Raw genomic sequence first — 57,671 nt, 5'->3', positions numbered from 1 at the left:
TCACGGCTGGAGCCGCTGGCTGCCATACAACTCGTCTGTGGTGCCGCGAACGTGGCCGCGATCTTCGTACCGGTCCTGATCTTCACCGCGACCGCCTACCGGCCGGACCGCTCACCCGACATCACAATGGCGCTCAACACCTGGCCTGGATCACCCTGGTCATGAACGCCTTTCCGGCCATCGGGCAGGCCACCGTGGTCGGAGTAGCGATCCTGGCCGACAAGCGCCCCACGCCGCTCCTGCCCCGCTGGTCCGCGTACCTGAGCTTCTGGATGGCCTTCCTCTTCCTGCCCAGCATGCTGCTGACCTTCTTCAAGACTGGCCCTGGCCCCTTCGCCTGGAACGGCATCCTCTCGTTCTGGGTCGCAGCCGGCGCCTTCGGCGCCTGGTTCCTCGCCATGACGTACCTGATGGTGCGGGCCGCGAGCCGGCTGGACGACGACGGAGCCCCGGCCGTCCTCGAACCCGCGGCATGACCGCCACCGCGGCCCGGACCGAGCAGCCGGCGCCCCAGCACCACCGCCACATCCCCGGCGAGCCCGGTCTCTGGTTCTTCCTCCTCGGCGACATGATCATGCTCTCGGTGTTCTTCGGCTTCATCGCGGTACTGCACGGCCGGCACCCGATGATGTTCCGAGCTTCTCAGCAAGCCCACCATCCAGACCTGGGACTCCTGAACACACTGCTCCTGCTGACCGCCTCGGCGCTCGTGGCTCGCGGGGCGGCACCTGCGATCCGGAAGACCCACACGCACACTGCCGTGGGCGCTCCTGTGCGCGCTCGCGTTCGCCGCCGTCAAGGGCTCCGAATACGCGCTCGTGATCCACGACGGACATACACCGACCAGCAACGACTTCTTCATGTACTACTTCGTGTTCACCGGTATCCATCTGGCCCACCTGGCGATCGGGATAGGCGCGCTGACGGTCCTCATCGTCCTGTCCCGTCGGCCGGCGTTGAGCCGGGGCCACCTGCTGGTCGCCGAGGGGGCGGCCGCGTACTGGCACATGGTGGACCTGCTCTGGCTCGTCCTCTTCCCGCTCTTCTACCTGGTGGCGTGACACATGTGTCTTTCCGGCACTCGTCCTGGCCACGCTGTCGAGCTGGCTGCTGGGCATCGAAGGCAGCACGTCGACCGCGATCGGCTGCGCGGTCGTGGCGATCGCGCTGATCAAGGTACGCCTGGCCGGCCTGCACTTCATGGAGTTGCGCCATGCCCCAACGGCCCTGCGCGGCGTCTTCGAGGTCTACGTCATGGTCACCGGCGCCACCCTGCTCGCTCTCTACCTGATCCTCTGAAAGGTCTCGCTCATGCCGGATGGTCTAACGCATGTATGAATGCATCCCGTCCCCGTCACGAGACAAGAGGCAGGTCAGCAACTCGTCGCACCTTCGGTGCGCACCGGGGGGCGTGGTATATCCCTTGGCGCGCACCGGCGGTGCCTCTGTCTGCCTGAACTGGGTCGCTCGTCAGCGGACCGAAGACCCGGCGGGCCACCGCGTCGGGGAGTTTAGAAGAGTTCGCCAGAGGCAGCTGAGGCAGGAAGTCCTTGGCCTGGACGCGTCCACTCCGATGGGACCGCGATGCGACAGTGACCAGCTGACGCGGACTTTGTCAGCAGTCTCGGGATCGACTTGTACCGAGACGCGCGCCACGTCGCGCGCACATACGGTACGGACATGCCACGCACCAGCCGACGACGAACGGCGCAGTGTCGTCGAGCAGACCAATTCTCTGCCGCACAACCGCACTTCGCAGCGGAGTTCACATGGACTGGCGTCCGACCGTGCGGCACTGAGTTCCTTGACGATGAACGCACGACAGATACCCCAAAATGGACACCTTCCGTTTCCCAGCGCACACCCAGCTGCCCTTGCGTGCTCAGCGTGCAACTCCCCTGGCGGCTGGAGCCGTTCCGGCTAATCCCGGTCTGCCCATGGTGGATCTTCGGGGGCGACCACAACCAGGCCTGTCTATTCGATTCTGAAGTCTTTCGGCATATGCCGTCGTGGCCGCGGCTACGATGAGCCTCATGGACCTCGACATGCGCCGGGTGCGCTACTTCGTGGCCGTGGCCGAGGAGTGCAGCTTCGTGCGAGCGGCGAATCGCCTTTACATGACCCAGCCGGCGCTCAGCCGCCAGATCCGGGCGCTGGAGGAGGACCTGGGCCTGGTCCTCTTCCAGCGGGACCGGCAAGGCACCATTCTCACGCGGGCGGGCCACCAGTTGCTGGAGGACGCCCGGCCGATGCTGGCGATGTCGCAGGCGGTACAGCAGCGGGTGCGGATGGCGAACCGGGAGGTGAACCGCTTCGCCATCGGCTTCATGCCAGGCATCGTTGTCACCCCCATCGTGCGGGAGTTCGCCCGGATGGCGCCGCAACTCGATATCGATGTCGTACACACCACGATCACCGACCAGGTCGACTTCCTGATCGACGGGCGGGTCGACGTCTGCTACGTCCGGATGCCCCTGCCGGAGGGCATGTTCGAAGTGGTCCCTCTCTTCCCGGAGTCCCGTGTGGTCGCGCTGTCCAGCGAGCATCCATTCGCGGAACTCAAGGCGGTGCATGTCGAGGACCTGCGTGACATGACCTTGCTGCAGGACCCGCGGGACATCCCCGAATGGCGCGGGCGCGTGCCGAACCGTCCGGTCCTGCCACAGCCGGACACTGGACAGTTCCCGGTGACGATCGAGGAATGCCTGGAGGGCGTTGCCTCCGGAGCCGGGTGTTACGTCATGCCGGCCGGCATGGCCGGCTTCTACCGCCGTGACGACGTCGCCTACCTGACGCTGGAAGGCGTCGCCCCCCGCATGGTCGCCCTGGCCTACACCCAGCACCGGACCATGCCCGAACTGAACCAGTTCGCCGAACTCTCCCGCCGCATGCTCGGCCCCGGCCTCGACTGAAGCCACGGAGCCGGAGGCCCGAACGGACACTGAGCGGGGCCCGCTCCGCCCCCATCCGCCGGTACCGGGCCAGCTCGCAGGTCTGCTATTCCTCACGGGGCTGTCGACGCGGCACGTACCGAACAGCAGAGGGGGACCGGACCGAGATGAGCGAGCTGGTGTTCAGGCGGGGCCTGCGCGTCGCCGGTCCCCGAGACGCCCCAGGGAAACCTCGAACTTGCCGAACCCCCGATGCTGGGTGAACCCACGACCGCCGATGTCACATCGCTGCTCACCCATCTGCCGATGGGGCTGGGCAGCACGATGACGACGCTGAAGTACGCCATCGGCAACAGCGGCACCGGCAGCCCTCTCATGTCCGGGATGACGAGCGCCTCCATGATGGCCATGGGCCTGGGACGGCTCGGCCACAACGGCACTCAGCGCAAATCCCAGATGCTGACCGAGCGCCGGGCCTATCTGCGCTACCTCGATCAGGTGCGCCCGCAGGTCCGGCATGCCGCGGCGACCCAGCGGGCCGCCGCGCACATCGTTCACCCCACCCGCACGACCTGTGGCACCGGGCGGCCGGTCCGCGGACCTGGGAGCGCAGGCCCAGCCACGACGACTTCGCCGCCGTCCGGCCCGGGCTCGGTACCCAGCGCGCCGCCCTGGAACTCGTGCCGCCGCAAACCAAGGCGGTCTAGGACCTCGAACCGCTTTGCGTGATCTCCCTGCCCCGCGTCCTCAACGCCTACCAGAACGTCAGCCACATGCCGCTGCGCCGGTCCACCGCCGTGGAGTTCGCCGGAGACGGACCCAGCAGGCTGGACTTGGCCCGCGCGATCACCGGACAGCTCGCGGTCCTGCACTGGCCGGACTACCCGCGCCTCGCCTTCTTCGCCGACCCACGGCGTCCATCAGCTGCTCGCCTGGCAGCGGCTGAACGGCGACGAGCCCCCCATCATCCACCGGATGCGGGGACTGGGCAGCCCCGGTCCTGCTCTTCTGCGAATCCACGGAGGAAGACACGTTCCCCGGCGAGGCGAGATCCCTGTGGCTTCGACACTTTTCGATGGCACCGGACGACAGCTTGGGTTCACGAACCGCTGTAAAGGCCAACCCCGGGCCCTGCCTCCCCGGGCTTGGTCCGTACCGGGCATGGCCAGCGCCGTGAGCAGGTCACTCACCGCGCTGGACCACATCCCGTCTCGTGTCACCGCCGCGAGCGGGTCGCTCACCGCCGTGAATACTCGTCCGCCGTCCCCTCCGCCGTGGCCCGCCCCCGCCCACATCGCCACGCCCCCAGGAGCACCACGACCGGCGCTGCATCCGTCTCCCGCCCGCCGTTCGTCCCCGGCACGGGCGTCGGGCGGCCCACCCCCGAAGGACCTCGCCGCCGCGCCGACCTCACCTCCGGTGGCCACGACCGTCACCGCACTGCTGTCCGCCCTCAGCCAGCAGCTGCCCGACGAGCAAGGCGACGACTCCACCACCTGGACCCTGCAACGTCTGGGAGAGGAACCGCTCGCCCCGACGACACGCCCTCCAGCGCGGAGCTGCGCCACGGAGAGGTGCTCCAGCCGCAACCGGACCAAGACCGCTGCCCGGATCTGCCTTCGACGACGTGGCCGACGAGATCGCCCGGACCGTGCAGGTCCGGTCCGACCAGCGGCGCCCGGAGCTGGCCCGCGCCATGACTCTGGCGGTGGCCTGCCTGGCTGTCGTCGGCCTGCCTGCGGCGGCCCATCGCACGGAACGTGCACTCTGCCCCACCGCCTTGCGGCACTATGGACCTCTCCATGTCATCGGTGCGATCAACGATCTCCCGTGGGGATGCCGCGAGCCGGCGTGACCGAGGACTTGGCTCACCGAGAGCATCGCCCGGATACCGGCCGACGCGGCGCCGACCGCCACCCGGCTACGGGCGGTTCGTGAGCATGTGAAACACCCTGCTCAGCGAGGCAGGACCGGACAGACACTGCTGACCGCGTGGAGCACCAAGGAGAGCCTGCACAACCTTCCCTGTATGGCTCGTATCTGTGTCAACCGCGACAAATTAAGCAAGTCTAGTCGGAAATTCCTCATGTAGGACGCAGATCCGCCATCCCCGGAGTGCGACAATCCGCCGAACCCATCGACCGGTGGTGGTCTGAGATCGCCGCGTTCCTTGCGCCGTAGACAGCAGCGCCCAGAGCAATGGGACCAACCGCCTGATCAACCCACAAATATCAGGGGCGGAAGGGTGATCGTCGCCACTACGGGGGGATCGATGCTCTGCAAAACCATAACGTCATGCGGTCATGCTCGACCGGCATGACGGTTCTGGGAATCGGCATTGGTGTGGCCTGTCGCGGGCAGCAATAATCACCGAACGATAAGGCAATCAGTCCTGGTCGCGCTCTCGGAGAGGGACCGGGGGACGGCCATTTTTCGTCGGCCGGGTTGAGCGCTGGCGGGATTTAACCGTCCTCGTAATCTTCTGCGGGCGCATCAAGAAGCACCATTCCTTCAGAGGTCAGGAGAACCCTATTATGAAGCGACAGAGCAGGCAGATCCGGATCGGCGCCATGGTGGCAACAGTGGTGGCAGCAACTCTGGCCTTCGGTGCGGTGGCTGTGGTTTCGGTGACCGGGCACTCGGGTCACACGAAGACGACAGCCTTTGTTGGGCACCCTCGCTCTTGGTAGCAAGGCCTGTTTCCCGTTGCCTGGCCTCTCCGTAGTCACCAGGCGAGGGGATTCCCTACGAGAGTTGACTCTGTCGGGGATCTTGGTGGTCTGCTCAGGCTCTGGCGGACCGCCAAGACCTCGGCCGGGGGATCCCATGGTGGTCCAGGAAGTTCTGGAAGGCGGTCGGCGGCCGGGACGAAGGTGCTTCTCCGGTCGGCGGCCGTCGGCTGAGGCGCTCGATGTTCGCGGCGATGGCTGTAAACACGTGCTGTAAGTGGGCTTTCTGCTGTCCCCTGTAGCGGCAGCGGCGCATGCCGTGTCCGTGAGCGAGCTCGTTGATGGTGCCTTCCACTCCGGAGCGGACCGCGTAGCGGGCCTGCCATTCGGGTGTCTGTTGCTCGGCACGGACGCGGAGTTGCAAGTCACGCAGTTCTCGTGGGGGAAGCCCACGCTCCGGGCGCTGTCGGTGGTGGTCGTGCAGCGGGTGCGGACCGGGCAGGGACGGCACTGGCTCTTGGTGAACCGTGCCACGATCAGAGGTGCCGCGGTGGGTGAGGAAGTCGGGTAGGGGCCGTGCCATCCCGCGCTGGTTTCGCCCTGCGGGCAGGTGACCTGTCGGCGGTCGAAGTCGATGTGGAAGTCGTCGCGGCCGAAGCCGTTGTTCCTGCGGTTCTGACGGGTGGTGTTGACCGGCAGCGGTCCGGTGACCGTGACCTGGTGTTCGCGGGCTGCCTGTTCCAGATGGACCAGGGAGGTGTAGCCGCCGTCGACCAGATGCTCGGCGGGCAGCAGTCCGCGGTGAAGGGGCCGGGTGTGGATGCCGGGCAGGGCCTTCGCGTCGTAGCCGGTGGCGTCGGTGGTGGCCACATCTGTGATCACGTTGACGCCGTCAGGATCACAGGTCTCGGCGAGATGCGCGACGAACCCTTTCCAACGGGTGACATGTCCGCGGCGCGCGTAGCGGGCCGTCGCATCGTAGGGCGAGACGACCGCGACGGCCGAGGGCGGCAGGCCGCCGTCCTCGGCGGTGCGCCAGCGCAGGCGGCCGGCCCCGTCGCGGTAGTAGTTCTGCACCATGATCTGCCGCAGGGCCTGGACCCGGGGACCGGACAGGCGGTCCGTCCCGTGCTCCCCGACGTGCTCCAGCAGCCGGACGGCATCGCCGCCTGTGGCAAGGATCCTGGTCTTGGGACGGGTGGGGTTCTTGCCCAAGCGGACCGGGCGGCCGTAGCGGCGTCCCCATTCTTCGTCGATCACGCCGTCCAGCAGGTGCGGGGCGGTGCGGGCCAGCTCTTCCAGCGCGGCGCGGACCGCCTCGGTGACCAGTTCCAGCCGGGTCAGGTCGCGCACCGCGGCCAGAACATGGGTCGAGTCCGTGCGCTGGGTGGTGCGCTCGCGGACGAGACCGGCCTCCTTCAGGCGCGCGAGCGCGAGGTCGAGGAGACGGTCGGCTCGGCCGCCCTCGGTGAGACGTTCGCGGAAGTCGGCCAGCACGCTGTGGTGGAAGCCGGGATCGTCCAGTTCCATGGCCAGCGCGTACTTGAAATCGATGCGGCAGCGGACCGCCTCGGCCGCCTGCCGGTCCGACAGACCGAGCAGGAACTGCAGTACACAGACGGTGGCCAGCTGGGCGGGCGAGAGCCCCGGGCGGCCGTCGCGCGAGTACCAGTCGGCGAAGTCCTCGTCCCGCCACAGCCCGCCCAGATGGTCTCTCACCCACATCGCCGTCGTGCCGTTCGGATTGCTCGCTCTCGCCATCTGCACGGTCAGAGAGGGGACTTGCTCACCAGAACGGGCGTGGAGCGACAACGGGCACCTCGACAACTGCATCGGTCCTCGAACAGAGCCGAGCATGCCCGTTGATCATGCTGCCCCGCCGGGAAGCCTCAAGATCCCCGACAGAGTCAAGCTAAAGCTCCGGGGCAGGATGGCCAGGGACGTTCGTCTCGTGCAGACGGCTGCGCTCGACAACGCTGATTCCGTCGTCCCGACACAGCTTCGCCCGCGCGACCTCGACCTGCGCCGGGCTGGAGGACTACGCCGGGTCCCGTGTCCGGGGCCGCGTCAGAACCGGTTCGGCGTAGACGTACTCCTCGATCCGGTCGATGAGACCGTCTTGGAACCGGAAGTAGACCGCGGCGTGGACATCGCTGCGGGACCCGTCGTTCCCGACCAGGTGGAGCACATGCTGCTGGAGCACCTCGTCGGGGTTGCGGAACCGGCGGAGCACGTCGTAGCTCAGCGAGTCGGCGTCCGCGGTGAAGGATCTGAGCCGGTCCAGGCTCTCCCCGATCGGCTGCTCGCCTCGGCCGTCGTTCTGCCGCACCGTGGCGTCCTCGGTGCACATCGTCCGGGCAGCGGTGAAGTCGAACGCCTCCAGACTCCGCAGAAACAGATTCACCCGGTCGTCGATGTCGTGCGCCATGGCGGTTCCCCTTCCTGATGTGGTGACGTGTGGCGCTGCCGGCAGCCGGTCGCGCCCCGGTCAGGGGCGGGAGAGGAGGCCGAGTGCGCGCAGATCGCTGACGTACTTGCGGATGAGGGCCGGCGACACCCGGGGAATGTCGTGCTCCGGGCCGATCTTCGCCGCCCGCACGGCGGCGTGGAAGCGCCCGGCGGGGAGCAGCGAGCCCAGGACCCCTTCGCCAGGTTCCGCGTGGGCACCGAGCAGCGGGAGCAGCGAGTGCTGTCGGTGCTTCTCCGGCAGGGCTCGGAGCGCAGCGGTGAAGCGGGTCAGCCAGGCACCGTGGTCATCGATGCGCCGGATCGGGTGGCCGGCCTCGATGAGCCAGTCGACGAAGGTGTCCAGGGAGACTCCGTCGTCGTGCGGGTTCACCGCGTTGAAGGTCCGGTGGCCCTCGGTGGGGGGTGCGCCGAGTGCGACGACCGCCTCGGCCGTGAAGTCGACCGGCAGGCCGTCGTAGTGCGCACGGGCCCCCGCCCGGTAGAACGAGCCGGGCGCGATCCCCGTGGCGACCAGGCTGAACAGGAGGCGGGTGAGGACGTCGGGCACGTTGACCTGCCCGGAGTAGACGCTGTGTGCCAGGACGATGTCGGACCGGAAGACGGTGACCGGCAGACCGTACCGCTCGTGCGCCTCCCGGAGCAGGACCTCCCCGGCCCATTTGCTGGTCGTGTATCCGTCGGCGTATCCGTGGCCGATGGTCCGTACCGGGCTGGTGGTTCGGATGTCGGCGTCCTCGTCGGCGGTCTCGGCCGGGGTTCCGAGGCAGACGGCGACGGTCGATACGTAGGTGACGGGCTTCAGCCGCGCGGTGAGCGCCAGCCGGATCACTTCGGCGGTGCCGACGACGTTGGGGCCGAACAGTTCCCTGTACGGCAGCAGGTGGTTGACCAGCGCTGCCGGGTGGACGATCAGGTCCACAGTGTCGGCCAGTTCCCGCCAGGTGTCCTCCGTCAGGCCCAGCCGCGATTCGCCGATGTCCCCCGCGAGCACCTCCAGGGTCTTGTCGGCCGCCTTCCGGTAGCGCCTGAGCAGGGCGGCGTCGCCGCTGTCGAAGGCTCTCGCCAGCCGTTTCGCGGCGACGGTCGCGTCGCTGCCGCGGACGAGGCAGACCAGCCGTCCGCCCGAGGACGCCAGCCGCTCCAGCCACTCCAGGCAGAGGAACCGTCCAAGGTAGCCGGTGGCCCCGGTCAGCAGGACCGTTCGGACGGCGCCGTCGGTGCGGGGCCGCGGCGGAGCGGCGCTGAGCGTGGGCGCGTCGAGGAATTTCTCCAGGGTGAGGTCCCGGGCGCGGACTTCGGGGCGGTGCTCCCCGTGCACGGAGGCAAACGTGGGCCGACGCGTCCCGACCTGGCGGCGCGCTGCTCCGATGTACCGCGCCAACTCCGCCAGGTCGTTGGCCGGGCTGATGATCGCGCCGACCGGGACGTCGACGTGGAAGACCTCCTTCAACAACTCGGAGAACGACAGGGCTGAGAGGGAGTCCCCGCCGAGGTCGGTGAAGTGCGCGCCGGGGCGGAGACCGGCGTTCGGGCATCCCAGCAGGGCCTGGGCGGCCCGGACGACTGTCTCCTCCACCGGCCCGTCCGCGCCGGTGCGCCGCAGTTCGCCCAGCCGACGCTCCTGTCCGTCGGCGAGTCGGTCGTACAGCAGCTCGAGAGCGGGCCCGTAGCGCTCCTTGAGTCGGGGGCGCAGCAGTTTGTGGCTCTCGGTGAAGAGGCCGTTCTCGGGGCTGAAGGGCTCGGTCTCGACGAGGATGCCGCGGGGGATCTCGTACGAGTTGAGTCCGGCCTCCTTCGCGACGCTCCGGAGCGACTCCATGAGCAGTGGCCTGAGCGCTTCGGTGTCCCCGCCGCATTCGGCCAGCGCGGCCGGGGTGGGCACCACCACCGCGACCAGGTAGGCGCGCTCGCTGTTGCCGTACAGGTAGAGGTGCTGGACGAGGGGGCTGCCGAGAAGCACCGTCTCCAGGCGGGACACGGTCACGAACTCTCCCTGGGACAGCTTCAGGGTGTCCTTCGTGCGGTCGACATAGACCAGCCGGTCGGGTCCGGTCTCGGCGAAGACGTCACCGGTGCGGTAGTAACCGTCCGCGTCGAAGATCCTGGCGGTGAGGTCGGGACGCCGGTAGTAGCCGGGAATGAGCGTGTTCGACTTCAGCAGCAGTTCGCCGCGCGGATACGGCAGGTCGGTCGCGTAGTAGCCCAGTTCGGGGACGTCCACCAGCTTGTAGTCGGTGACCGGAGGGCGCTGGACCACGGTGTCCAGCAGCACTCCGCCCGCTTCGCTGGAGCCGTAGCCGGTGTAGAGGTGGAAGCCGAGAACGGACTCGACGAACGCCGCGAGTTCGGCGGAGAGCGGGGCGGTGCCGACGAACGCCTTGGCGACCCGCCCGCCCAGGAAATCCTCCCGCAGCTCCTTCCTGACCGCTGCCTCGATGTCGCCCGGCTCGGCGGCCCTGCGGTCCAGTTCGCTCCGGTAGCGCTGGAGGAGCATGTCGCACAGGCGCGGGACCATGGTCAGCTCCGTGGGGCGGACCAGGGCGATGTCCTCGAACAGGGTGGACAGGTCTCCGGCGGCCGTGAAGTAGCCGGTGCCCCCCTTCACGAGCGAGCCCATCACCGCGTAGCGGCCGGCGAGATGGCTCTGCGGCAGGTAGAGGACGCTGATCGCCGGGGTGTCGGCGGCCCCGTAGCTGAACCCGTACCACGCGGTGCCCAGGAGCCGTTGGGTGTACATGGCGCCCTTGGGCGCGCCGGTGCTGCCGGAGGTGTAGATGAGCAGGGAGAGCGGATCCTCACCCGGGGCCGCGGTGTACAGGGGCGGGGGCGGCAGGGCACTGCCCCGGTCGATCAGCTCGGCCAGTGTGTCGACGATGACCGGGCTCCCGGCCGCGGCCAACTCCCGGGCCGCCGCCAGGGCCGCCCGAGGGCCGGTGGTCCCTGGGCCGTGGTCGAAGAGGACGAGGCGCCGGATCGTGCTCGACGCGATGACCACGTCGACGGCGGTGTCCAGCCGGTCGGTGCTCGCGGCCAGCACGGTGGGCTCGGACTCCGCCACGATCGGCGCCAGTTGGGACAGGGGGGCGTTGGACTGCAGGGGCACGGGCACGGCCCCCAAGTGGATGCACGCCAGGTCGAGCGTCGCGTAGTCGGTGCTGGTGAAGCCGAGGGTGCAGATCCGGTCGCCGGGGCCCAGCGGATACTCCGGATCGTGGTGCCACCGGCCGGCCAGCGCGCGGACGCGGGACCACAGTTCGCGGTAGCTGATGGTGTCGAAGCGCGGGAGGAGACGCCCGGTCGCGGGGTCTCGGGCGCGTTCGCCGAGGGCGGGCCGGTCCCCGTGGCTCTCCAAGACGGACGCCATGACCTCGGCGAGCGCCCGGCCCGGGTCGACGGAGGCCAGGGCCTCGGCAAGCCCCTGGCCCGCAGCGTGCGCCGCCGCGTTGGTGGCGTCCAGCGGTTCGGCCATGGTGGATCCTCCGGTGACGGTTCCGTGGTGGGGTGGTACGGGGTGAGCGGGGCGGTGCGCGTGTGCGGCGGCCCGGCGGTCAGCCCTGGGGCTCGGCGGACGTCACCAGCAGACCGGCAGCGCGGCCACGCCGCGGATGAGGCGTTCGGTCCGCCACGCCAGCTGGTCCGCAGGGACAGCGAGGCGCAGACCGGGCAGGCGGGTGACGAGGATTTCGAGGACGACGCGCAGTTCGACCCTGGCCAGTTGCGCGCCGAGGCAGTGGTGGATGCCGTATCCGAAGGTGACGTGCGGGATCTGGTCGCGGTGGAAGTCGATCTCCTCGGGCCGGTCGAACACCTCGGAGTCGTGGTTGGCCATCCCGAGTTCGGCCACCACCGCGTCGCCGGCCCGGATGAGCTGCCCGCCCAGTTCGAGGTCCTCGGTGGCGACGCGGGTGAAGCCGGCGGTGGCGCTGATCGGGATGAACCGGGAGAGTTCCTCGACCGCTTGGGGGATGAGCGAGGGATCGGCGACGAGTTGCCGCCAGAGGGCGGGCCGGGTCAGCAGGGTGTAGACGAAGTTGCCGATCTGATTGGCGGTGGCCTCCTGGCCGGCGGAGAGCAGGCTGACGCCCAGGCTGACCAGTTCCTCCTCGCTGAGCGGGTCCTTCCCGCTGTCGGCGGCCAGCTCGCCCAGGAGGTCGTCGGTGGGCGCGGCGCTGCGCTGCGCGATCAGCTCCGCGAGGTAGTCTCCGAGCTGCCGGCGGGCGTGTGCGGACTGCTCGGGGGCGTCGAGGATCAGCAGTCCGTCCACCCACTCGGTGAACCGGTCCTGGTCGGCGGGCGGCACGCCGAGCATCTCGCAGATCACCGTGATCGGCAGCGGCCACGTGAGGACCGCCGCCAGGTCGGCCGGGCCGCCCCCTTCCGTCATGGCATCGACCAGACCGTTCACGATCTCCTCGATGCGCGGGCGGAGCGCGTCGATGCTGCGTACGGTGAACGCGCGCATCACCCGGCGTCGCAGTCGGCTGTGGTCCGGCGGGTCCATGCCCATGATGGAGGTCGGCGGCGGGGCGACGGCGACAGTGCGGGGTACATCGGCGCCCGCGGCGGCGGCGCGGCTGAAGCGGGGGTCCGACAGGACCGTCCTGACATCGGCGTACCGGGTGACGAGCCAGCCGTCGCCCCCGAAGGGCAGGCGCACCCGGAGCACGGGGTGCTCGCCGCAGACCTCGAACAGCATGGGGTCCAGGTCGAGCCGGTCCACCGGACCGAACGGGTAGGCCCGTATCTCGTGTCCTGCGGCGGTCATCGTGTCCGTCCTTTCCGGTCTGCCGAGCGGTCGGGCCGCGGGGAGTTCGGCGGTGCGCCGTCCGGCGCCGGGGGCTTCACGGGCGCAGTCGCCGGGCCTCAGCACAGGCTCGCGGTCTTCCCGCCGTCGATGACGACGTTGCTCCCGGTGATCCAGGAGGCGCGGGGGGAGACCAGGAAGCCCACCGCGTCGGCGATGTCCTCCGGGTCGCCGAGCCGCCCGAGCGGGATCTCGGCGGCCCATTGTCCGGTGAGGTCGTCGGGGTCGCCGCCGTGGTGTTCGACGATCCGGGTGCGGGCGATCTCCGACGCCGGTGTCTCCACGTTGCCCAGGCAGACGGAGACGACCCGGATGCCGTCCGGCGCCAGCTCGGCGGAAAGGCCCTTGCTGTACGTCTCCAGCGCGGACTTGGCGGCGGCGTAGTGCAGGAGGTTTGGGTAGGCCGCGACAGTCGCGATCGACGACACGTGGATGATGGCGCCGCCGCTCTCGCGCATGTCGGGCACGAGGGCCGCGTTGAGCCGGACGGCGGCGAGGAAGTTGATATCCATCGTGTACTGCCAGTCGTTCTCCAGCTCCAGCACGCTCTGGAACGAGCGGCATCCGCCGGCGTTGTTGACGATGATGTCCACGCCGCCCAGCAGCTCCAGCGCGGTGTCGGCGAAGCCCCGCACGCCGTCGGGAGTGCTGAGGTCGGCCGTGACGAACGCGGCGCCGGGCGGTGTGTGCGGGTTCTCGCTGCGGGCCGAGGTGACGACGGTCGCGCCAGCGTCGAGCAGGTTGCGCACGACGGCGGCGCCGATCCCGCGGCTGCCGCCGGTGACCACGGCCCGTCGTCCCGCCAGCTCACCGGACGTTCCGGGGACGCGGCTGCTCTCCGTCGCCATGGGGCTCCACCACTTTCCCTCACGGTCCGTCATACAAGCGAAATGGACTGGGCGTTGCGCTCCGTTGCCAGGGCGAAGCTGTTCCACCGGCCCAAATATCCATGGTCCGGTCGACACGGTCAAATTCATTGTTCCGATGCAATGGATCGCCTTTCGCAATACAGCGGCACGGTGGTCAACGACGACGTTTTTCATGCACAATCGCCGGGCGGCCGGACCATTCCCCGCATCGCCTGAGAATTCACCGCCGAACAGGCAACCAATAAACGTGCGGGAAGCCGTGTCGACGGCTCCCGCGACTCGGGAGGACATCATGGCCAGTCTGGATGAACCGTTCACCGTGGGCAGCCTCACGCTCCCCAACCGGATCGTGATGGCCCCGATGACGAGGACGGCCTCCCCCGGCGGCGTGCCCGGCCCGGACGTGGCGGAGTACTACGCGCGCCGGGCGGCCCACCGCGTCGGGCTGATCATCACCGAGGGCACCTATATCGGCCACCCCGCAGCCCCCGCGTACGACGGTGTGCCCGAGTTCCACGGCGAGCAGGCCCTCGCCGGCTGGGCCCATGTGCTGCGCCGGGTGCACGAGGAGGGCGGCCGGATCATTCCGCAGCTGTGGCACACGGGGGCGGCGCGCACCGCGACCGATCCGCCCGCCGAGGGCCCATCCGGGATCGGTCTGGACGGCGCCCCGGCGGGACGGGCCATGACGCGGAAGGACATCGACGCCGCGGTGGAGGCGTTCGCGGAGGCCGCCGCGCACGCCGCGCGGCTGGGGTTCGACGGGGTCGAACTGCATGGCGCGCACGGCTATCTGATCGACGACTTCCTGTGGACCGGGACCAACCGGCGCACCGACCGCTACGGCGGCGACCCGGCCTCCCGGGCCCGGTTCGGCGCCGAGGTCGTGCGGGCGGTCCGCGCAGCCGTCGGTCCGGGGTTCCCTGTCTTCTTCCGCTTCTCCCAGTGGAAGCTCGGGGAGTACGGGGCCCGCACCGCGGCGAGCCCGGACGAGCTGCGTCTGCTGCTGGAGCCCCTGGCCTCGGCCGGTGTCGACGTGTTCCACGCCTCGACCCGGCGCTACTGGCTGCCGGAGTTCGAGGACAGCGACAGCACCCTCAACCTGGCCGGCTGGATACGCAAGCTCACCGACAGGCCCACCGTGACAGTCGGCTCGGTCGGGATGGCCCAGCAGTACGGCGAGGGAGACTTCACCCAGGGCTTCACCGGACCGTCCGGCGCGACCGGCATCGACGAGCTGGTGGCCCGCTTGGAACGCGACGAGTTCGACCTGGTCGCCGTGGGCCGGTCGTTGCTGGCCAACCCGGACTGGGCGGCGCTGGCGCTCCGAGGTGAGCTGGACCGGGCCGTCCCCTACGACCCGTCCGTCCTGCGGACCCTGGTCTGAGGGACAGTGGTGCCGAAGGTGCCGGTGGAGCGCTGTGCCACCGGGCCCGAGGCACCGTGGGACGGAAGGGCGCCACTACCGCGCCCGTACCCCCTCGTCTCCCCGGGACACGTTCCGGATGACCGCGTCCCAGATGTCCGCCATGCCTCGTGCGGTGGCCCGATCGAATACGTTCGTGTCGTACTTGAGAAATGCCTTGTACCCCTCCCCCGCCCGATAGATCTCCCCGGAGAGGGCGAACTCTCCGGCATACGGCAGATCATCGAAAGGCCGCAGTTCCCAGGCGCCCCGATCGGCCCATGTTTCCTGGGTGAGGACTTCCGCACCCTCGAAGTTCTGGAAGAGGAAGTTCGTCATGACCAGTGGCTCTTCCTCCGCTCCGAGCGCTCGGGCGATCTCCGGCAGAGGAAACGCACCGTGCTCGATTCCGGCGACCAACCCGCGCCGCAGCGATCCGAGCAGTTCGGTGAGGCCACCGGTGACCCGGCAGCGGAGCGGCAGGCAATTCGCGAACTGGCCGACGACGTCGTGGAAGCGCTGCTCGTAGCGGGCGGCGGCGGTCATGCCCAGGATCATGTCGTCCTGCCCGGTCAGCCGGTGCAGGAGCAGCACGTACGTCGCGAACAGCACGGTGGCTTCGCTGACCCGGTGCGCCCTCGCGGTGCCGGCCAGTGCGGCGGCCCGCTCCGGCGGCACCATCAGCGTCACCACATCGACGCGGGGCATCCGCCCCTGGTCCGGCGGACGGTCGAAGGGCAGGGCGAGTGCAGGTCGCGGTCCGGTCAGCTCCCGGACCCAGTGATCCCGGTGCCGCAGTGCCCTCGGGCCGGCCAAGAGCGCCTCCTCCCAGGCCACGAAGTCGTTGTAGGAGGCCGCTTGTTCACCTCTTCCTTCGCCTCGGTACGCCTCTTTCAGTGTACGGACCAGAACCGCGGTCGACGTGCCGTCTAGCAGGATGTGGTGCGCTGTGATCAGCAGCAGACGCCGTCCTCCGGTGAGGAGGACCAGGTGCGTCCGGACGAGCGGGCCCTCCGCCAGATCGAAAGGGACGTCGACCAGGTCCCGCAGCGCGGTCAGCAGTTCCTCGCGCGAGGCGGCCGGGACGGCGACCCGGTCGAACGACGGCACTCTGGCCGGGTCGAGGTCAAGGTACGGCACGTCGTCCCGCTCCCGAACGGCCGCGCTCAGCACCGGATGGATCTCCGCCTGGGCGCGAACCGCCCGCTCCAGGGCCGCCTCGTCCAGATCACCGTGGATCTCGAAGAGGAGCGGCAGGTTGTACGCCCCGGACTCCGACCAGCGCCGCTCGTCGCGGTACATGGCGAGCTGGCCGCGCGAGAGGTTCCACCACCGGGGCGGGCCGTCGCGCCGCTCCCTCCCGTCCCCCGGGAGGGAGTACACCGGCAGCGGTACCACCCGGCGCGGCGCTCCCCGGTGCAGGTGCTCCCAGTGCACGTCAGCGCCGGACTCCCACAGCCTCGCGAGCCGGGACAGCTTGCCCGCGGCGCTCCACCGTCGTACCAGCTCGTCCTTCAGGTCGCGGTCGCCCGCGATCTCCGCCAGCGGCCCCTCGGGGGCCAGGGCCGGATCCCGGTGCCCGGGGCCGGCCCGCAGTCGGGTCCTCAGCTCCACGACGGACGACACCACCACGGCGTACCGCGCGGCCATCGCCTCCCGTTCGACCTGGAGTGTGAAGGCCAGGTCGGCGAGGTCGGCGTCCGGGTGGCGGTCGAGGTATCCGGCCAGCTGGTCGGCGGACGCCCGGAGCTGCCCGGGGGTCCTCGCCGAGAGAACGACGATCTGTTCGGCGCCGTCGGTCGCGCGGTGGGCGGTCTGCACGGAACCCTCCCCGGCCGTCACGGGCGCGCTCGGTCCGAGGTCGGGTGCGCCGGTTCGGCAGGTCCGCTCCGGGCAGCCTGCACCATCGAGCCGAGCACCTCCAGAAAGGCCGTGCCGCGGCCGCTCATCGCCAGGCCGGGCATCATGGCCACACCTATGGAGGCGGGGGGCAGGTCTCCGGCGATCTCGACCGTGCGGACCGTTCCCCCGTCGAGGGTCGTCGTCGCCTCGGTGCGCTGGTACATCAGGGCGAATCCGGAGCCGGCCGCCACGAGACCTCGCATCGTCTCGACGCTCGCCGCCTCGATCACGCGCGGCAGCCGAACTCCGGCGTTGGCGAACAGCTTCTCGCCATGGCGGATGACGTCGGGCGCGTTGAGGGTCACCAGCGGGCGGGCGGCCAGTTCCGCCAGCTCCACCGGTCCGTTCCGGCCCAGGGGGTCGCCTTCGGCCAGCACGGCGTGGACGGGCAGTCGGGCCAGGGCGTGGAACCGGGCGTCCCCAGCCAGGAAGTCGTAGGTGACCGCCAGTTCGCAGCGCCCTTCCCGCAGAAGTTCCGCCAGCCGGGCGGCCGGCTCCTCGTGGACGGCCAACCGCAGGCCCGCATAACGCTGTTGGGTGAGCCGGTGGACTCCGGGCAGCAGGAACGGGGCGAGTGACGAGAGAAAGCCGACGTCGAGCCGGCCGGCGACGTCCCCCGCCAAGGCGTCGCCCCGTGCCTTGAGATTCCTGGCCCGCCCCAGCAGGTCCCTGGCCTCCCGCAGCAGATGGCGGCCGCTCGGGGTGAGGGAGACCCCCCGGGCGTGATGCCGCAGGAGGAGCTGCACACCGAGTTGGCGTTCGAGCCTCATCACGGCCGACGAGACCGTTGACTGCGAGGCGCACAGCTTCTCCGCCGCCTCCGATATGTTGCCCACTTCGGCGGAGACGACGAAGTACCGCAGTTGCGCGAGGCTGAAGCCCAGTCCGTCACTCATCGCGCGCCTCCGGCCCGGTCCCGCGGGGTGTCCAGCCATCGGTCGACCGTGAGCGCGGTCGCCCCGGCGTGCTCCTCCAGCAGGGAGAAATGGTCCCCCGCCACCTCGGTCCGCCGGTGCTCCAGCGGCCAGCCGGACCGCGCGTCCTCGCCGAGCAGCTCCAGCAGGGGCCCTTCCTGCGCGGCTCCCGCCAGCAGGGTCGGGGTGGTCACCGGCAGCGGGCACCAGCCGTCGAGCAGTTCCGCGTACCAGGCCATCGCCGTCACCTGTTCGTCGGCGAGGGGCAGGCGCGGGAACCGGTCGAGCAGGCGCCGGGTGATCACGGTCATGCCCCGGACCATCGCCGCTCCGGTCGTCCGCGGGGTGTCGAGCAGCACCAGCCCGGCGGGTGGTGCGCCGGCCGCCTCCAGCCGGCGCACCACCTCGTGGGCCAGCCAGCCGCCGGAGGAGTAGCCCGCGAGCGCGAACTCACCGCCCCCGAACCGTCGGAGCAGGGCGCCGGCCAGCCGCTCCGCCGCAGCCTCCAGGTCCACGGGCAGCGGCTCCCCGGGGCGGTAGCCGGGCACGGAGACCGCCCAGACCCGGCGGCGGCCCCGGAGCGCGCCGGCGAAGTTCACGTACTGGTGGGCCCCGGTGGGGGCGATCAGGGACGGCAGGCAGACCAGGTCAGGTTCCCGACGGCCGTCCGACAGCCTCAGCAACTCCGGATCGTCGCCCGCTCCGGCCGCGAACACCGGTCGGAGCCGGGCCGCCATCGACAGCAGGTCGCCGGCCTGCTGCGGGGTACCGGTCTCCACCACCGTACGGAACAGGGCGGCGATGGAGCGGGGGGAGTCCGCCGACGGCCGCGGCTCAGGCCCCGGGACGCGCCGGTCCCCCACAGCCGGGTTCAGGCGCGCCACGAGGGCGTCCACGTGCGGGCCGCCGGTCGTGAGGAAGTGATCGGCGAGCTCCTCGACGGACTCGGCATCGAAGAGCAGCGTGGACGAGACCTCGCCGAGGTCCTCCCGCAGGGCGTTCGTCAGCTGGAGCACGAGGATGGAGTCCATGCCGTAGTCGCTGAGCGGCTTGGAGGGGGCGATCCGGTCCGCCGGAATGCCGAGGGTTTCCGCGGCCCGGTCACGGAGGTACCCGGCCAGGGCCTCGGCCCGGCTCCCCGGTTCGGCGGCGGGCGGGGCGACCGCTTCCCCGGCGGCCAGGGGCTGTGCGGGGACCTGGACGAAGGCGGGGACGGGGCTCCGCGGGACGGCGACCGCGTCGGGCAGGGGTGGGAAGTCCACCGCCACCGGGGCCACCGCCACCGGGGCCACCGGTTGCCGGCGTCCGGGCTTCCGGGCCGCGGGCTTGCGGTCGGTCCGCCGGGCCACCGACTGCCGCGCAACCCCGTCGCTCTCGGCGGCGATGATCTGTTGCCCGAGCTCCCGGGCCTCCGGCAGTACGGGGACGACCGCCGCGAACCCTTCGCACTGCAGCACCTTCCCCCAGTTCTCGGGCGACAGCGCCGGCGATCCCGGGACGCGCAGCGCGTCGTCCTCGAAGAGCCACCAGCCCTCCAGCAGGCCGAACGTGAGGTGGCTGGAGACGTCGAAGGCCGCGAGTTCGTTGAGCAGCAGCCATCCTCCGTCGCGCAGGGCCGCCTTCGCGTTGCGGATCGTGTTCCGGGTGTCGCGCGTCGCGTGCAGCACGTTGGCGGCGACGACCAGGTCGTAGCTCCCGCTCTCCACCCCCGGCTGCCCGGCCAGCGGCTGCTCGGCGTCGAAGCGGGCGTAGGCAAGGTACGGCACGTCCGGTCCGTACGCGGTACGGGCGTGGTTCAGAAACGCCTTCGAAAGATCGGTGTACGTGTAGGTCTCGATGTGTTCCTGGAAGGGGCGCAGCGCGGCGAACATTCCGACGCTCGTTCCGCCCGTGCCGGCGCCGATCTCCAGGATGCGAAGCCGCGCCGAGGGGTCCAGGCGCAGCCGTTCCGCGACGACGGAGACCGCGGCATCGGCCATGGCGCGGTTGTACAGGTCGGCGACCCGGTTGTCGCGGTAGGTGCCTTCGACGAGTTCGACGGAGCCGCGCGGGAACAGTACATCGGTCGGCCTGGTCGTGCCGGTGAGGATGCCGGGCAGCGCCCGGAGCGTGGCGTCGAGCAGGGCGAGTTCGGCCGCCTTGTCAGGGTCGGTGGACCACCGGACGCGACGCTCGTCCCACTCGCGGACGAGGGCGTCCAGGGACGGGGCCGTACCCGGCACGATGCGGAGCGCGTGGTCGAGCCAGGTCGTGTACCTGTCCAGGATCCCGGCGCGGCGGCGGAGCCGGTCGATGTCGCCGGGGGAGGTGGGAGTGCCGGGGCCGCGCAGCGCCCCGAGCGCTTCCAGGTGGCCGCGGACCATCCTCGCAAGGAGCGGATCGCGTTCGTCCGCGCGCCACGTAGCGATCGCGCGTATCGATTCCCACTCGACGGGCAGGGCCGCGGCCGACGCTACGAGAGCGGGCGCGACGCGGGTCCGTGCCCGGGGGTGGACGGTGAGCCGCGTCGTCGGGTCGAGCGCCTCGATGGCGTCGAGGTCCTCCACCTTGATGAAGCTCAACTGGCGCTGGGGGCCACCGAGCAGCGTGTCGAGCGCGTCCATCGCCTCCGGCGCCTCGATCGAGAGGAGGCCCCAGCGCGCCATGTGCTCCTTGTGCCGCTCGGTCGAGGCGCTGCCGACGCTCCCCCACCATCCCCAGTTCATCACCTTGACCGGGCACGGCCAGTGCCGGTCGAGGAAGTGGGCGTAGGCGTCGCCGAAGGTGCAGCCCGCCGCGTAGTTGCTCTGGCCCGCTGCCGTCGTGAACGACTGGACGGAGGAGAAGAACAGGGCGAAGTCCAGCGCCTCGTCCGCGAAGACCTCGGCCACGGCCACCCCGGCGTCGACCTTCGCGGCGAGGCTCGCCCGCAGGGTCGCCTCGTCCATCCGCGCCAGGCTCTGGTCCCGCAGGTCGAGCGCTGCCTGGACGACGCCGTGGATGCGCGGGTGACGGCGCTTGATCTCCTTGTGGGCGAGGCGCAGTGACGCGGGGTCGGCGGCGTCGGCCGACAGGTAGCTCACCCGGCCGCCAGCCTCGGCCAGCCGCGCGTCGATCGACGCGTCCCTCGGTCGCCGTCCGATCCAGATCACGTGGGCGTCGTGGTTCCGTACGACATGCCGGGTCCACTGGGTGCCGAGTCCGCCCGCGCCGCCGATCACGACGTAGACGCCGCTCTGCCGGTACGGGGCGGCCGGTGCGTCGCCAGGCTCGTTCGGCGCCCAGCGGCGCGCCAGCCACTGGCCCGCGCGGTGCACCAGGGGGTCGTCGGCGGTACGGCCGGGGGGTGCCAGGAGGTCGTCGGGCAGCTCGGCGGTGTCGAGGTCGGCCCGGCGGACGGACCAGTTCGCGTACTCCTGTTCGAGCGACCCGAAGAAGCCGTGCAGCCCGGCGTGGGCGGGTGCGGTCGGCTCGTCGTCGTGCGTGGCGAGGGCGCGTCGCGTGACCAGGGTGACGCGGAGTGGGCGTGCGTCGTGTCCGGTGCGGACGAGGGCCTTGGCCGTACGGAAGGCCGCGACGACACCGTCTTCCTGGGCCGCGGTGAAGCCGGCGGTGTCGGTCGGCAGGAGCGCAGGCCCGTCATCCGGCCCAGGGCCGGGCGCGATCCAGACGAGGTGGCCGACCGGCGCCGTGGACCGGAGCCGGTCGGCGATCTCGTCGGTGGACGCGCCCGGGGCGAGATCCCACAGGGTGGCGCCCGGGTGCCGGCGGACGAGGGCGGCCCGCTGTTCGGCCGTGCCTCCCACCACGAGCACGTGATCCGCGGCGTCCGGGGCGTGTTCGCCCGGTGTGTACCTGGCCACGGGCTCCCAGACGGGTGCGAACAGGGAGGGGACCGGCTCCTTCAGGCGGCGCGAGGTGTAGCCGGTCATCCGTACGCAGACCCGGCCGTGGACGTCGGTGACGTCCACGTCGAGCCGGCTCAGGGCGGTCGCGGGCCCGGCCCCGTCCGCGAGGCGGACGACGGCCCACGCCGAGGGCGGGCACGGGGCGAGGAGTTCGAACCGGTCGAGCGCGAACGGTACCGCGGTCTCCGGATCGGCCGGGCCGGGTCCGCCGGTGAGGTGCAGCGCGATGGATGCCTGGATGGCGGAGTCCAGCAGCGCCGGGGGAAGGACAAGTCCGCCGCCGTCGGGGTCCGCCCCGGCCGGGAGTTCCAGCTCGGCGAGGACGGTCCCGGCGCCGGTGTCGACGTACGCCTCGCGGATGGCCCGGAGCGACGGCCCGTGGACGATGCCCATCGACGCGAGCGCCTCGCGGACGCGTTCGGCGGACACGGTCGTCGTGCAGGCCGCGCGAAGCGACGGGAGGTCGACGCGGTCGGGGCGGGACGTACCGGTGCGGGACACGCGCCCGGTGGAGAGGACGACGGGGCCCTCGCCCCGGTCCGCCCGCGCGGTGATCTCGAAGGTGAGCTGTTCGTCGTCGCCGGGCTTCACCAGGACGTCGACGCCCAGAAGCCCTCCGCCGTCGGCGGTGGCCGGCCGTACCCAGGTGATGTCGCGCATCAGCAGGGGGGCCGACGCGTCCGCGCCCCAGAGCCGAACGGCGGTCTCCCGTGCCAGTTCGAGGTGGACGACGCCGGGAAGGACGCGCTGTCCGCGCACCGTGTGGTCGCGCAGGACCGGTTCGGCGCCCGTGAGCACCGTGGAGGCGCGCAGTGCGCCGGGAGACTCCGGGACCTGCGACGTCCGGTGGATCAGCGGGTGGCCCGCCGCCGGGCGTTCCTCCGGGGCGGCGGGGACGGGCCGTGGCGCGGCGGGCGGCGGACCGGCCCAGTGGCTCTCCCGGGCGAACGGATAGGTGGGCAGGGGGATCCGCCGGTGGGCTCCGGCCGGGAAGAGCGCACCGTAGTCGAGTGCGGCGCCCCGGACGAAGCACCCGGCGAGGACAGTGAGGTCCGCACGGTAGGTCTCGACGTCCGCACGGTGTTTCTCCGCGTCAGCGCGGTACGTGGCCGCGCCCGCCCCGACGTCCCCGGCCTCCGCACCATCCTTCTCCGCTTCCGCTTCGACGGTGGTGAACTGCGCGCAGCGCTCCAGGGAGACTTCGCCCCGGCTCGTGTCCGCGCCCTGCCAGCCCTTGCCCTCGGGCTCCGCCCGGCCGGTGAACGCCTCCGTTCCGTCGAGCCCTTCGTCGAGTATCCGCAGCAGCGCGGCGCGGTCCTCTGCAACGCAGGCGAACCGGTGGGGGAACCGGTCCCTTCCGACCGCGAGCGTGTACGCGAGGTCGCCGAGGTCCGGGGCGTCCTCCTGGCGGATCCGCGCGGCCAACCGGGCGGCCTGCTGAGCTAGTTGCTCCCGCGAGTGCGCCGAGAGGACGATCAGCCGCGGGGACCCGGGCGTACGGGCGCGGGTCCGGGCGGAGGCGGGCGCCTCCTCGATGACGAGGTGGGCGTTGGTACCGCTCGCGCCGAAGGAGCTTACGGCGCCCCGGCGTGGCCCTCCGTCGGACGGGGGCTCCCATCGGTGGCCGCGCGTGCTCAGGTTGAAGGGGCTGGTGTCCAGGTCGATGGCGCCGTTGGGCTTCTCGAAGTGCGGCGAGCCAGGGATCTGCTGGTGCCGCATCGCGAGGAGGATCTTGAAGACCCCCGCGACGCCGGCGGCGAACTGAGTGTGCCCCAGGGTGGACTTGATGGAGCCCAGCGCGCAGAAGCCGGTCCTCTCCGGGCCGGCCCCGAACACGCGGCTGAGCGCCGAGAACTCGATGGGGTCTCCGAGCGGGGTGCCGGTTCCGTGAGCCTCCAGGAGCTGGATGGACCCGGCGTCGATGCCGCAGGACGCGTGGACTTCGCGAAGCAGGGCCTCCTGCGACACGGAGCTGGGCGCGGTGATGCCGTTGGTCGCACCGTCGTGGTTGCTGCCCGTGGCGCGGATGACACCGTGGATGTGGTCCCCGTCGGCGATCGCGTCGGACAGCCGCCTGAGCACGAGGACGCCGACGCCCTCACCGGGGACGAAGCCGTCGGCGCGGTGGTCGAAGGTGTGGCAGCGTCCCGTCGGCGAGAGCATCCCGGCCCGCCCGGCCAGCTCGTAGAGGCGGGGTGTCGTCTGGACGAAGACGCCGCCCGCCAGTGCCATGTCCGTCTCGCCCGACCGGAGCCCCCGGCAGGCCAGGTCGATCGCGATGAGCGAGCTGGAGCACGCCGTGTCGACCGCCAGCGCGGGGCCCTTCAGGTTGAGGACATAGGAGACGCGGGCCGGGATCAGGGACGCCATGTTCCCCCAGAAGGCCTGGGGCGGACTGTTCTCCCCGACCAGCTCGTGGTAGTCGCCGTTCCAGCAGCCCACGTACACACCGCAGCGGGTATCGCTCAGCTGCCGTCCGGCGTGGCCCGCGTCCTCCAGGGCCTTCCACGCCTCTTCCAGGAGCAGTCGCTGCTGGGGGTCCATGACGGCGGCCTCGACTCCCGAAATGCCGAAGAAGAGCGGGTCGAACCGGTCGATGCCGTCGAGGAATCCCCCCTGCGTGCAGCGTGCCGATCCGTCGGGCCCGGTGGCCGGAAGGTCCCAGCGGGTCGCTTCGGTGATGAGGTCGTCGCCGTTCGCCAGATGGGTCCACAGCTCGTCGAGGGTGTCGGAACCGGCGAACCGCCCGCTCATCCCGACCACGGCGATCGACTCGGGGCCGGTCGACGGCCCGACGGGAACGGAGCCGCCACCGGTCGCAGGGCGGGCGGAGGTGACGCCGCTCCGCGTCCGGGCCTGGACGGGGGCCGCGGGGGCAGGGGAGACGGGGCCGAGGGCCGCGACGGGCCCGTGCTCCGCGAGCAGATGGGCGGCGAGGCGGTCGGCGGAGCTGTGATCGAAGACGACATCGGTCGAAAGGTCGGTTCCCAGCTCCTCGTTGAGCACATGGACGAGGCGGACGGCGAGGATGGAGTCGAGTCCGTAGTCGGCGAACGCGAGCCCGCCCTCGATCTCGTCCGGCGACATGACCAGGACGTCCGCGATCTTCGCGCGCACCAGGCGCGCGACCCGTTCGCCGGGTGCGGTGCCGGCCCGGTCCTCGGATGGCATCTCGGGTGCGGTACGCGGCGTGACGGCGGCGACGTCGGTCGGCACGCCGGTGGACGCACCCGTGCGGACGCCGGTGTGGATCGCCTCCCCGGCCGGCTCCAGGTCACCGATCCAGAACCGGTCCCTCGCGAACGGATACGTCGGCAGGGAGATCATGCGGGGCGGCGGGACCGCCCCGGGGAGTGCCCGCCAGTTCAGGTCCATCCCGTCGACCCAGAGTGCGGCCAGCTTGTCGTGCTTGCCCTCGCGGCCCCACCGTTCGGCCAGGAGTTCCCGGAGGTCGTCGTCGGCCCAGATCTCGGCGGCCGCGCCCCGGTCCCGCGCGGTGCTGCCCCGGTGCAGGCCCGGAGCCGCCGTCCCGTCGCCGGTCTCCGCGAACGCGCCCAGCACCCGCCGGAGTTCGGGCAGCGAGTGCACCGTCACCGCCAGGCGCTCCTTCATCGCCTCGCGTCCGGACCGCAGGGTGAACGCGAGGTCCGCCAGGCGGACCGTCCGCCCGCCCGCCTCCTCCTGTTCGAGGAACGCCACCAGGCGCGCGGCGGAGCGCCGCAGTTGCTCCGAGGTCCGTGCCGACAGGACGACGAGGTGCTCACCGTCGTCGGCGCGCTCGGCGCTGGCGGCGTCCGCCACGTACTCCTCGATGATCACGTGCGCGTTCGAGCCGCCGGCTCCGAAGGAAGAGACCGCCGTGACGCGCGGTCCTCCGGACTTCCAGGGCGCGAGGGTCCGCTGAAGACGGAACGGCGTCTCCTCGAACCTGATGCCGGGGTTCGGTTCCTCGGCGTGCAGGCTGGGGACCAGGGTGCGGTGCCGGAGCTGGAGCACGGCCTTGGTGACACCCGCGATGCCCGCGGCGGCCTCCAGGTGCCCGATCACCGACTTCACGGAGCCGATCGCGCAGAACTGCCGGTCCCCGGTGAACTTCTCGAAGGCGAGCGAGAGCCCCTTCACCTCGATCGGATCGCCCAGTTCCGTACCGGTGCCATGCGCCTCGACGTAGCCGACCTCGCGTGCCGAGATCCCGGCCCGGGTCAGCGCGTCGCCGATCAGTTCGGCCTGGGCGGCCGGGCTGGGCACCGTGTAGCCGTTGGACCGGCCACCGTGGTTGACGCTCGTCCCCCGGACCACGGCCAGCACCCGGTCCCCGTCCGCGAGAGCGCGCGCCAGCGGTTTCAGCAGCACCGCGCCGACCCCCTCGCCGGGGACGAATCCGTCGGCGCCGCTGCCGAAGCTCCTTACCCGGGACTGCGAGGACAGCATGCCGGAACGGCAGAGTTCGACGTAGTCGGACGGGTGCAGATACAGGTTCACGCCACCGGCGATGGCCAGCTCGCAGGAGCCCTGACGCAGGTGCTCGTAGGCTTCGTGGATCGCCGTGAGCGAGGACGAGCACATCGTGTCGATCGTCAGGCTGGGGCCCCGGAGGTCGAGGACGTAGGAGGTGCGGGCGCTGAGCGAGGCGAACGAGAGCGCGGGCGCGATCCGCTCCCCGGACGGCAACACGGCCTCGCCGTGCCGTGCGTGGCCGGACTTGGTCACTCCGGCGAAGACGCCGACGCGCCGCTGGTGGCGGCGGGCCAGCTCCTCACGGGTGTAGCCCGCGTCCTCGACCACCTCCCAGGCGGCCTGGAGGAAAAGGCGCTCCTGCGGGTCCATGGCGTACGCGTCGCGTGGCGCGATGCGGAAGAAGTGCGGGTCGAACGCGTCGAAGTCCTCAAGGAATCCGCCCCACTTGCTGTAGCTGAGTCCGGTGGCGACGGCGGTGGCACGGTCAGATTCGTAGAAGCCGTCCAGCGGCCACCGGTCCGGGGGGATCTCGGTGATGCGGTCGCGTCCGGCCGTGAGGTTCTGCCAGAACTCGTCGGTGTTCCGCGCGCCCGGATAGCGTCCGCTCATCCCGATGATCGCGATGGCGCCGTCCTGGGCGGGTGCGCCGGACGGTCCGGCCGCGGGCTGAGGAGCTTCGGGGATCCCGGGAGCCGCGGGGGTCTCCTGGACGTTCCGGATCCGCGGGCCCGTGAGGTGCTCGGCGACGGCACGCAGAGTGGGGGCCTCGTAGAAGAGCGTCGTCGAGGTCTCCCCGAACACGGTATGCAGCTCCCTGTTGAGCTGGACGACCATGACCGAGTCGAGGGCCAGCTCGTCGAGCGGTCGATCGGGGTCGATGGCGTGCGGTGGCAGCTTCGTGACCCGGGCGAAGAGCCCGATGACTGACCGGAGCGTCTCCCGGTCCGGGGCCACACCGTCGCCGGTGTCCGGCGCGGACACCGGCGCGGACGCCGGTGCGGACGCCGGTGCGGACGCCGGTGCGGATGCGGAGGCCGATGCTGGGGGCGACGCCAGTACGGGCGCGGTCTTCTCCGTCTCGCCGTGGTGCACCCAGATCTCGTCCTCGCCGGCCTCGCCGAGGCGCCAGGCGTTCAGGAGTGCCTCAAGCCCCGCATCCGACTCCATGGGGACGAGGCCGCGGTGACGCCGGAGGTACGCGCGGGTCGCGTCGTCGACCGTCATCCCGCCGTCCTTCCAGAGCGGCCACGCGATCGAGACCGTGCGACCCGATCGTCCGCCCGCCGCGACGCGTGCGTTGCGGCGGGCGGAGAACGCGCCGAGGTGGGCGTTGGCTGTGGCGTAGTCGGACTGGCCGGGGTTGCCCGTGACGGCCGCGCCGGACGAGAAGAGGAGGAAGGATTCGAGCGGCAGATCCGCCGTGGCCCGGTCCAGATGGACCGCGCCGTCGACCTTCGGGGAGAGGACCAGCTCCCACTCCTCCGGGGTCTTGTCCTTGACGTACGCGTCGTGGATCACGCCCGCGGCGTGGATGACTCCGTGGATCGCGCCGCTGCGCTCCCGCACCTCCGCGACGAGATGGCGCACCTCCTCCCAGCGGGAGACGTCCGCGACGGCGTACCGGGCCTCCGCTCCCGCCGCCCGCAGTTCGGCGAGGAGCCGGTCGGTTCGGGGGCCGGGTGCGGACCGGCCGACGAGGACGAGCCCCGGGCGGGCGGTGTCCTGTGCGATCCGGCGGGCGACGACGGCCCCGATGGCGCCGGCGCCACCGGTGATCAGGTACGTGCCTCCCGAACGCCACGGTGTTCCCGCGCCATCGGCCGTATGGGGCGCCCAGGTCCGGACATGGCGTTCGGCGTCCCGGTGGAGAACGAGTACGTCGTGGGCGTGCCGTGCGTTCTCCAGGACCGCGCCCGCGATCCGGTCCGGGTCGCTCGCGCCGTCGAGGACGATGACCTGCCCGGTGACGCGCGGGTTCTCCAGTGCCGTCGTGCGCAGGAGAGCGGAGAGGGCGGGACCGGTCTCCTCGTCCTCGGCGGCCGATGTCAGCACCTGCACCAGCGTGGCCCCGTCGTGCGCCTCCCCGGCGAGCGTCCGGACGAGCTCGAAGACCTGCCGTGACAGGTCGGTGAAGCGGCTCTCCGGGCGCTGCCTGGCCGTCGTGACGGCGTGGCAGCGCACGCCCGGCAGCAATCGCTCGACGCCGTCCCGCAGGGCTGCGGGTGTTCCGCACAGGATGACCGCGTGACGCCGGTACGGGAAACCGGCGGCAGGACCCGGGGCCCCGGTGGCGGGCCTCTTCGTCCACCGGGGCACGAACAGCGTCGTCCCGACGACGGGAACGGGGACGGGTTCCCGGGCGGCAGGCCCGGAGACGGAGGGATGCTCCCGACCGGGGGCGGGGGCCTGGGCTAAGGCCGGGGCTGGCGTGGGTACGTGGGCGGGAGCGAGGGCCTGGGCAGGTGCGGACGCCACCGCGCTCCCTGGAATCCAGTACCGGTCGCGTGCGAACGGATAGGCCGGGAGGTGCGCACGCCTCGGCGGTCCGGCACCGTCCGGCCCGTACAGCTGCCGCCACTCGACCTCGCCGCCGCCGCACCAGCGGGTGATCACCTCGGCGAGGCTGTCCGGGTCCTGGTCGGGGGCCGACTCCGGTCCGTCCCCCGACCCGTCGATGAACTCCCTGAGCCGGGCGATGAGTTCGCCTCGGGAGGCGACGACCCAGCCGACGCGTTCGGCCATGGCCTCCCGTCCGGTCTGGAGCGTCCACGCGATCGAACGGATCGAATCGTTGTGCCGGGCGTCCTCCAGGTGTGCGAGCAGACCGCGCGCCCGCTCACGCAACTCCCGCTCCGTGCGCGCCGAGAGGGGCACGGCGACCCTGCGGTCCCCGGGGGCGTCCAGGTCCCGTGCCGACGCCGCCTCCTGGTCCTCGCCCGGGTACTCCTCCATGACGACGTGGCAGTTCGCCCCGCCGAAGCCGAAGCTGCTGACCCCCGCCCGCCGGGGAACGGGCGCACCGTGCCGGTCGCTTTCCCGCTCCCAAGGTTCACTCGCGCGCACGATGCGGAACGGGCTGCCGTCGAGCTGTATGTACGGGTTGATCTCGTCGCAGTTCCGGGAGGGCGGCAGGGTGCCGTTCCTCATCGCGAGGACTGTCTTGAGCAGCCCCGCGATGCCGGCCGCGGCTTCAAGGTGGCCGATGTTGGCCTTCACGGAGCCGAGTGCACAGGTTCCTCCGCCCTCAGTGCCCAGCCGCCGGAAGGCGCTGCGGAGCGCCTGCACCTCGACGGGGTCGCCCAGGGCCGTGCCGGTGCCGTGGGCCTCCAGGTAACCGATGGTGCGGGGGTCGATGCCATCCATCGCCCGCACCACGAGGTCCGCCTGGGCGGCCCCGTTCGGTGCGGTGAGGGAGTTCGCCCGCCCGCCGTGGTTCTCGGCGCTCCCCACGACGACAGCGAGAATCGCGTCTCCGTCGCGCTCGGCGTCGGCGAGCGGCTTCAGCACGACCGCACCGACGCCCTCGCCCCGTACGTAGCCGTTCGCGTCGCTCGCGAAGGTCTTGCACCGTCCGTCCGGGCTCAGCATGCCGGCCTGTGCGGCGCTGACGAACGTGTCGACGCTGAGGAGGAGGTTCACTCCGCCCGCTATCGCGGTGTCGCACGCCCCGGACCGGAGGGCTTCGACGGCCCGGTGGACGGCGACGAGCGAGCTGGAGCAGGCCGTGTCGACCGGCTCGCTCGGACCGTGGATGTTGAGGACGTAGGAGATGCGGTTGGCGAGCATGGAGTGGGCGTTGCCCGTTGAGGTGAAGGCGTCCGGCGGGGTGCCGTGGGCGGCGAGCAGCGTGGCGTAGTCGGTGCCCGAGACGCCAAAGAACAGCCCGGTGTTCTCCGGCAGGCCGGAGGGGGCGTACCCGCTGTTCTCCACCGCGTTCCAGACGGTCTGGAGCGCCAGCCGGTGCTGCGGGTCCATCAGTTCGGCCTCGCGCGGCAGGATACGGAAGAAGGCGGCGTCGAAGGCGTCCACCTCGTCGAGGATGCCCGCGTGGCGCGGGAAGTCGGACGCCTCCACGATCCGTGCGTACTCCGCTTCGTACCGGTCGGCGGGGAAGGCCGTCACGTGGTCGGTCCCGGCGGCCAGATTGGTCCAGTAGGCGTCCAGGTCGGGGGCGCCCGGGAAGCGGCCCGCGGCTCCGATGACGGCGATCGGAGCGGCGGAGTCGGTGCCCGCCGGGCGCGGGGCGGCGGGCCCCGGCGCCGTGTCGGGGGCCCCGGCCTTCTCCCGGCAGACCCGCTGCCCGGTGTCAGGGGCCGGTCGCGGTGGGGCCTCGGGGGTCCGGGCGGGGGGCTCGGCGCGGGCCGGAGTCCCGGTGGACCGCTCGTACACCGTGCGCAGGGCGGCGGGGTGCTCGGCGACGAGGTGTTCCCCCAGCGACGCGAAGGTGTTGCGGTCGAAGAAGACCGCAGGGGTCAGCTCGATGCCGAGCCGCTCGCTCGCCTGCTGTGCCAGGGCGACGAGCGAGATCGAGTCGAAGCCGAAGGCGTCGAAGCCGGTGCGGGCGTCGAGTTCGTCGGGGTCGAACTTGAGGATGCCGGATGCCAGGCCGCGCAGTTCGTCGACCGTGAAGGCCAGAAGTCCCTCGGCCTCCCCGGGCTCCCCCGGTGTCCCGTCGTTCACTCCCGCGGTCCCGCCGACGGCGCCTGTCCCGGTCGCGTCCCATCTCCGCACGTTCCCCTCCGGGCCCTCCCTCGGTCCTTCGTCGTCGCCGCACCACAGGCCGGCGAGAACAGCGACCACTTCGCCGTTCCGGTCCAGCAACCCGACCGAGCCCCCGATCCCTTCTCCGTACGCGGTCACGTCGAAGACGGCGTACGCCACGGATGCCTGGCCGCCCGCGCCGTCCGCGAAGAGCCGGATCTCGTCGATCCGGTGCGGTGTGCTCCGCGCCCACCGGGGGTCGCCCGTCCGTTTCGCCTCGAACTGCAGGCCCTGCGCGACGGCGGCGAGCACCTGTGGAGCGAGCGTGACATGGGGCTTCACATGGTCGCGCTGGAGCTCGGGCGCGCCGAGCCGCAGCGCGAGGCGTCCGTCCCGCAGGCGGAACACTCCCTCGACGCCGGCGAGTTCGGGCGCGTACCCGACTCCGCCCTCTGCCAGTTCCGCGAGGAAGCCGACCGGGGAGAGCGGTTCGGCCCGGTCCGGTGCGAGCGCCCCGGGAAGCAGGCCCACGAACGATTCGGCGTGAGGGTGTCCGGACGGCCGCGGCCCGCCGCCCTCGTCCACCCGCAGGTCGAACGAAGCCACGGCGGTCCGCCGCCCCGACGCGTCCTCCGCGTGCACGGCTCCCGCCGCAGTCCTCCCCCCGGGGGCGTCCAGGACCGTCACCAGGCGCGCCACGCCCGTCCAGTCGACCGGTCCGAGGAGGCGAAGACCACGCACGACCGACCCGTCGGAGAAACCGGAGACCTTCGCCGCCGCGATCGCCAGGTCGACGGCGAAGGTGGGGACGATGTCGTGTGTCCTGTCCTGCCGCCCGCCCAGGGTGCGGCCGTAGTCCAGGAGATCGTCCAGGTGTACGTCGAGGACGTACCGCAGTCCGGTGACGTCCGACGCGTTCCGGCCGAGGAGCGGGTGGAGCTTCTCGCGCAGGGCGAGCGGCGCGGTCACGGACGGCGCGCCGTCCTCCCGGGCGACCCAGCACCGTACGCGCTCGAAGGGGTACGCGGGGAGGGAGACGCGGCGGGGCGCTGGCGCGTCCGGTGTGTCCGCCCGCTGCCAGTCGACGCCCTTCCCGCCCACCCAGGCGGTCGCGAGATCGCGCAGGTCCGCTGTACGGGCGCCGCCGCCCGCGAGTGCGGCGCCGAGGTCCCGGTCGCCCGCCAGACGACGGTCGACGGCGGCCAGCGCCTCGTCCCGGGTCCGCGCGAGGAACGCCCACCGGTGCGGGAGTTCGTTCTTGCCGACGCGGAGGGTGTGGGCGACCGAGGCGAGGTCCGGCGCCGTCGCCCCGGCGAGGAAGGCGCGGAACCGGGCGAGGTACGCCAGCAGCACGGCGTCGTTCATCGCGGAGAAGACGAAGAGTTCCTCGCGCCCGCCGGGTGCGCCGCCGCGCGCGACGTCGTCCTGTTGCGGGTACTCCTCCAGGATCATGTGGGAATTCATTCCGCCCGCGCCGATCGAGGTGATCCCGGCCCGGCGCGGATGGGTGACCTCGCGCCCGTCGACGGTGGTCACCGCCGGCTTCCAGGCGGCGAGCTCCTGCTGCACCCGGAAGGGAGTGCGGGAGAAGTCGATGTCCGGGTTGATCACCGAGCTGTGCAGCGAGGGGGCCAGCTGTCCCCGCTGGAACTGGAGGATGACCTTGGCGAGGCCGACCATTCCGGCGGCGTGCAGCAGGTGGCCCAGGTTGGACTTCACCGATCCGATCGCGCAGAACCCGGTCTCCGGGGTGTACTTCCGGTAGGCGGTGGTCAGCGCCTTGACCTCGATCGGGTCGCCCAGGGACGTCCCTGATCCATGGGCTTCCACGTAGCTGATGGTCCGCGGGTCGACCCCCGCGTCGTCGATCGCCTTCTCGATCGCGCGCGCCTGCATCCGGGGGCTGGGGACGGTGAACCCGTTGCGCACTCCGGCGTTGGCGAGGGCCGTCCCCTTGATGACGGCGTACACGTGGTCGCCGTCGCGCTCGGCCTCGACGAGCGGCTTGAGGACCAGGGCGCCGACGCCCTCCCCGAGGATCGTCCCGTCCGCCCCGAGGCCGAAGCTCCGGATCACGTCCGAGGTCGCCGTCGTGAAGTGCTCCTGCGAGGAGCTGATGAGGTTGTACGGGTGCAGGAGCAGGTTCACCCCGCCCGCGACCGCCATCGAGCACTCGCGCGCCCGGAGCATCTGCACGGCCTGGTGGACACAGGTTGAGGATCCCGAGCACATGGTGTCCACGAAGAGCGAGGGTCCGGTGAAGCCGTAGAAGTACGACAGCATGTTGGGCAGCGTCCCCGTGTAGCTGCCGCTCGCCGGGGACCCCCGCGTGAGGCCGTTCTCGAAGCCGTAGAGGCCGTAGTGGTTGCTCATGGAACCGGCGAGCACACCGACGTCTCCGTCGTACTTCCGACGGATCGTCTCGCGCGAGTAGCCCGCGTCCTCCAGAGCCTCGACCCCCGCCCGCAGGAACAGCCGGACCTCGGGCGACATGTTCTCGGCTTCGCGCTTGGAGATGCGGAAGTAGCGGGGGTCGAACGTGTCGATGTCCTCAAGGAACGTTCCGGTACGGATGGAACTCTTGCCGAGGACGCTGCGGTCACGGCTGTAGATCGCGTCGTGGTCCCAGCGTTCGCGCGGCACCTCGCGGAACTCGTGTCGGCCCTCTTCGAGTACCGACCAGAGCTCGTCCAGGGTGTCGGCGCCGGGGTAGCTGCCGGAGACGCCTATGACCGCGATGTCGTGGTAGTCGTCGCACGCGCCCGGGGCCTCCCGCGGGCACCGGGCGGACACGGTGGCGGCCTCCACGTCCGGAAGGGCCGCCGTGGCCGGGGCGGTGGCGTCCGCCGATGGTTCGGCGGTGGTCCGGTGCGGGACTTCGGCGTTGGCGACGGCCCGCAGAGCTTGGGCGTGCTCCGCGACGAAGTACCCGGCGACGCCCGCGATGTCGGTGTACTCGAAGAAGATCGTCTTGGGGAGCGGGCCGAAGACTTCTTCGAGCGCCACGGTCGTATCGAGGATGGCGAGCGAGTCGATGCCGTACTCGATGAGGTCGACCGTCTCCTCCAGAGTTCCGGGATCACGGTGAAGCGCCTCGCCCACGACCCGGCGCAGCAGCGCCGTCGCACGTTCCGTCAGTTCTTCGTCGGTGACGGCGGAAGTCGTGTCGGCGGGAGCGGAGTCGGCGCGGGCGGTGTCCACGGGGGTGGTGACCGGCGCTTCCGGGGGCGTCGGGGCTGCCGTGAGCGTCGCGGCGGCGCCGTACGCCACCACGACGTGCGGGGGCGCGTCGCCCAGGACGCGGCCCAGGAGCCTCAGTCCGTCCTCGGTGGGGAGGGGTTCCCAGCCCCGGTCCCGTCGCATCGTTCTCAAGGTGACGGCGTCCACGGACATCCCGCCGTCGGCCCACAGCGGCCAGCTCACGGCGCAGGTCCTGCCGGTCCGCTCGCCGATGTCGACGAGCGCCTGGCGGTGGTGGGCGAAGGCGTCCAGGAAGGCGTTGGCCGCCGCGTAATCCGACTGGCCTGCGTTGCCGAACACCCCCGCCACCGAGGAGAAGGCGACGAAGAAGTCGAGCGTGAGGCCGCGCGTGGCGGCGTCGAGGTGGAGGACTCCGTCGACCTTCGGCGCCAGCACTGTCCGCAGATCGGAGGCGTCCTTGGTGAAGACGTACGCGTCGCGGAGGACGCCCGCCGCGTGCACGATGCCGTCGATGGTTCCGTGGGCCCCGGTGATGGCGCGGACCGCTCGGTCCACGTCGGTGCGCGACCCCACGTCGACGGGGACGTGGTGGGCGTCGACTCCGGCGTCCCGTAGCTCCCGCAGGGCCCCCTCGCTCCCGGCTCCGTGCTCCGACCGGCCGCTCAGGACGACGGTGACCCCGGCGTACCGGCCGAAGTAGCGGGCGACGTGCCGTCCGAGCCCGCCGAGACCGCCCGTGATCCAGTAGACGCCGCCTTTCTTCAGCGGCGGGATCTCGGCCCCGTCGCCCAGGTGCAGTTCCCCGGGCCGGGACGCGTGGCGTGCGCCGTCCGCCCCGCGCCGGATGTCGCAGTCTGCCGACCGGTCCGCCGCCTCCGCCCGCAGGATCTCGGCGATCCGCTCCGGCGGCGCGGTGTCGAGGTCCGCGACGCGCACGACCCGGCCCGAGACACGCGGGTTCTCCAGGACGACGGTCCGGAACAGGCCGGTGAGCGGCGCGTGGTAGTGCCGGGGCAGCCGGTCGTCCACGAGTACGACGAACCGCCGCGGCCCCCCGGGCTTGGACCGCACGACGTCCGTGACGTCCCCGAAGGCCAGGTCCAGCGCGGCCCCGACGCCGTCGGCGACCCGGCCGGGTTCGACGTCGGGAAGCTGTGCGACGGTGAATCCGGTGAGCTCCGCCACGGCGGCGGTGTGCCGGGCGGCACGCCCGCCGAGATACCCCCGTACGACGGGGGCGGGCCCGGTCGCGTCATCCGGTACGCCGAGGGGAGCCGGCGCCCACGAGACGGCTGCGGTCACGGTGTTCCCTCCCGTCTGCGGGCCGGTGCCGGGAGCCGCCCCGGCCGGTTCCGTCCGCTGGACCAGTCCGCGCAGACTGACGCTCATGGTGCCCTTCCCGTCGCAGAGGTCGATGTCGAACATGTCGAGCGCGCCGCGGCCCTCCCGCCGCCGCACCCACGCCCAGGTCTCGGGTGCACAGGGGCCGTGGACCGTGAGTTCCTCGAACGCGAACGGCAGCACCGGGACGGACCGGCCGCCACCCGTCGTCGGTGAGGTGTCCGCCAGGAGGACGACGGAGGCTTGGAAGGCCGCGTCCAGCACGCTCGGCGGCAGAACGCATCCGGCGTCCCCGGACCCGCCCGCGCCGGGTTCGACGATGCGCGCGACCAGTTCCCTCTCCCCCAGTCGCAGTTCCCTCAGCCCGCGCATGGCCGGCCCGTACTCCAGCCCCCGGTCGCGGAACTCCGCGTACACCTGCGCGTGCCCACGCTCGCGGGGGCATGCCGCCAGCAGTGCGGGAAGGTCGAGCCGGCCCGGCTCCTGTGCCCCGACGGTCTCGGCCAGCCCCGAGCTGTGCACGGTGCCGGGGGCCGTTCCGGTGGAGATCTCGAAGGCGAACGCGCCGCTGTCCTGCGGGGTGAGCCCCACCCGGACCTCGGCCGGCGCGTTCCGCACGACCAGCGGGCGCGACCACCCCATGGTGCGGAGCCGGACGGCCGGTGGCGCCCCGGCGTCCCGCCCCGCCGCACGGGCCACCGCCGCACGGACCATCTCCACCTGCGCCGCCGCCGGCAGCACGGGCGTGCCGCGCACCAGGTGCGCGGCGAGGAACGGCTCCTCCCCGGTGAAGGTCGAGGTGAAGCGCTGCCCATCGAAGCCGGGGACTGCGGCGTGGAGGAGGGGGTGCGGCAGCACGGGATGCGACACGGCTCCTGGCCGCACCTCCGCCGCCCGCGCCCTTTCCGTCCGCTTCGCCCTCGTCCGTGCCGGCTCCGCGGGCACCGCTTCGGTCCGCCCCGGCGGCTTCTCCGTACGCGCAGTCTTCGCGGGTGTCCCGTCCGCCGCCGCTTCCCTCCCCTCGTCGCCCTTCGACGGCACCCTGAACCAGTGGTGCTCGCGGGCGAACGGATACCCGGGGAGACGCACGCGGCGCGCACGTGCCGCGGGGCAGCCGTCCCCGAGCCGCTCCGCCCAGTCCACCGTCCCGCCGCCCGCCCAGAGCGTCCCGATCGTCCTCTGCCCGGCGGCGTCCGCGTCGCCCGCACACACCGTCGCACCCAGGTGGACCTCGCCGTCGGCCCGCTCACCGTCCGCGAACCCGGCCAGCAGACCGACGAGTTCGGCACGGTCGGCGACGATGAAAGCGACCCGCGCCCGCATCGCGTCGCGGCCGATGCGGAGGGTGTGCGCGATGTCGCCGAGCGCCTGTGCGGGATGCTCCCGCAGATGGGAGAGCAGCGTGCGCGCGACCACGCGCAGCCGTTCCGGTGTCTTCGCCGAGAGGGGCACGAGATGCGGGCCCGGCGGGTCCGTCTCCCTCATCTCGTCGGCGAGATGCTCCTCCAGCACGATGTGCGCGTTCGTGCCGCCGAAGCCGAAAGAGCTCACCCCGGCCCGGCGTGGCGGGATACCGCCGTCAGGCCCCGCGGGCGGCGCTTCCCAGGGCCGGGTCTCGCCGACGACGTGGAAGGGGCTGCCCTCGAAGCTGATGAGCCGGTTCTGCTTGCGGAAATTGACGGTGGCGGGCAGCGCCCGGTGTGCCAGGGAGACGATCACCTTGGCGATCCCGGCGACCCCGGCGGCCCCTTCCAGGTGTCCGATGTTGGTCTTGACCGACCCGATCCCGCAGGTCGACGGCTGGGCAACGGTGCCCTGCGCAGCGTGCAGGTTCCGGAAGGCGGTCTTGAGGGCCATGACCTCGATCGGGTCGCCGACGGGCGTCCCCGGACCGTGCGCCTCGATGTAGCTGACGGTCTCCGGGCGGATTCCGGCGCGGGTGTAGAGCCCTTCGATCAGGTTCGCCTGCGCGGTCGGACTGGTGACGGTCAGGGAGGTGGTCCGGCCGCCGTGGTTCGTGGCGACCCCCTTGATGACCGCGTGGACAGGATCGCCGTCCGCGACGGCCCGTGCGAGAGGTTTCAGCAGGAGCACCGCTCCGCCCTCGCCACGTACGTAGCCGTCGGCGCTCTGGTCGAAGGCGCTCGCACGGCCGGTCCGCGACAGCATGCTCGCCTGGCTGAAGGCGACGAAGTGCTTCGGCGACCAGATCAGGTTGACTCCGCCCGCCAGGGCGAGGCCGCACTCGCCGTGGCCCAGCGCGCGGACCGCTTCGTACACCGCCACCAGCGAACTGGAACACGCGGTGTCGTTGGTGATGCTCGGACCCTGGAGGTCGAACTGGTACGAAATGCGGTTCGCGATGATCGAGTAGGCGGTGCCGGTGGGGAAATAGGCGTCCGTCCGCACCCCTTCGCGTTCCATCAGCTCCGCGTAGTCCGCGTGGCAGACGCCCATGAAGACGCCGGTTGCCGTACCGGCCAGGTCGCTCGCCGCGTAACCCGCGTTCTCCACGGCCCGCCAGGCGAGTTCGAGCGCCATCCGCTGCTGCGGGTCCATGCTCTCGGCCTCGCGCGGTGAGATGGCGAAGAAGTCGGCGTCGAAGCAATCCGCGTGCTCGACGAAGCCGCCCCAGACACTGTTGGTCTTCTGCGCCCCGCGCCGGGGATCTCCGAAGTACCTTTCCCTGGACCAGCGTTCGGGCGGCACCTCCGAGATGAGTGACCGGCCCGCCAGGAGGTGTTCGCCGAGTTCCTCCAGCGTCTCGGCGCCGGGGAAGCGCAGAGCGATGCCGATGATCGCGACGTCGTCCGCCGCGGGCGCCGGTACGACCGTGCTCATCTGTGTCCTCCCGCCCCGGGGAGGGCATGCCCGGCCGGCCGCGGTCCCCGGGAGGTGCGGAGATCGACGATCGTGTCCACCTTCAGCTCCGCTTCCAGGTGGCCGCCCCTGCCCTGGTTCCGGCCGCCTACGAACTGCTGGTGGAGGACGGCGGTCGACAGCAGGTAGACGAAGGCCTGGTCCTCCTTCGTGCTGATCCCCTCGTTGGGTGTGGCCATGATCTTTGCCACGAGCTTCCTCGCGAACACGGGGTCGATGCCATCGATCCTGCTCAGCTCCGTGTCCGAGAGCAACAGGTCCAAGTAGTCGGGCCGCTGCTCCTTGAAGACGGCCGCGCCGGGGGCGCGGTAGGGCTGCTTGCGCCGAGCGAGGCTCGACTCCGGCAGCTCGCCCCGGAATGCCTCCTTGAGGAGGACCTTCTCCTCGGAGCCGTCGTCGAACCGCAGATTGACCGAGGCCGCCGCGCGGACCACCGCGGGATCGAGGAAGGGGCAGCGGTTCTCGACGCCGTGCGCGAGGCTCATGCGTTCTCCCTGGGTGGAGAGGAGGTAGCCGGGCAGGAGGGTCTTGAACTCGAGCCACTGGGCCCTCTGCACGGGACTCAGTGCGCCGTATCCAGACGTCGACGCTGTCAGGGCCACGAGGTCGGCGAACGGATCGTCCCGTTCCTTCAGCAGCCGCGCGGCGAATCGGCCGTTCTGGTAACGGAGTTCGTGTGAGAAGAGACCAGGGAGCCGTTCGACGGCGAACTGCTCGAACAGGCTTTTCAGCCGTGCCTGATTCGCGGGGCCGAAATGGCTCAGCTCCGGGTGGAGGCCGCCGATACGGGCCGTCCGTTCGTCGTCGGAGAGGTCGTGCCACGCGGCGCGCAGCAAGGTCTCGCGGAAGAGCGAGTAGCCGAGGAACGCCTCGTCGGCGCCCTCGCCACTGAGGATCACCTTGACGCCGGCGTCACGCGCGTGGCGGGAGAGCAGGTACATGGGCACGAACGCGGTGCGGAACGCCGGGACTTCGGCGTGGTACACGGCGGCCGGGAATTTCGCGGCGATGTCGGCGCCGCGCACGGCGATGGACGAGTGGAGCGTCCCCAGGTGGGAGGCGACGACGTGCTGGCTGCCCGATTCATCGAAGGCCGCCTCGTCGAACTCCACCGAGAAAGTGCGGACCTCGTGCGAGGAGAGCTCGGCCGCCAGTGCGGTGACGATGGACGAGTCGAGACCGCCGCTCAGGTAGACGCCGACCTCGACGTCGCTCCGCAGCCGCATCTCGACGCTTTCGCGGAGGGTGTCGCGGACGAATGCGATCGCTTCCCGGGCGGATCCGGAGAACGGTTCGACGTCGAGTTCGAGTTCGGCGTACGTGGTCAGGTCCGTGCGTCCGCCGCGCACGGTCAGGCAGCTTCCCATGGGTAATTGGCGAATGTGCCGGAAGGGGGTGCGGTCGGGCAGCGGGGTCCACACCGCGAAAGTGGAGGCGAGTTCACCGGGGTCCAGTTCGAAGCGGAATCCCGGGAATGCCTGGAACGCCTTCATCTCCGAGGCGAAGAGGAAATCCCCGCCCCGGCCCGTGCCACCCTCGTGGCCGCTGTAGAAGAGCGGGCGCTTGCCGTACCTGTCCCGGGCCAGGAAGAGGTCCCCGGACACGGCGTCCCGGATGGCGAACGCGAACGCGCCGTTGAAACGGGGCAGGCAGGCGGCCCCCCATTGGGCCCACGCCTGCAGGACGACTTCGGTGTCCGAGCGTGTGCGGAAGCGCCGGCCGAGCAATCGCAACTCCTGACGGAGTTCAATGTGGTTGTACAACTCGCCGTTGAAGCAGATCCAGTAGCGGTCCGACGGGTCCGCCATGGGCTGGGCGCCCGTGGAGAGGTCGATGACCGACAGTCTGACCGTGCCCATGGCCACGCCGTCGTCCAGGTAGTAGCCCGCCTCGTCCGGACCGCGGTGACGGATCAGCGACAGCATCGAGGCCATGACCTCTGGCGTGGCCCCGGCGTCGACCGAGGACGAGACGAAGCCTGCGATTCCGCACATGCGGGGTCCTTAAGAATACGAGGCGGTCCGGAAGGACCGGGTGTGGCTGATGCGGTGGTTGCCTGAAAGGCTCTAGGAGAATGGCCGCCCGGTCCTTCGGGACACTCCGACTGCTGATTGCGAACTGCGGGCATCGCTGGTCAAGGACCTGTTGGCGGAGTGCTCCTCGGACCACGAAAGTGCTGGTCACGGAGGAACAGGAGCCACGCGGTTGACCACGCGGCATGCACGCATATGGGTCGGCATCGATGCTGGCAAGGGGCACCACTGGGCGGTGGCCGTCGACGCCGACGGCGAGACGGTTTTCTCGACGAAGGTGATCAACGACGAGGCCCAGATCCTGACGCTGATCAAAACGGCGCGGGAGAAAGCTGCCGAAGTCCGGTGGGCGGTGGACATCTCCGGCCGGTCCTCCGCCCTGCTGCTGGCGTTGCTGATCACGGACGGCCAGCAGGTCGTCTACGTGCCCGGCCGCACCGTCAACCGGATGACCGGCGCCTACCGAGGTGAGGGAAGGACCGACGCCAAGGACGCCCGCGTCATCGCCGACCAGGCGCGCATGCGCCGGGATTTCGCTCCGATCGAGACCCCGCCCGAACTCATCTCCACACTCCAGCTGCTGACCGGCTACCGGCGTGATCTGACCGCCGACCGCGTCCGGCTCATCAACCGGCTGTGTGACCTGCTGGTCGGCATCTGCCCCGTCCTGGAGCGGGCCTTCGACTACTCCGCCGCCAAAGGCCCGGTCGTTCTGCTGACCGAGTACCAGACCCCGGCCGCCCTGCGACGGATCGGCGTCAAGCGGCTCACCACCTGGCTGGACCGTCGCAAAGTCCGCGGCGCTGACGCCGTCGCGGCCAAGGCTGTCGAAGCCGCCCAGTCGCAGATGACCACCCTGCCCGGCGAGAACCGGGCCGGGAAGCTGGTGCGCGACCTGGCCCACCAGCTCCTGGCCCTGGACGAGCGGATCAAGGACAACGACCGGGAGATCCGCGAGATCTTCCGCACCGACGAGCGGGCCGAGATCATCGAGTCCCTGCCCGGCATGGGCCCCATCCTGGGCGCCGAGTTCGTCGCCATCGCCGGCGACCTGTCCGGCTACCGCGACGTCGGCCGCCTCGCTTCCCACGCCGGCCTCGCCCCGGTGCCCCGCGACTCCGGCCGCCGCACCGGCAGCTACCACCGGCCCAAGCGCTACAACCGGCGCCTTCGCTGGCTGTTCTACATGTCCGCGCAGTCCGCCATGTTGCGGCCTGGCCCATCGCGGGACTACTACCTCAAGAAGCGCGGCGAAGGGCTGCTGCACACCCAGGCCCTGCTGGCGCTCGCCCGACGCCGGACCGATGTGCTGTGGGCGATGCTGCGTGACAAGGGACTCTTCACCTCCACCCCACCAGTCACGCAGACGGCTTGACTTCGTCATTGAGATTCTCCTTGCTTCAGCGGTCGTCGCGCTCGGCGATCTTCTTCGCCACGAAGGCGTCGATGGATTCCAGCGAGGTGAGAATGTTCTTGAGGAAGTCCTCGTCCTTCAGCTGGATCGAGAATTCTTCCTCGATGGAGCAGATAAGCTGGACATATCCAAAGGAATCGATCACCCCGGCCTTGAAGAGGTCGCTCTGGCCGGTCAGTTCGTCATCGAATTCAACGATAAACTGTTCCTCGATCATGTTCCTTATGCGCTGGGTTCGCTCCATGCCTCATACCCCGCTTTTCGTCAGAGTTCCCTGATGACTGGATTTGGCGATACTTCTCACCATGCGCAGCAGCGATGAGCCGCCTATCTCTTCGCACTCCAGCCCGGCGTCACGGTCGAGGAGATAGCGGACGCCTTCGACCCATCGAACGGGTTCGACGATCTGCCGGCTCAGCATCTCCGGAATCATGCTCCCTTCGTGAGGGCGTGCGCTCGCATTGGACATCACGGTCACCGAGGGTTCCGTGAAGTTGAATCCACGGAGAAAGACCTCGAATGCGGTGCGCGCGGATTCCATGGCGCGCGAGTGGAAAGCGGCGCCGACCCGCAGCGGGGCGAAGCGGATGCTCCTTTCCCGCAGGGAGGCGTGGGCGGCCCGGAGCGCGCCGTCTGCGCCGGCGATCACGACCTGGGTGTCGGTGTTGTGGGCCGCCACGTCCACCCCCTCGACGCCGTCGGCGCCCAGCACCTCCAGGAGGCACTCGACCGGGGTGTCCATGACCGCGGTCATACCGCCGCCCGAAGCCTCGGCCATCAGCTCGCCGCGCTTCTTGACGATCCGGAGACCGGTCTCGAAGTCGAAGACCCCGGCGGCGAGGAGCGCGTTGTACTCCCCCAGACTGTGTCCTAGGTAGCAGTCGGCGGGCCGGTCCTCCCGGCGTTCCCGCTCGAAGGCGTGCAGCGCGTTGACGGTGAAGAGGGCCGGCTGCGTGCACTCCGTACGGGCGAGTACATCGTCCTGGTTGTCGCGGCAGCGTGCGGGGAGGTCGTACCCGAGGAGATCGCAGGCGAATCGCGTGATGCCCGGATAGTGGCCGAAAACATCTGCACCCATGCCCCGAAACTGCGATCCCTGACCAGGAAAAAGAATCGCGAACACGTTGTGACGCCTCCTGGATCTGCGCCGAGTGGCTGGCTCCGGCCACTCGGAAAATGGCGGTTCCAATCATGTTGGCCCATGCCCCTTGCCGGACGCTGGCCGGTTCGCTGGCACCCCGGTGCGAGACCTTGTCCGAATCCCTGCCGTTCGCTTGCCCATACCCGGTGCCGGGCGTTCACCGAAGGATGCGACCAAAGGTCCGTACCAGGGGACCGGGCATCGGGGGCTCTCTGCGTGCCTATATGGAATTCGCCGCAGGCATGGCCGGTTTCGCCTCACGCGGCGAATCTGTGCCGTTGACATCGGCGCGAGCAGCGCTCTATAACGCCCAGTGCCCATGGCCACCCGGAAAATCCCCGCGGATGAGCTGTTCTAAGGTGTATTCACCGGTGAAGTCTCAAGCGTGAGAACGAATGGGGCAAGAGAATATGTCCGTGCATCAGGCCGAGGGGGCGTCGCCACCCTCACCACCGTCCGCCCTTTCCGGGCCGGCGCTTCAGGTGCTGGGGCCCATGACGGCCCGGTACCAGTGCAGCGACGCCCCGCTCGGACCACCACGCCGCCGGGCGCTCCTGGCCCTCCTCCTCATCAGGCTGGGCCGCGTCGTGCCCACCACGGTGCTCATCGAGGAGCTGTGGCGGGACGCCCGTCCTCAGCAGGCCGTCGCCACCCTGCAGAGTCACATCTCCCACCTGCGCAGGGCCCTCGCCCCCGCGGCCGGCCCCGACAGATCCGCGATTCTGCGCTACCAGGCCCCGGGATACGTCCTCCGGCTCGCACCCGACCAGGTGGACGCGTACCGCTTCGAGCAGTTCTTCTCCACCGGACGCCGACTCCTCGCGGATCAGAACCCCTTGGCCGCCCGGGACCGCCTCACCCAGGCGCTCAAGCTGTGGCGCGGCGTCCCGTACGCGGAGTTCCTCACCTACCCGTCGCTCGCCGACGAGAGCGCCCGGCTCGAGCAGATGCGGCTCACCGCCCTCGAAGCCTCCGCCGAGGCCGGGCTCCTCCTGGGACGGACCGCCGAGGTGGTCACCGAACTGGAACGCGAGGTCCGTCAGCACCCGGCCAGGGAACGCATGGTGGGCCACCTGATGACCGCGCTGTTCCGGTCGGGCCGACAGGCCGAAGCGCTGGAGATGTACGCGTGGACGCGGAGCTATCTGGCCGAGGAGTTCGGGGTGGACACGAGCGCCGATCTCCAGCGGCTCCACACCGCCCTCATCCGGCAGGAACTGGGCAGCCAGCGTGGGCCCGGCGCGCCGGGCGGTCCTGTCCGCCGCGGGGCGACCGCTTTCCCGCGGCAGATCCGGAAAACGATGTCCAGCACGGCCGCGGGCACCACGGCGCCCTGTCCCCCGGCTGAACCGGCCGTGCGCGCCCAGGAGGCGCCGGACGGCCCGGAACGCGGGGAGCCCGCCCGTTCCGTTATTGCTTCACCCTCACCGGGTGAACCCGGCTTTGCATCTCTTTTAATAGGCCGTGAAAGAGAATTGGGTCTTCTGGTCGCCGCCATGGCCGGAACAGTGGCCAGTCGTGGACATCTCGCGTGCGTACTCGGTTTCTCCGGACTCGGGAAAACCCATCTCATGATGGAACTGGTCCAACGCCTCCGGGCAATGGACGAGAACATCGAAACGATCCAGAGCAGTAGTTTCTCCGGCGAGGGAGTTCCGCCCTACTGGCTGTGGACCCAGGTGCTGCGCCGACTCTCGGCGGCGCGGCCCAAGGCCTTCCGGGTCGCCGCCGCGCCGTTCCGCGCGCTGCTGGCACCGCTGCTGCCCGGGGGGCTGCCGGACCCGGACGGCGGCCCCGGTCCAGGCGAGCCGCAGAACCCCTTCCGGACCCATGACGCGCTCTGCGAGATCCTTCTCGCCCTGGCGGCGCAGCGGCCTCTGGTGCTCCTCCTGGAGGACCTGCACCGGGCGGACGCGGCGTCGCTGGACCTGCTCCGCCTGCTGGCCAACCGCCGCCAGGGGCATCCGCTCGGCATCGTGCTGACCGGCTGGGACCTGGAGACCTGGCCCGACAGCTCCCGGTACGGGGCGATGACCGAGATGCTCAGGGGCCCCAACACGCAGATCCTGCGGCTCGGGGCACTGACGCTCCCAGACGTCACCGCCCTGGTCGAAGCGCACGCCGGCCCGGGCGTCGACCGGCGCCTCGTGGAAGTGCTCCACCAGCAGTCCGTGGGCAGCCCCTCCTTCGTCCTCCAGATGCTCTCCCTCCTCGACGAGGCAGGCGATCTCCAGGCCCCCCGCGCCGCGAACGAGCTGCTGGGCCTCGTCGTCCCGTACGCTCGCAAAGTCCTCCGCCAGGAGTTCGCCGAACTGCCGGGACCGGTCCTGCGGCTTCTGCGGCTGTGCGCCATCGCCGCGCCCGACATCGAACTGGATCCCCTGTGCCGCGCCGTCGGCGACGGCGCCGCGGCGATCGTGGAGTCGGCGGTCCGGCACGGTCTGCTCGCCTCCGCCCGGCAGCCCGGCGGCCGGCTCCGGCTCACCCCGCCGCGCGCCCGGGAGGTGCTCATGGGCGAGCTCACCGACGAGGAGAACCAGCTGTTGCACGCCGCGTACGCGGACGCCCTGCCCCCGCGCTCCGGCGAGGAGATCCCCCCGGAGCGGAGCGACCGCATCGCCCACCACGCCTGGTGCGCCAAGAGCGCCATTCCCCCGGAGCGGGCGCTGCCCTGGTTCCTGGTCGCGGCCGAGAACGCGGGCGCACGCCTGGCCTCCGACGACCGGCTGATATGGCTACGCCGTGCCATCTCCCTCACCGGCTCCCTGCCCGACGGCTCGGCCGCCCGCAGCCTCGCGCCCCAGCTCCACTGGGAACTGGCCCATCTGCTGGGCCACGTACGCGGGTTCGGCGACACCGAGGCCGAGACGGAGATCCTCCTGGGGCATGGCCCAGGCACGGTCCCGCACAGGTCCGACGACCCGGCGGTCCTGTCGATGCTGAGCGCGTCACTCCTCGTCCGCGGGCGCTACGACGAGTCGGGGCGACTGACCGCCCGGCTGAAGGCCATCGCCGCACGCACCGGCGATCCCGCGGCTCAGCTGGGCGCGGTGTACGGGGAGGGGATGGCGCTGTTCATCCGCGACCGGCTGCCCGACGCGCTGCGGTCGTTCGAGCGCGGTGTGGAGCTGTCCGAACGGCTGGCGCGCGAAGGCCGGGTGCCGGACGGAATGTACCGGTCCGATCCGCGCGTCTACTTCCGCACCCACGACGTCTTCGCCCGCTGGCTGATGGGCGAACGCTCGGCCGCCGCCGAGCAGTGCCGTCGCCTCCTGAGACTGACGCAGTGGGGCGACAAGCCATGGGATCGGGTCCATGCCCTCTACGTCAACGCGATGGTGGCGGCGTGGGAGGACGATCCGGATTCGGCCAGAGCCCTCGGGACGGAGGGGGTCGAGCTCTCCGTCAAGCACGGACTGTCCCCCTGGGCGGCGATGCTGCATGTCCCGCTGGGCTGGGCCCTCACGCACGCCGGACAGCGGGAGGGCATCCCGAAGATGGTGAACGCGCTGACCGAGATGCGACTGTCCCGGACGAGAATCCACCTTCCCCTCCACCTGGGCCTGCTGGCCCAGGCTCAGCATTACGCCGAACAGCGGGAGGGGGCCGTGGACACCCTGCGCACCCTGCTCGCGGTCGTCGAGCACCACCGCGAGTACGTGTACCTCAACTCCGCGCTCCCCGCCACGCTCCTGCTCGACAAGCTCCTGGGCAAGGAGACCCGGGAAGCCAGGGGTGCGGTCGACTAGGTGTATTGACCCGGAGTGTTGTTCACGCGGGGGCGGTTTCCAGGGATCGTTGCAACACCGGGTTGGCTTGATCAGGCCGTGAGCAGTTTACGCAGGCGCTCGGCTGGGGTTTCCCAGCCGAGCGTTTTGCGTGGTCGGCCGTTGGCGTCCGCGTACGCGGCGTGGGGCGGCCATCTCGCTGTCCTGGTCCCAGGTCAGCGAGCGCACCAGGTGTGCGGGCAGTGTCTGGACGGTCTTTGGGTTCCTCGCGAACATAGTCACGCAGAATTACCCGGCGTCCAACCTCATCACCCGCCGGACCCTCGGCTGGGAACCCGCTCAGCCCAGCCTGCTCGCCGATTTGGACAACGGCCATTACTTCCCCGCCAGCTGACGGCAGGGACCCGAATCGCAACGAGTCCGGCAAATGACAAGAATGCGACTCTTCTGGAGGAACGCGGAGAATATGACGACTGTGGGATTCATCGGAAGCGGATACATCGGCAGTACCATCGCGCGGCTCGCCATCGAGGCCGGGCACCAGGTCGTGCTCAGCAACTCGCGCGGTCCCGAAACGCTCGCGGACACGGCCGCGGAACTGGGGCCGCGGGCGTCCGCGGCGACGAGCGGGGAGGCCGCGGCGGCCGGTGACATCGTCGTGGTCACGGTGCCGGTCAATGCCTTCCCCGACTTGACTGCCGCGCCACTGGCCGGGAAGACGGTCATTGACACGTGCAACTACGGCCCCGAGCGTGACGGGGACATCCCCGAGCTCGACAGCAAGTCGCTCACCTCGAGCGAGTTGCTGCTGCGGTACATCCCGGACGCCATGCTCGTGAAAGCGTTCAACAACATCTTCTTCAAGCACCTACTGTCACTCGCCCGCCCGGCGGGGGCGGCCGACCGCTCGTACCTGCCGATCGCCGGGGACTCCGCGTCGGCGAAGGCGGCGGTGACCGAATTCATCGAATCCATCGGGTACAGCGTGGTGGACGCGGGACCGCTGGCCGACAGCTGGCGGCAGGCGACGGGCACGCCTGTGTGGGGGACGCCGTACGGGCCGTTCTCGAACGAGAAGGGCCAGCCGGTCGGCGAGGACGCCATCCGGGCGGCACTGGCCACCGCAACGCGGTAACCGCAAGTTGGCGCGGGCTGCGGTACGGTCCGGCCGTGTTACGGCCCCGTCCCGTAGGCTTGGGTTCTAGTGGTCGTCGCAACACCCCAGTTCGGGGCGTGCGATGGACTTCGAGGTTCGGGACCGCTCGGTCAATCGGGGGCGCCGTCCCCTGACCGAGGAACGGCGCGTCTACCTTCAGCTGATGCAACAGGGCGTGAGCAACGCGGAGGCGTGCCGGATCGTCGGCATCAACCGCCGGACGGGGAAGCGGTGGCGTAACGGCCGCGCCCCGTCCGGCCGGAACGTCGGGGCGCCACCGATCACAGCGGTGGCGCCCCCGCCCGGTCCCTCGCGCTGTCTGCGCGAGTCCGACCGGATCCACATCGCCGACCGGCTGTGTGAGGGCGCCACCATCCGTGCGATCGCCGCCGAGCTGGGCCGCAGCCCCTCCACCGTCAGCCGCGAGATCCGCCGCAACCGGCATCCGGCCAATGGCCAGTACCGGCCGCATGCGGCCCAGGCCCGCGCCGACGCCCGCCGGCCCCGTCCCAAGCCTGGGAAGACCGGCCAGATCCCCGCTCTGCAGGACTTCGTCCAGGACCACCTCGACATACGGTGGAGCCCGGAGCAGATCTGCCAGACTCTGCGGACTCAGTTCCCCGAACGGCCAAAGATGCACGTGGTCCACGAGACGATCTGTCAGGCCCTCTACCTGCAGGGCCGGGGAGAACTGCGCCGCGAGCCGGCCAAGGCCCTGCGATCGGGCCGCACACGCCGCAAACCACGCCGCCAGGCCCAGCAGCGCCAGCCGCGGTTCTCCACCCCGATGGTGATGATCAGCGAACGCCCGGCCGAGGCCGAGGACCGGGCACTGCCCGGCCACCGGGAAGGCGATCTGATCATCGGCAAGAACGGCACCCCGGCCATCGGCGCCCTGGTCGAACACGCCACCCGCTACGTGATGCTGCGGCACCTCCCCGACGGCCGCAGCGCCGAACACGTCCGCGACGCCCTCGTGGAGACCGTCCAGACACTGCCCGCACACCTGGTGCGCTCGCTGACCTGGGACCAGGGCGGCGGCGAGTACGAGGAAGGCCAGGCAGCTGCGGGGATCGTGCTCGCAGGGGGCTGAGTGGTCGGTAGCCGGTCAGCCACGAGATGCGCCATGCGCGCCACCGCCTACGGACTCACCTGCCTGGAACTCGGCGGTGGACTCGGGCATCCGCTTCCCAGCCCGGAGTTGGAGTACGGCTTCGAGGCCAGGGGCCTTCCGCGGGCGCACAGGTGGAGGAGTCCTGCAGCACAGATTTCTGACCGACCCGGCGGTGACGATCTTCGCAGGGTGCACGTGGTCCGACGGGTGGTAGCGGTGTGACCCGACGAGGAGCGCATCCGAGGTCAGGTCACCAGGCTACGACGCCGTTGTCGTCGAACAGTTGGCCGGTCGGGCCGTCGTCCGGCAGGGTCGCCAGCCGGATGGCGATCGCCGCGCCCTGCTCGGGGGTCCGGGTTCCGTTGAATCCGTTGAGGTCGGTGGCCACGTAACCGGGGCAGGCGTTGTTGATCAGGATGTTGGTGCCGCTCAGTTCCTTGGCGTACTGGATGGTGACGGCGTTGAGGTAGGTCTTCGTCGGCGCGTAGGCCCCGCTGATTCCTCCGAGGTCGACGCCGGGCGTGGTCTGCAGTGTCAGGGAGCCGACGTGGCTGGACTGGTTGACGATCCGCGGATGGGCCGAACGGCGCAGGAGCGGCAGCATCGCGTTGGTGATCCGGATGACGCCGATGACGTTGGTCTCCACCAGCCGCCGCACGGTCTCAAGGTCGATGGACGTGGGCTCTTCCGGCCAGCCGCCGGCCACGCCGGCGTTGTTGACCAGTACGTCGAGCCGTCCGGCTCTTTCCTCGATCAGTCGGGCCGCGGCGGTCACACTGTCATCGTCGGTCACGTCCAGGGGGACACCGAAGGCGTCGGCACCAGCCGCACGCAGCTTCTCCACGGCGTGTTCCCGGCGCTGTTCATCCCGGGCGCCGACACCGACACTCCAGCCCCGCGCGCCCAGTCCGGCCGCGATCTCGTAACCGATTCCCTTGTTCGCGCCGGTGACCAGCGCGATCGTCTTCTCGCTCATGACAGCGAGCATGCCGGTGCCGCGGCCGGGCACCAACACCGTCTCGGTCATGCAGCAATACCCGAGCGGTATCGATCGGTCGTCTGCCGTCGCTAGCCTGTGCTCATGGAAATGCGCGAGCTGCGGTACTTCGTCGCCGTCGCCGAGGAGCTGCACTTCGGCAGGGCCGCCCAGCGTCTGGAAATGGCCCAGCCACCCCTGTCCCGCGCGATCACCCAGCTCGAACGGCGGCTCGGAGTCGCACTGCTGGAACGCACCAGCCGCAAGGTCACGCTCACCCAGGCCGGAGCCGTGCTCTTGGCCGAAGCACGCGCGATCCTGAGCGCGGTGACCGCGGCCGAGCGGCGCACCCGACGGGCTGCGGCAGCACATCCCAGCCTCGTCCTGGCCGTGAAATCCGGCACCGCCGGCGAGCTGCTGACGAAACTGCTCGATGCGTACACCGCAGAACCCGAGGCGGCCACAGTCGACCTGCTGCTCTGCGAGGCACACCAGCACCAGCAACTGCTGCAGGACGGGCACGCCGACGTGGCACTGCTGCACCTGCCCTTCGACTCGGCGGCCGGACTCGACACCGAAATCCTGTGCACCGAGGGACAGGTCGTGATCCTGCCGGCCTCGCATCCGCTCGCCGGCCGCTCCCAAGTCAGGATGGCCGACGTCGCGGCACTGCCACGGCTCCCGATGGCCCGCTGGCCCCGACCTGACGGCAGCTACCCCTACGGGCCCGGCGCAGAGGTACGGAACCTCACGCAGCTCTTCCAGCTGATCGCGCTCGGCCGTACCACCGCGGTCATTCCCGAGTCAGCCGGCGCCGACCTGCACCGGGACCTCACCGCCGTACCGATTCTGGACGCTCCGCCCGTGACGACAGTGATCGCCTGGCCACCGCGCAGCCGCCTTCGCACAGTCGCTGACCTGGTCCGCGTCGCAACACGCCTGTGACATCGAGCCAAGCGGACGGGCACCCCCGCGACAACCTCGGCCAAGCAACGGGCAGTTCGGCATCTGTCCGCCGGTGGGAGCCGCTCCCGACGCCTTTCCCCCAGCTCGCCCAGCACAACTGTGCGACATCCCGTGAGTTCTCCTGAGCTCGGCTGAGGCCCTGGGCCCGTGGCCGGGGGGTTCTTCCTCCTTGTGTTCTCTGCTGGCGTGTGACGTGACTTCGGGATTCCTGAAGGGTTCTCTCATCTCGTCCGACCGATTCACAGTCGGGCCGAAGGCGAGGAGGCTCGGGTTGGCGGCGTTGGCAGTCGTACGGGACCTGCGTGAGCACTGGGCGCCCGCGTCGGCGGACGAGCTGGAACAGTTCGAGACCGACGTGCTGGCGGGGTTCGTCCTCGCACGGGACTCGGCAGGCCTGGCAGACGGCACCATCCGCGGGGGACGTCGGTCACCTGGATCAGGTCAGGTCCTGGTTCGGCTGGCCCTTGTGGGACATGGAGCCCGCTGACGCGGACGTGTACTTCGGGAAGGTGCTGCGGCACTCGCCCAGCGGCACCCGGCTGGGCCGGTCACAGGCGCTGAGCACGTACTTCATGTTCCTGGAGCTGCGGCACAAGGTCGAAATCCACCGCATGTCCGGCCGGGTGGTGGAGTGCCCGATCGACGAGATGAACCGGCCGCGCGGGGCCAAGAATGCTCAGTTGCGGATCCCGCCGAGTGAGCCGGAGATCGGGACACTGTTCACGGGCTGGGGCGGCGAGTTGGCCACCTGCCGGAAGTTCGCCCCCACCGCCCGGAAACGCACCGCCTCGAAGCTGATGTCCCAGGTCGGCCTGCGGGTCAGCGAGGCGTTCGGCCTCGGCCTGGACGATATCAAGTGGGACCTGGGCCGCTTGGTGTGTTTGCCCAGGTCGGCACTCCAGCGTTCCCGCCCGGTGATCGCGTCGAGTCCGCGGACTCTGTCGTCGGCGTCGATACACAGGGTGCGGCCCGCGACGGCGACGTCGAAGACCAGGAACTTGCTCCGCACGAAGGTCTTGCGCAGGGTTCCGTCGGCCGGGTCCAGGAGGGACACACCTCCGAAGCGGCTCACATACAACGTGCCGTCTGACATGGCCAGGTCCTGGGGTGCCTCCACCTCGGTCCGCCACACCCGTTTCCCTGTCGCGGCGTCGACTCGGTCCACTCCCGTCCCGCTGTAGACGAAGAGCGCGTCGCCCGACAACAGGCAGCTGACCATGTCGGGGTGGGACAGACTCCGCGCGTACGACCACCGTGCGGAGCCATCAGCCGTGTCGAGGGCGTGCACCGGCTCACCCGGCAGATACACGAGGTCCGGTCCTGAAATCACCGGGTAGTCCGAGTCTCCGGTCAGCGCGACAGACCAACGGGTGTCGCCGGATCGGGAGTCAAGTGCCGTCAGTCGCTTGCCGTCGGAGTGGTACAGGCTGTCGTTCCCGAGCACGGGCCCGTACACCGCGCCGTTCAGGGAGCGGCGCCAACGCTGCTCACCGGTATGGGCGTCGAGCGCCACGAGCCCCGCCTCCTCGCTGATCGCGTACACCGTGTCCCGGGTCACCACCGGGGTGAAGGCGAGCCCTTCCATGACATGCCGCCAAAGGATCTCGGGGGCGGGCCCCGACGGGCTGTTCTGGTTGATCAACCAGGCCGCAGTGCCAGCGGCGGCCACGGCGACTCCCAGGCCGAGTACACCGCGTCGGGTGAACTGCCGCTGCTGGCGCAGTGGGGCGGGCGCGGTGCCGGGTACGGCGGACGCGCGCCCGGTGCTGGGCGCGGGTTCGTCCGCCGCAGTGGGCGGATGCGGCCCCGGCGCGGCGGCCCGGCAGGTTCGTGCCCGCGTGGTGACCTCATGGGTACGCTGGCCGATGTCATCGAGCAGAGTCGGCGGAATCCAGGACCCGCCGCTTGCTCTGCCGGGGTCGGCCAGGGCGGCGAACTCGGCCAAGGCGGGCCGGTGCGCGGGCTCCCGGGCCAAAGCGCGGCGGAGCAGGGCGGCGAGCGTCGCGTCGGTGATGCCGGAAAGATCGGGATCGGCCGCCAACGGCCTGGCCATCACAGCCGCGGCGGGCCCGGTCCCGTACGGATGGCGGCCCTGCGCGGCGAAGACGAGCAGCGCGCCGAGGGCAAACACGTCGGCGGCAGGCCCTGCAGCACCGCCCAGCAGCACCTCGGGCGCGATGTAACCGGGGGTGCCAGGGGTCTGGCCGGTGCGGGTGATGGCACTCTCGTCTGCGGCCAGGGCGATGCCGAAGTCGATCAGGCGGGCACCGTCGGCGCCGAGGATCACATTGGACGGTTTGAGATCCCGATGGACCAGGCCCGCCGCGTGGACGGCCGTCAGTGCCTCGGCCAGCTGCTCGGCGAGGGCACGGCAGGCCTCAGCGGTCAATTCGCCGTGCTGGGCGATCGCTTCGCCCAGCGTGGGACCCGGAACGAACTCCGCGGCCAGCCATGGTGATTCCGCGTCCGGGTCGGCACCGGCCACCGAGGCGACGCCGGGCCCGCGAACCCGCGCGGCGAGCCGAACCTTCCGGGCAAAGCGTCGCCGAAACTCAGGGTCGTGCGCGTGCGCGGGGTGCACCGCCTTCAGGGCGAATAGCGCGCCCCGCCGGTCCTCGGCCAGATAGACCCGGCCCATGCCGCCCTGCCCGAGCCGCGCCAACAGCCGGTAGCCCCCCAACATCCGAGGATCCTGATCGGTGAGTGGCTGCACGCCCCGCCCCCTGTGTCCGTCCGCCCGCGCTAGACCCGGGAGGGTCTGTAGTCCGCCCAGATCTCGGAAAAGTCTGTACGCCGTGCTGAGCCCGGGAAAGAGCGACGTCCGCGACCACCGGTCGGTGATCCGACGCCGCCGCCGTTTCATCCGGCGCCCGCGCGGAGCGCACCGCGGCCTCTTCCCCCACCGTCAGGTAGTCGATCCGCTTCACCGGCGCGCCCGCCGGAAACATGAGCCCGTTGGCCGGCGCCCCGTCCTGCAACTTCCATCACCAGGACGTCAATTCGGGTGCCTGGGTTCCGCATGAAGACCCCGCCCAGCACTTACCGAACCCCGCGCACAGCGCCCCGCTCCGCCCCCAGCCCCAGGCGCCCTCTGCGCGACCCGGACGCGCGCGAGCTGGACGAGGACGAAGACGGCCAGAGGTGAGCGCCAACAGCCGTGGCGGCCTTGGTGGTGTCCCGGTGCGTTGGTCAGCAGTCATCCCAGTGCCAGGTGCCGTCCTCGCGAATCCAGTCGTCGAGCACTCCGGGGTATTTGCCTATGTCCTCGGGGTCATTCCCTCTGATGCTGATCTGGGTGCGGTCGTCGTCGTACCAGTAGATCCAGATGTTCTGCATGGTCAGATGCCGGTAGTCCGGATGGGTGTTCTCAGACAGTGCCTTGAAGTCGGCCCTGGAGAGATCGACCTGGCACCGCTTGGAGAGCAGGTCGTAGCCACTGATGTCGTTCTCGATACGGGTTCGGGCGAAGTCAAGGGCGGCCGTCTTCAGCGCAGCGACATCATCGGGTGCGGACTGCCCCACGCTTGTAGTGGAGGTGGGGTTGCCGGTGTCACCACTGCTGCCAACTGAAGCTGACCGGGCGGGCTTGCCGCTCTCCTTGGCCTCGACGTCGTCACTGCAGGCGGTTAGCGGTAGGCATAACACAGCGGCGATAGCCACAACAGAGCGAGCGCGCATGGGACCCCCCTCGGAGTGATGTGCACGGTGTTACGGGAACACTGCAGCGTATCGAGGCGAAGAGATACGTGAGTGGGGAACGACAAAGACCCAATCGTGGAGTGATCGGGGCAGCCTTGCAGACTGACGTGTGGTGGAGAGCCGCCGACTGCCGGCGCTTGTGTCGGCAAACGATCCTTTGATGACAGGCCGTCCGCGTGTCCAATGAACCCGTGCAATCCGGGGGTTCGCGGCGGCGCTGTCCCGTCTCACGTGATCCCGTCTCTTTCTCGCCGGGTCTTGTCGGATTCGCTGCTGGTCTCATCTGGTGGTGTCGGGCTGACGTGACACAACGAATCTCACTGGATCGCGTCCGTCGGACTGGTTCGTCTCCGCGGTTCGTGTATGCGGGGCCGTTCCGTCTCACCTGACTTTCGCCCGCGAGGGCGGTTTGGGGCGGTTTTCCTGGCTGGCTCGGCTGTTGCTGTGGCTCCCTCGTAATCAGCGTCCGTACAGCGTCGAGGGGGCGTCGTAGTGGTTTTGCCTGAGGGGCCCGAGGGGTTTGAGGTCGAGTATGTCGATGCCGATGGGGTACGCCGTCGGGTCGGGCTGGCGCAGTGCTGGGCGGAGCCGTTCGGGCGGCTGCCGCCGGTTCGTACGGTGCGGACATATCCGGGGCAGAAGTCGGTGGCGCGGCAGTACTGGGCCGCGACGACGCGGGGTCCGCTGCTGCTGGAGTCGCATCTTGAGCGTCACCACGCGATGCTGCTGGACTTCGATCCGCAGGTGATGGGGCTGGCCGCCCAGCCGTTCCGGCTGTTCTGGCCCACACGCAGGGGGCGGCGCGGGCACGTGCCGGACTTCTTCGCCCGCCGCGCGGACGGGGAGGGTCTGGTGGTCGACGTCCGTCCGGATGACCGCATCGAACCGGATGACGCGGAGGCGTTCGCGGCGACCGCGCGGGTCTGCGAGCTGGCGGGGTGGCGGTTTTCTCGGGTCGGGGCGGTGGATGCGGTGCTGCTGGCGAATGTGAAGTGGCTGGCGGGCTACCGTCATCCCCGCTACGACCGGCCGGAGCTGAGGCAGCCGCTGCTGGAAGTGTTCGCGGCTCCGGAAGCGCTGTTCGCGGGGGTGGGCCGGGTCGGCGACCGGCTGGAGGTGCTTCCTGTCCTCTACCACCTGCTCTGGCGGCAGTTCCTCCATGTCGACCTGGACAAGGGGACGTTGGGGCCTGACAGCATGGTCGGACCGGCGGAGCGTGTTCGGTGAGCGTGGTCCGGCGGCCTCCCGTGATCCGGCCCGCGGACCGGGTGCGGTTCGACGGAGCGGTGCACACGGTCGTGGGGATCAGCGGGATGCTGGTGCGGCTCGCGGACGGGCTGGGGCAGTCCAACACAGATGCACCTGCCGACGCTGATGACGGCGCCCGGCTTCGGGGTGGTCGGTTCGGGACCGGGCCGGCTGCTGCCACCGGGGCTGCTGGTGGGGCTGGAGGCCGGTCTGGCGGAGAAGGCTCTGTGGTGGCACCGGCACATGACCGAGGTGCTGACCGGACTGGCCCCGGACGCCCCGCCGGGCACGGTCCCGCGTCCCGAGTACGACCCGGCCTCGTCGTCGCTGGCCGACCGGGAGGCGGCCAAGGCCGCTGAGCCGTCGGCGGAGTTGGGGCACCCGGTGAGCCGACACACGGTGCGCCGTCGCCGCCAGCGCTACCAGAAACGCGGAGTGCTGGGCATGGTGGACGGGCGTCACGGTCCGCGCCGTCCACCACGGGGCAGGTGGACCCCAGGGTCGTGGACGAGCTGCGGTGGCTGATGGACCAGGCCGCGGACGGCTCGACCCGCACGGTCAGCTACTACTTCACACGGGTCGGGCGGGCGGTGAAGAAGCTGGACGGGCCGCCGGTCACGATGCCCTCGCGGGCGACGTTCTACCGCCTGTTCAACCGGCTGGAGGCCGGGCTGCACACGACCGGTTCGGCCCGCACGCGTCGCTCGCTGGCCAGCCAGCCCGACGGGGCCTTCGACCAGGTCACCGTCTGCCGGCCGGGCGAGCTGATGGAGATCGACTCCACCTCGTTCGACGTGCTGGTGCGGCTGGACAACGGGGTGGTGGACCGGTGCGAGCTGGTCGGCATGGTCGACGCCGCTACGCGGTCGATCACGGCGGCCGTGCTGCGGCCGACGACGAAGTCGGTAGACGCGGCGCTGCTGTTGGCCCGCTCAGTAACTCCGGCTGCGATGCGGCCGGGCTGGCCCGAGGTGTTGCGGCTGGAGCACTCCGCGCTGCCTTACCAGCGGCTTCTGTCAGTGGACGAGCGGCTGCGGCACGCGGCTGCGGTCCCTCTACCCTGCGCTGGTCGCCACCTGCGCGGCCCTCGACGTGGATCACCGGGGCGAGGCCGTCTTCACGATGCGCCTGCTCGCCCGCAGAGTCCAGCACCTGTCCGACGAGGTCAAAGAGCTCACCCGCCGCACCACCAGGGCCGTTCGTACCTGCCGGCCCCAGATGCTGGATCTGGTCGGTGTCGGGCCCGACAGTGCCGCGGTCCTCCTCATTGCCGCAGGTGACAACCCCGAACGACTCGTCGACGAAGCGTCCTTCGCCGCGTTGTGCGGTGTCAGCCCGGTCGAGCAGTCCTCCGGCAAGACACAACGCCGACGCTTGAACCGCGGAGGCAACCGCCAGGCCAACGCCGCCCTCTACCGCATCGTGCAGACCCGCATACGCTGGGACGAACGCACCCAGAAGTACCTGCGGCGACGCACCGCCGAGGGCATGTCCAAGCGCGAGATCATCCGGTGTCTGAAGCGGTACGTCGCCCGCGAGCTCTACCGGCACATCCTGCCCCGAGCCGCCAACCAGGCCCCTTCTGTGGCTTGACGAAACATAGGGGCTTCTACAGCACCCACAAGGCCCCGGCCATTCGCAAGTGGCTGGAGGCCCACCCCCGTTTCCACATGCACTTCACGCCCACCTACTCGTCCTGGCTCAACCAGGTCGTGCGACACGAAAGCCGCTTGAGAAGAGCGGACTCACCGAAGGAGGATCGACTGATGTCGAAGGTGTAGCTCCCGAGCCAGTGCACAGGGCTC

30 protein-coding genes and 6 pseudogenes (1 of these 36 running past the window's edge) are annotated in these 57,671 nt (G+C 70.6%); 18 read left to right on the top strand and 18 right to left on the bottom strand.

Going from position 1 to position 57,671, the window contains the following annotated elements:
- The 7 genes and pseudogenes from ACWEKM_RS19420 to ACWEKM_RS19390 all read left to right on the top strand — a co-directional run.
- Positions 1-165: the 3' portion of a hypothetical protein gene (locus ACWEKM_RS19420; protein ID WP_451622402.1), read on the top strand. 54 nt of this gene lie to the left of the window's left edge; 165 of the gene's 219 nt are visible here — the last part of the coding sequence; its start codon lies off the left edge, out of view; its stop codon occupies positions 163-165.
- Positions 162-476 carry a hypothetical protein gene (locus ACWEKM_RS19415; RefSeq protein ID WP_451622401.1) on the top strand — a complete coding sequence of 105 codons (315 nt, stop codon included), beginning with the start codon at positions 162-164 and terminating at the stop codon, positions 474-476. The genes ACWEKM_RS19420 and ACWEKM_RS19415 overlap by 4 nt, the downstream gene beginning before the upstream one ends.
- 252 nt (positions 477-728) lie before the next feature.
- Positions 729-1,061 carry a cytochrome c oxidase subunit 3 gene (locus ACWEKM_RS19410; RefSeq protein ID WP_451622417.1) on the top strand — a complete coding sequence of 111 codons (333 nt, stop codon included), beginning with the start codon at positions 729-731 and terminating at the stop codon, positions 1,059-1,061.
- A gap of 16 nt (positions 1,062-1,077) precedes the next feature.
- Positions 1,078-1,299, top strand: a pseudogene (locus ACWEKM_RS19405) (cytochrome C oxidase subunit IV family protein); the annotation flags it as partial.
- Between the two features lie 734 nt (positions 1,300-2,033).
- Positions 2,034-2,912, top strand: a complete 879-nt coding sequence (locus ACWEKM_RS19400; RefSeq protein WP_451622400.1) for a LysR family transcriptional regulator — start codon at positions 2,034-2,036, stop codon at positions 2,910-2,912.
- Between the two features lie 231 nt (positions 2,913-3,143).
- Entirely contained in the window at positions 3,144-3,620 is a 477-nt protein-coding gene (locus ACWEKM_RS19395) for a hypothetical protein (protein ID WP_451622399.1), read from the top strand.
- Positions 3,621-4,518: 898 nt separating this feature from the next.
- Entirely contained in the window at positions 4,519-4,746 is a 228-nt protein-coding gene (locus ACWEKM_RS19390) for a hypothetical protein (protein ID WP_451622398.1), read from the top strand.
- A gap of 929 nt (positions 4,747-5,675) precedes the next feature.
- Here ACWEKM_RS19390 and ACWEKM_RS19385 read toward each other — a convergent pair.
- From ACWEKM_RS19385 to ACWEKM_RS19360, 6 genes and pseudogenes are all read right to left on the bottom strand, one after another.
- The gene (locus ACWEKM_RS19385) at positions 5,676-6,143 is read right to left on the bottom strand and encodes a transposase (protein ID WP_451622416.1); all 468 of its coding nucleotides are present in this window, start codon (positions 6,141-6,143) and stop codon (positions 5,676-5,678) included.
- A 917-nt stretch (positions 6,144-7,060) separates the two neighbouring features.
- Positions 7,061-7,285, bottom strand: a pseudogene (locus ACWEKM_RS19380) (transposase); the annotation flags it as partial.
- 313 nt (positions 7,286-7,598) lie between these two features.
- A complete protein-coding gene (locus ACWEKM_RS19375; protein WP_451622397.1) occupies positions 7,599-7,988 on the bottom strand; it encodes a nuclear transport factor 2 family protein in 390 nt (129 codons plus the stop codon).
- A 60-nt stretch (positions 7,989-8,048) separates the two neighbouring features.
- Positions 8,049-11,498, bottom strand: a complete 3,450-nt coding sequence (gene car / locus ACWEKM_RS19370) for a carboxylic acid reductase (RefSeq protein ID WP_451622396.1) — start codon at positions 11,496-11,498, stop codon at positions 8,049-8,051.
- Between the two features lie 102 nt (positions 11,499-11,600).
- Positions 11,601-12,794, bottom strand: coding sequence for a cytochrome P450 (locus ACWEKM_RS19365; RefSeq protein ID WP_451622395.1), 1,194 nt, complete (start codon positions 12,792-12,794; stop codon positions 11,601-11,603).
- 98 nt (positions 12,795-12,892) lie between these two features.
- The gene (locus ACWEKM_RS19360) at positions 12,893-13,681 is read right to left on the bottom strand and encodes an SDR family oxidoreductase (protein ID WP_451622394.1); all 789 of its coding nucleotides are present in this window, start codon (positions 13,679-13,681) and stop codon (positions 12,893-12,895) included.
- Positions 13,682-13,723: 42 nt separating this feature from the next.
- Between ACWEKM_RS19360 and ACWEKM_RS19355 the strand changes: the two genes are divergently transcribed.
- Together ACWEKM_RS19355 and ACWEKM_RS19350 are read left to right on the top strand one after the other, a co-directional pair.
- Positions 13,724-13,918 carry a hypothetical protein gene (locus ACWEKM_RS19355; protein WP_451622393.1) on the top strand — a complete coding sequence of 65 codons (195 nt, stop codon included), beginning with the start codon at positions 13,724-13,726 and terminating at the stop codon, positions 13,916-13,918.
- 76 nt (positions 13,919-13,994) lie between these two features.
- On the top strand, positions 13,995-15,089 hold the full coding sequence (locus ACWEKM_RS19350; protein WP_451622392.1) for an NADH:flavin oxidoreductase: 1,095 nt from the start codon (positions 13,995-13,997) through the stop codon (positions 15,087-15,089).
- Between the two features lie 75 nt (positions 15,090-15,164).
- Here ACWEKM_RS19350 and ACWEKM_RS19345 read toward each other — a convergent pair whose 3' ends face one another.
- The 4 genes from ACWEKM_RS19345 to asnB are packed head-to-tail and all read right to left on the bottom strand — an operon-like array spanning position 15,165 to position 40,385.
- Entirely contained in the window at positions 15,165-16,928 is a 1,764-nt protein-coding gene (locus tag ACWEKM_RS19345) for a condensation domain-containing protein (RefSeq protein ID WP_451622391.1), read from the bottom strand.
- A gap of 17 nt (positions 16,929-16,945) precedes the next feature.
- Positions 16,946-17,905: a LysR family transcriptional regulator gene (locus tag ACWEKM_RS19340; protein ID WP_451622390.1), complete on the bottom strand. Its 960-nt coding sequence runs from the start codon at positions 17,903-17,905 to the stop codon at positions 16,946-16,948.
- A complete protein-coding gene (locus tag ACWEKM_RS19335; RefSeq protein WP_451622389.1) occupies positions 17,902-38,352 on the bottom strand; it encodes an SDR family NAD(P)-dependent oxidoreductase in 20,451 nt (6,816 codons plus the stop codon). Before ACWEKM_RS19335 ends, ACWEKM_RS19340 begins: the two co-directional genes overlap by 4 nt.
- Positions 38,349-40,385 (bottom strand): asparagine synthase (glutamine-hydrolyzing), encoded by a 2,037-nt coding sequence (asnB, locus tag ACWEKM_RS19330; RefSeq protein ID WP_451622388.1) that lies wholly within the window; start codon positions 40,383-40,385, stop codon positions 38,349-38,351. Before asnB ends, ACWEKM_RS19335 begins: the two co-directional genes overlap by 4 nt.
- A gap of 211 nt (positions 40,386-40,596) precedes the next feature.
- Between asnB and ACWEKM_RS19325 the strand changes: the two genes are divergently transcribed.
- On the top strand, positions 40,597-41,799 hold the full coding sequence (locus ACWEKM_RS19325; RefSeq protein ID WP_451622387.1) for an IS110 family transposase: 1,203 nt from the start codon (positions 40,597-40,599) through the stop codon (positions 41,797-41,799).
- Between the two features lie 25 nt (positions 41,800-41,824).
- On the opposite strand, the gene ACWEKM_RS19320 is transcribed toward ACWEKM_RS19325, so the two are convergent.
- Both ACWEKM_RS19320 and ACWEKM_RS19315 read right to left on the bottom strand, forming a co-directional pair.
- Complete coding sequence (locus ACWEKM_RS19320) at positions 41,825-42,055, bottom strand: phosphopantetheine-binding protein (protein ID WP_451622386.1); 231 nt, start codon at positions 42,053-42,055, stop codon at positions 41,825-41,827.
- Between the two features lie 30 nt (positions 42,056-42,085).
- Positions 42,086-42,961, bottom strand: a complete 876-nt coding sequence (locus ACWEKM_RS19315; RefSeq protein WP_451622385.1) for an ACP S-malonyltransferase — start codon at positions 42,959-42,961, stop codon at positions 42,086-42,088.
- Positions 42,962-43,473: 512 nt separating this feature from the next.
- Between ACWEKM_RS19315 and ACWEKM_RS19310 the strand changes: the two genes are divergently transcribed.
- Entirely contained in the window at positions 43,474-46,728 is a 3,255-nt protein-coding gene (locus tag ACWEKM_RS19310; RefSeq protein WP_451622384.1) for a BTAD domain-containing putative transcriptional regulator, read from the top strand.
- A gap of 71 nt (positions 46,729-46,799) precedes the next feature.
- On the opposite strand, the pseudogene ACWEKM_RS19305 reads toward ACWEKM_RS19310, so the two are convergent.
- Positions 46,800-46,959: pseudogene (locus ACWEKM_RS19305) on the bottom strand (IS30 family transposase); the annotation flags it as partial.
- A gap of 223 nt (positions 46,960-47,182) precedes the next feature.
- On the opposite strand from ACWEKM_RS19305, the gene ACWEKM_RS19300 reads away from it, so the two are divergent.
- Together ACWEKM_RS19300 and ACWEKM_RS19295 are read left to right on the top strand one after the other, a co-directional pair.
- On the top strand, positions 47,183-47,842 hold the full coding sequence (locus ACWEKM_RS19300; protein ID WP_451622415.1) for an NADPH-dependent F420 reductase: 660 nt from the start codon (positions 47,183-47,185) through the stop codon (positions 47,840-47,842).
- A gap of 103 nt (positions 47,843-47,945) precedes the next feature.
- Positions 47,946-48,899, top strand: a pseudogene (locus tag ACWEKM_RS19295) (IS30 family transposase); the annotation flags it as partial.
- 328 nt (positions 48,900-49,227) lie between these two features.
- Here the strand turns inward: ACWEKM_RS19295 and ACWEKM_RS19290 are convergent.
- Complete coding sequence (locus tag ACWEKM_RS19290) at positions 49,228-49,965, bottom strand: SDR family oxidoreductase (protein ID WP_451622414.1); 738 nt, start codon at positions 49,963-49,965, stop codon at positions 49,228-49,230.
- A 93-nt stretch (positions 49,966-50,058) separates the two neighbouring features.
- Between ACWEKM_RS19290 and ACWEKM_RS19285 the strand changes: the two genes are divergently transcribed.
- Entirely contained in the window at positions 50,059-50,898 is an 840-nt protein-coding gene (locus ACWEKM_RS19285) for a LysR family transcriptional regulator (RefSeq protein ID WP_451622383.1), read from the top strand.
- 457 nt (positions 50,899-51,355) lie between these two features.
- Here ACWEKM_RS19285 and ACWEKM_RS19280 read toward each other — a convergent pair whose 3' ends face one another.
- The 3 genes from ACWEKM_RS19280 to ACWEKM_RS19270 all read right to left on the bottom strand — a co-directional run bounded on the left by ACWEKM_RS19280 (position 51,356) and on the right by ACWEKM_RS19270 (position 54,441).
- Positions 51,356-51,493 carry a hypothetical protein gene (locus ACWEKM_RS19280; RefSeq protein WP_451622382.1) on the bottom strand — a complete coding sequence of 46 codons (138 nt, stop codon included), beginning with the start codon at positions 51,491-51,493 and terminating at the stop codon, positions 51,356-51,358.
- A gap of 102 nt (positions 51,494-51,595) precedes the next feature.
- Positions 51,596-53,602 carry a protein kinase domain-containing protein gene (locus tag ACWEKM_RS19275; RefSeq protein ID WP_451622381.1) on the bottom strand — a complete coding sequence of 669 codons (2,007 nt, stop codon included), beginning with the start codon at positions 53,600-53,602 and terminating at the stop codon, positions 51,596-51,598.
- Positions 53,603-54,108: 506 nt separating this feature from the next.
- Positions 54,109-54,441: a hypothetical protein gene (locus ACWEKM_RS19270; RefSeq protein ID WP_451622380.1), complete on the bottom strand. Its 333-nt coding sequence runs from the start codon at positions 54,439-54,441 to the stop codon at positions 54,109-54,111.
- A gap of 669 nt (positions 54,442-55,110) precedes the next feature.
- On the opposite strand from ACWEKM_RS19270, the gene ACWEKM_RS19265 reads away from it, so the two are divergent.
- Entirely contained in the window at positions 55,111-55,845 is a 735-nt protein-coding gene (locus ACWEKM_RS19265; RefSeq protein WP_451622379.1) for a TnsA-like heteromeric transposase endonuclease subunit, read from the top strand.
- Positions 55,846-55,974: 129 nt separating this feature from the next.
- Positions 55,975-56,391, top strand: coding sequence for a hypothetical protein (locus ACWEKM_RS19260; protein ID WP_451622378.1), 417 nt, complete (start codon positions 55,975-55,977; stop codon positions 56,389-56,391).
- A 115-nt stretch (positions 56,392-56,506) separates the two neighbouring features.
- Here ACWEKM_RS19260 and ACWEKM_RS19255 read toward each other — a convergent pair whose 3' ends face one another.
- Entirely contained in the window at positions 56,507-56,740 is a 234-nt protein-coding gene (locus ACWEKM_RS19255) for a hypothetical protein (RefSeq protein WP_451622377.1), read from the bottom strand.
- A 185-nt stretch (positions 56,741-56,925) separates the two neighbouring features.
- On the opposite strand from ACWEKM_RS19255, the pseudogene ACWEKM_RS19250 reads away from it, so the two are divergent.
- Both ACWEKM_RS19250 and ACWEKM_RS19245 read left to right on the top strand, forming a co-directional pair.
- Positions 56,926-57,459, top strand: a pseudogene (locus ACWEKM_RS19250) (transposase); the annotation flags it as partial.
- 17 nt (positions 57,460-57,476) lie between these two features.
- Positions 57,477-57,584, top strand: a pseudogene (locus tag ACWEKM_RS19245) (transposase); the annotation flags it as partial.
- Positions 57,585-57,671 lie beyond the last annotated feature (87 nt).

The organism is Streptomyces sp. NPDC004752 (assembly GCF_053601275.1).
Note: the sequence above shows the minus strand (reverse complement) of the source record. Positions and strands in the feature narration are given on the sequence as shown.

What these genes read in the sequence shown, in the direction of transcription:
- ACWEKM_RS19375 (WP_451622397.1), bottom strand. Translation starts at nt 7,988, where the DNA reads ATGGCGCACGACATCGACGACCGGGTGAATCTGTTTCTGCGGAGTCTG.
- ACWEKM_RS19360 (WP_451622394.1), bottom strand. Translation starts at nt 13,681, where the DNA reads ATGGCGACGGAGAGCAGCCGCGTCCCCGGAACGTCCGGTGAGCTGGCG.
- ACWEKM_RS19275 (WP_451622381.1), bottom strand. Translation starts at nt 53,602, where the DNA reads ATGTTGGGGGGCTACCGGCTGTTGGCGCGGCTCGGGCAGGGCGGCATG.
- ACWEKM_RS19385 (WP_451622416.1), bottom strand. Translation starts at nt 6,143, where the DNA reads ATGGCACGGCCCCTACCCGACTTCCTCACCCACCGCGGCACCTCTGAT.
- ACWEKM_RS19355 (WP_451622393.1), top strand. Translation starts at nt 13,724, where the DNA reads ATGGACTGGGCGTTGCGCTCCGTTGCCAGGGCGAAGCTGTTCCACCGG.
- ACWEKM_RS19400 (WP_451622400.1), top strand. Translation starts at nt 2,034, where the DNA reads ATGGACCTCGACATGCGCCGGGTGCGCTACTTCGTGGCCGTGGCCGAG.
- ACWEKM_RS19310 (WP_451622384.1), top strand. Translation starts at nt 43,474, where the DNA reads ATGACGGCCCGGTACCAGTGCAGCGACGCCCCGCTCGGACCACCACGC.
- ACWEKM_RS19350 (WP_451622392.1), top strand. Translation starts at nt 13,995, where the DNA reads ATGGCCAGTCTGGATGAACCGTTCACCGTGGGCAGCCTCACGCTCCCC.
- ACWEKM_RS19365 (WP_451622395.1), bottom strand. Translation starts at nt 12,794, where the DNA reads ATGACCGCCGCAGGACACGAGATACGGGCCTACCCGTTCGGTCCGGTG.
- ACWEKM_RS19395 (WP_451622399.1), top strand. Translation starts at nt 3,144, where the DNA reads ATGCTGGGTGAACCCACGACCGCCGATGTCACATCGCTGCTCACCCAT.
- car (WP_451622396.1), bottom strand. Translation starts at nt 11,498, where the DNA reads ATGGCCGAACCGCTGGACGCCACCAACGCGGCGGCGCACGCTGCGGGC.
- asnB (WP_451622388.1), bottom strand. Translation starts at nt 40,385, where the DNA reads ATGTGCGGAATCGCAGGCTTCGTCTCGTCCTCGGTCGACGCCGGGGCC.
- ACWEKM_RS19335 (WP_451622389.1), bottom strand. Translation starts at nt 38,352, where the DNA reads ATGAGCACGGTCGTACCGGCGCCCGCGGCGGACGACGTCGCGATCATC.
- ACWEKM_RS19290 (WP_451622414.1), bottom strand. Translation starts at nt 49,965, where the DNA reads ATGCTCGCTGTCATGAGCGAGAAGACGATCGCGCTGGTCACCGGCGCG.
- ACWEKM_RS19285 (WP_451622383.1), top strand. Translation starts at nt 50,059, where the DNA reads ATGGAAATGCGCGAGCTGCGGTACTTCGTCGCCGTCGCCGAGGAGCTG.
- ACWEKM_RS19260 (WP_451622378.1), top strand. Translation starts at nt 55,975, where the DNA reads ATGCACCTGCCGACGCTGATGACGGCGCCCGGCTTCGGGGTGGTCGGT.
- ACWEKM_RS19320 (WP_451622386.1), bottom strand. Translation starts at nt 42,055, where the DNA reads ATGATCGAGGAACAGTTTATCGTTGAATTCGATGACGAACTGACCGGC.
- ACWEKM_RS19340 (WP_451622390.1), bottom strand. Translation starts at nt 17,905, where the DNA reads ATGAGTGACGGACTGGGCTTCAGCCTCGCGCAACTGCGGTACTTCGTC.
- ACWEKM_RS19415 (WP_451622401.1), top strand. Translation starts at nt 162, where the DNA reads ATGAACGCCTTTCCGGCCATCGGGCAGGCCACCGTGGTCGGAGTAGCG.
- ACWEKM_RS19280 (WP_451622382.1), bottom strand. Translation starts at nt 51,493, where the DNA reads ATGAAGTACGTGCTCAGCGCCTGTGACCGGCCCAGCCGGGTGCCGCTG.